This window comes from Ruegeria sp. BJ6, assembly GCF_056537885.1.
Genome location: NZ_JBQFSG010000006.1, coordinates 1 through 54025, shown reverse-complemented (window position 1 = coordinate 54025; position 54025 = coordinate 1). Strand labels below are relative to the sequence as shown.

Annotated in this window: 66 protein-coding genes (1 of these 66 cut by a window edge); 44 read left to right on the top strand and 22 right to left on the bottom strand. The window is 58.4% G+C overall.

All coding sequences use genetic code 11. The features are described from left to right. A protein-coding gene (locus ACR0D6_RS13720; protein ID WP_480729923.1) for a LysR family transcriptional regulator crosses the window boundary here: on the top strand, positions 1-101 show its final stretch. Its footprint begins 778 nt before the window's first position; only the last 101 of its 879 coding nucleotides appear in the window; its start codon lies beyond the left edge, outside the window; it ends in the stop codon at positions 99-101. Further along, entirely contained in the window at positions 98-1000 is a 903-nt protein-coding gene (locus tag ACR0D6_RS13715) for a DMT family transporter (RefSeq protein ID WP_170654078.1), read from the top strand. The genes ACR0D6_RS13720 and ACR0D6_RS13715 overlap by 4 nt, the downstream gene beginning before the upstream one ends. A 3-nt stretch (positions 1001-1003) precedes the next feature. Here ACR0D6_RS13715 and ACR0D6_RS13710 read toward each other — a convergent pair whose 3' ends face one another. Next, entirely contained in the window at positions 1004-1351 is a 348-nt protein-coding gene (locus tag ACR0D6_RS13710) for an ArsR/SmtB family transcription factor (protein WP_480765882.1), read from the bottom strand. Between the two features lie 10 nt (positions 1352-1361). Next, positions 1362-1775: an NUDIX hydrolase gene (locus ACR0D6_RS13705; protein ID WP_480765881.1), complete on the bottom strand. Its 414-nt coding sequence runs from the start codon at positions 1773-1775 to the stop codon at positions 1362-1364. Between the two features lie 275 nt (positions 1776-2050). Here ACR0D6_RS13705 and ACR0D6_RS13700 point away from each other — a divergent pair, with 275 nt between their 5' ends. From ACR0D6_RS13700 to ACR0D6_RS13675, 6 genes are all read left to right on the top strand, one after another. Beyond that, entirely contained in the window at positions 2051-2383 is a 333-nt protein-coding gene (locus tag ACR0D6_RS13700; protein ID WP_170654072.1) for an AtpZ/AtpI family protein, read from the top strand. Between the two features lie 2 nt (positions 2384-2385). Beyond that, a complete protein-coding gene (locus tag ACR0D6_RS13695; protein WP_170654070.1) occupies positions 2386-3141 on the top strand; it encodes a F0F1 ATP synthase subunit A in 756 nt (251 codons plus the stop codon). A gap of 48 nt (positions 3142-3189) precedes the next feature. After that, positions 3190-3414, top strand: a complete 225-nt coding sequence (locus ACR0D6_RS13690) for a F0F1 ATP synthase subunit C (protein WP_005981269.1) — start codon at positions 3190-3192, stop codon at positions 3412-3414. Between the two features lie 86 nt (positions 3415-3500). Further along, positions 3501-4052, top strand: a complete 552-nt coding sequence (locus ACR0D6_RS13685; protein WP_170654068.1) for a F0F1 ATP synthase subunit B' — start codon at positions 3501-3503, stop codon at positions 4050-4052. A 5-nt stretch (positions 4053-4057) separates the two neighbouring features. Further along, positions 4058-4618 (top strand): F0F1 ATP synthase subunit B, encoded by a 561-nt coding sequence (locus ACR0D6_RS13680; protein ID WP_170654066.1) that lies wholly within the window; start codon positions 4058-4060, stop codon positions 4616-4618. Positions 4619-4801: 183 nt separating this feature from the next. Beyond that, positions 4802-5662, top strand: coding sequence for a glycosyltransferase family 2 protein (locus ACR0D6_RS13675; RefSeq protein ID WP_480765880.1), 861 nt, complete (start codon positions 4802-4804; stop codon positions 5660-5662). A gap of 9 nt (positions 5663-5671) precedes the next feature. On the opposite strand, the gene ACR0D6_RS13670 is transcribed toward ACR0D6_RS13675, so the two are convergent. Beyond that, complete coding sequence (locus ACR0D6_RS13670) at positions 5672-6442, bottom strand: FadR/GntR family transcriptional regulator (RefSeq protein WP_480765879.1); 771 nt, start codon at positions 6440-6442, stop codon at positions 5672-5674. A gap of 158 nt (positions 6443-6600) precedes the next feature. Here ACR0D6_RS13670 and ACR0D6_RS13665 point away from each other — a divergent pair, with 158 nt between their 5' ends. The 4 genes from ACR0D6_RS13665 (at position 6601) to ACR0D6_RS13650 (ending at position 12273) form a co-directional block, all read left to right on the top strand. Next, positions 6601-7827 (top strand): aminotransferase-like domain-containing protein, encoded by a 1227-nt coding sequence (locus tag ACR0D6_RS13665; RefSeq protein WP_480765878.1) that lies wholly within the window; start codon positions 6601-6603, stop codon positions 7825-7827. Positions 7828-7850: 23 nt separating this feature from the next. Next, positions 7851-8258 (top strand): hypothetical protein, encoded by a 408-nt coding sequence (locus tag ACR0D6_RS13660; protein WP_480765877.1) that lies wholly within the window; start codon positions 7851-7853, stop codon positions 8256-8258. A 140-nt stretch (positions 8259-8398) separates the two neighbouring features. Then, positions 8399-11854, top strand: coding sequence for a chromosome segregation SMC family protein (locus ACR0D6_RS13655; RefSeq protein WP_480766014.1), 3456 nt, complete (start codon positions 8399-8401; stop codon positions 11852-11854). Positions 11855-11907: 53 nt separating this feature from the next. After that, positions 11908-12273, top strand: coding sequence for a hypothetical protein (locus ACR0D6_RS13650; RefSeq protein ID WP_480765876.1), 366 nt, complete (start codon positions 11908-11910; stop codon positions 12271-12273). Positions 12274-12277: 4 nt separating this feature from the next. On the opposite strand, the gene ACR0D6_RS13645 is transcribed toward ACR0D6_RS13650, so the two are convergent. Genes ACR0D6_RS13645 through cobD form a run of 3 tightly spaced genes read right to left on the bottom strand, consistent with a single transcriptional unit; the run spans position 12278 to position 15345 of the window. After that, positions 12278-13444 carry a lytic murein transglycosylase gene (locus ACR0D6_RS13645; protein ID WP_480765875.1) on the bottom strand — a complete coding sequence of 389 codons (1167 nt, stop codon included), beginning with the start codon at positions 13442-13444 and terminating at the stop codon, positions 12278-12280. Positions 13445-13468: 24 nt separating this feature from the next. Then, positions 13469-14389 (bottom strand): adenosylcobinamide-phosphate synthase CbiB, encoded by a 921-nt coding sequence (gene cbiB, locus ACR0D6_RS13640; protein WP_480765874.1) that lies wholly within the window; start codon positions 14387-14389, stop codon positions 13469-13471. Continuing rightward, on the bottom strand, positions 14386-15345 hold the full coding sequence (gene cobD, locus ACR0D6_RS13635) for a threonine-phosphate decarboxylase CobD (RefSeq protein WP_480765873.1): 960 nt from the start codon (positions 15343-15345) through the stop codon (positions 14386-14388). Before cobD ends, cbiB begins: the two co-directional genes overlap by 4 nt. A 182-nt stretch (positions 15346-15527) precedes the next feature. Here cobD and ACR0D6_RS13630 point away from each other — a divergent pair, with 182 nt between their 5' ends. Then, the gene (locus ACR0D6_RS13630) at positions 15528-15890 is read left to right on the top strand and encodes a response regulator (RefSeq protein ID WP_170654047.1); all 363 of its coding nucleotides are present in this window, start codon (positions 15528-15530) and stop codon (positions 15888-15890) included. Here ACR0D6_RS13630 and ACR0D6_RS13625 read toward each other — a convergent pair. Beyond that, positions 15872-16861 carry a glutathione S-transferase family protein gene (locus ACR0D6_RS13625; RefSeq protein WP_480765872.1) on the bottom strand — a complete coding sequence of 330 codons (990 nt, stop codon included), beginning with the start codon at positions 16859-16861 and terminating at the stop codon, positions 15872-15874. The two genes, ACR0D6_RS13630 and ACR0D6_RS13625, sit on opposite strands and share 19 nt — an antisense overlap. Before the next feature lie 212 nt (positions 16862-17073). On the opposite strand from ACR0D6_RS13625, the gene ACR0D6_RS13620 reads away from it, so the two are divergent. Next, positions 17074-17427, top strand: a complete 354-nt coding sequence (locus ACR0D6_RS13620) for a hypothetical protein (protein WP_170654043.1) — start codon at positions 17074-17076, stop codon at positions 17425-17427. A 4-nt stretch (positions 17428-17431) separates the two neighbouring features. Here ACR0D6_RS13620 and ACR0D6_RS13615 read toward each other — a convergent pair whose 3' ends face one another. Both ACR0D6_RS13615 and ACR0D6_RS13610 read right to left on the bottom strand, forming a co-directional pair. Next, a complete protein-coding gene (locus ACR0D6_RS13615) occupies positions 17432-17959 on the bottom strand; it encodes a L,D-transpeptidase family protein (RefSeq protein ID WP_480765871.1) in 528 nt (175 codons plus the stop codon). A 5-nt stretch (positions 17960-17964) separates the two neighbouring features. Next, the gene (locus ACR0D6_RS13610) at positions 17965-19137 is read right to left on the bottom strand and encodes a MalY/PatB family protein (RefSeq protein WP_480765870.1); all 1173 of its coding nucleotides are present in this window, start codon (positions 19135-19137) and stop codon (positions 17965-17967) included. A gap of 94 nt (positions 19138-19231) precedes the next feature. Between ACR0D6_RS13610 and def (ACR0D6_RS13605) the strand changes: the two genes are divergently transcribed. The 7 genes from def (ACR0D6_RS13605) to speB all read left to right on the top strand — a co-directional run bounded on the left by def (ACR0D6_RS13605) (position 19232) and on the right by speB (position 23038). Continuing rightward, positions 19232-19750: a peptide deformylase gene (gene def / locus ACR0D6_RS13605; RefSeq protein ID WP_480765869.1), complete on the top strand. Its 519-nt coding sequence runs from the start codon at positions 19232-19234 to the stop codon at positions 19748-19750. After that, positions 19747-20244 (top strand): peptide deformylase, encoded by a 498-nt coding sequence (gene def, locus ACR0D6_RS13600; RefSeq protein ID WP_480765868.1) that lies wholly within the window; start codon positions 19747-19749, stop codon positions 20242-20244. Before def (ACR0D6_RS13605) ends, def (ACR0D6_RS13600) begins: the two co-directional genes overlap by 4 nt. Then, the gene (gene def / locus ACR0D6_RS13595; protein ID WP_170654033.1) at positions 20241-20735 is read left to right on the top strand and encodes a peptide deformylase; all 495 of its coding nucleotides are present in this window, start codon (positions 20241-20243) and stop codon (positions 20733-20735) included. The genes def (ACR0D6_RS13600) and def (ACR0D6_RS13595) overlap by 4 nt, the downstream gene beginning before the upstream one ends. 22 nt (positions 20736-20757) lie before the next feature. Further along, positions 20758-21663: a methionyl-tRNA formyltransferase gene (gene fmt, locus ACR0D6_RS13590; RefSeq protein WP_480765867.1), complete on the top strand. Its 906-nt coding sequence runs from the start codon at positions 20758-20760 to the stop codon at positions 21661-21663. A gap of 15 nt (positions 21664-21678) precedes the next feature. After that, positions 21679-21915: a hypothetical protein gene (locus ACR0D6_RS13585; protein ID WP_170654029.1), complete on the top strand. Its 237-nt coding sequence runs from the start codon at positions 21679-21681 to the stop codon at positions 21913-21915. Position 21916: 1 nt separating this feature from the next. Continuing rightward, complete coding sequence (locus ACR0D6_RS13580; RefSeq protein WP_480729969.1) at positions 21917-22153, top strand: GlsB/YeaQ/YmgE family stress response membrane protein; 237 nt, start codon at positions 21917-21919, stop codon at positions 22151-22153. Between the two features lie 63 nt (positions 22154-22216). After that, positions 22217-23038, top strand: a complete 822-nt coding sequence (speB, locus tag ACR0D6_RS13575; protein WP_480765866.1) for an agmatinase — start codon at positions 22217-22219, stop codon at positions 23036-23038. 23 nt (positions 23039-23061) lie between these two features. Here speB and rnhA read toward each other — a convergent pair whose 3' ends face one another. From rnhA to ACR0D6_RS13555, 4 genes are all read right to left on the bottom strand, one after another. Further along, positions 23062-23529 carry a ribonuclease HI gene (gene rnhA / locus ACR0D6_RS13570; RefSeq protein WP_170654023.1) on the bottom strand — a complete coding sequence of 156 codons (468 nt, stop codon included), beginning with the start codon at positions 23527-23529 and terminating at the stop codon, positions 23062-23064. Next, positions 23522-24109 (bottom strand): class I SAM-dependent methyltransferase, encoded by a 588-nt coding sequence (locus ACR0D6_RS13565; protein WP_480765865.1) that lies wholly within the window; start codon positions 24107-24109, stop codon positions 23522-23524. The genes rnhA and ACR0D6_RS13565 overlap by 8 nt, the downstream gene beginning before the upstream one ends. Next, a complete protein-coding gene (gene ispH / locus ACR0D6_RS13560) occupies positions 24109-25059 on the bottom strand; it encodes a 4-hydroxy-3-methylbut-2-enyl diphosphate reductase (RefSeq protein WP_480765864.1) in 951 nt (316 codons plus the stop codon). The genes ACR0D6_RS13565 and ispH overlap by 1 nt, the downstream gene beginning before the upstream one ends. Positions 25060-25266: 207 nt before the next feature. Then, the gene (locus ACR0D6_RS13555) at positions 25267-25860 is read right to left on the bottom strand and encodes a LabA-like NYN domain-containing protein (protein WP_170654018.1); all 594 of its coding nucleotides are present in this window, start codon (positions 25858-25860) and stop codon (positions 25267-25269) included. 139 nt (positions 25861-25999) lie between these two features. Here ACR0D6_RS13555 and folK point away from each other — a divergent pair, with 139 nt between their 5' ends. From folK to rnc, 10 genes are all read left to right on the top strand, one after another. Continuing rightward, positions 26000-26569, top strand: coding sequence for a 2-amino-4-hydroxy-6-hydroxymethyldihydropteridine diphosphokinase (gene folK / locus ACR0D6_RS13550; protein WP_480765863.1), 570 nt, complete (start codon positions 26000-26002; stop codon positions 26567-26569). A 93-nt stretch (positions 26570-26662) separates the two neighbouring features. After that, positions 26663-27016: a DNA-directed RNA polymerase subunit omega gene (gene rpoZ, locus ACR0D6_RS13545; RefSeq protein ID WP_170654014.1), complete on the top strand. Its 354-nt coding sequence runs from the start codon at positions 26663-26665 to the stop codon at positions 27014-27016. Between the two features lie 26 nt (positions 27017-27042). Further along, positions 27043-29175: a RelA/SpoT family protein gene (locus tag ACR0D6_RS13540; protein ID WP_480451963.1), complete on the top strand. Its 2133-nt coding sequence runs from the start codon at positions 27043-27045 to the stop codon at positions 29173-29175. Positions 29176-29191: 16 nt separating this feature from the next. After that, complete coding sequence (locus ACR0D6_RS13535) at positions 29192-29890, top strand: DUF2062 domain-containing protein (protein WP_480451964.1); 699 nt, start codon at positions 29192-29194, stop codon at positions 29888-29890. Beyond that, a complete protein-coding gene (locus ACR0D6_RS13530; RefSeq protein WP_170654008.1) occupies positions 29883-30629 on the top strand; it encodes a pyridoxine 5'-phosphate synthase in 747 nt (248 codons plus the stop codon). The genes ACR0D6_RS13535 and ACR0D6_RS13530 overlap by 8 nt, the downstream gene beginning before the upstream one ends. Further along, a complete protein-coding gene (locus tag ACR0D6_RS13525) occupies positions 30626-31249 on the top strand; it encodes a LysE family translocator (protein WP_480765862.1) in 624 nt (207 codons plus the stop codon). Before ACR0D6_RS13530 ends, ACR0D6_RS13525 begins: the two co-directional genes overlap by 4 nt. Beyond that, the gene (locus tag ACR0D6_RS13520; protein WP_480765861.1) at positions 31246-31866 is read left to right on the top strand and encodes a LysE family translocator; all 621 of its coding nucleotides are present in this window, start codon (positions 31246-31248) and stop codon (positions 31864-31866) included. The genes ACR0D6_RS13525 and ACR0D6_RS13520 overlap by 4 nt, the downstream gene beginning before the upstream one ends. Continuing rightward, on the top strand, positions 31863-32282 hold the full coding sequence (gene acpS / locus ACR0D6_RS13515) for a holo-ACP synthase (RefSeq protein ID WP_170654003.1): 420 nt from the start codon (positions 31863-31865) through the stop codon (positions 32280-32282). Before ACR0D6_RS13520 ends, acpS begins: the two co-directional genes overlap by 4 nt. Positions 32283-32339: 57 nt before the next feature. Beyond that, positions 32340-33176, top strand: a complete 837-nt coding sequence (gene lepB / locus ACR0D6_RS13510; protein WP_480729994.1) for a signal peptidase I — start codon at positions 32340-32342, stop codon at positions 33174-33176. Beyond that, the gene (gene rnc, locus ACR0D6_RS13505) at positions 33173-33850 is read left to right on the top strand and encodes a ribonuclease III (RefSeq protein ID WP_480765860.1); all 678 of its coding nucleotides are present in this window, start codon (positions 33173-33175) and stop codon (positions 33848-33850) included. The genes lepB and rnc overlap by 4 nt, the downstream gene beginning before the upstream one ends. Positions 33851-33861: 11 nt before the next feature. Here rnc and ACR0D6_RS13500 read toward each other — a convergent pair whose 3' ends face one another. Both ACR0D6_RS13500 and ACR0D6_RS13495 read right to left on the bottom strand, forming a co-directional pair. Then, a complete protein-coding gene (locus ACR0D6_RS13500) occupies positions 33862-34626 on the bottom strand; it encodes a hypothetical protein (protein ID WP_480765859.1) in 765 nt (254 codons plus the stop codon). Continuing rightward, positions 34623-35387, bottom strand: coding sequence for a hypothetical protein (locus ACR0D6_RS13495; protein WP_480765858.1), 765 nt, complete (start codon positions 35385-35387; stop codon positions 34623-34625). The genes ACR0D6_RS13500 and ACR0D6_RS13495 overlap by 4 nt, the downstream gene beginning before the upstream one ends. Positions 35388-35642: 255 nt before the next feature. Between ACR0D6_RS13495 and era the strand changes: the two genes are divergently transcribed. The 3 genes from era (at position 35643) to ACR0D6_RS13480 (ending at position 38635) form a co-directional block, all read left to right on the top strand. Further along, positions 35643-36551, top strand: a complete 909-nt coding sequence (gene era, locus ACR0D6_RS13490) for a GTPase Era (protein ID WP_170653993.1) — start codon at positions 35643-35645, stop codon at positions 36549-36551. Further along, positions 36548-36877: a DUF1491 family protein gene (locus ACR0D6_RS13485; RefSeq protein ID WP_480765857.1), complete on the top strand. Its 330-nt coding sequence runs from the start codon at positions 36548-36550 to the stop codon at positions 36875-36877. The genes era and ACR0D6_RS13485 overlap by 4 nt, the downstream gene beginning before the upstream one ends. Before the next feature lie 114 nt (positions 36878-36991). Further along, on the top strand, positions 36992-38635 hold the full coding sequence (locus tag ACR0D6_RS13480; protein WP_480765856.1) for an amidohydrolase: 1644 nt from the start codon (positions 36992-36994) through the stop codon (positions 38633-38635). Between the two features lie 127 nt (positions 38636-38762). On the opposite strand, the gene ACR0D6_RS13475 is transcribed toward ACR0D6_RS13480, so the two are convergent. Further along, positions 38763-39068, bottom strand: a complete 306-nt coding sequence (locus ACR0D6_RS13475) for a hypothetical protein (RefSeq protein WP_170653988.1) — start codon at positions 39066-39068, stop codon at positions 38763-38765. A gap of 137 nt (positions 39069-39205) precedes the next feature. On the opposite strand from ACR0D6_RS13475, the gene recO reads away from it, so the two are divergent. Beyond that, positions 39206-39931 carry a DNA repair protein RecO gene (gene recO / locus ACR0D6_RS13470; protein WP_170654424.1) on the top strand — a complete coding sequence of 242 codons (726 nt, stop codon included), beginning with the start codon at positions 39206-39208 and terminating at the stop codon, positions 39929-39931. On the opposite strand, the gene ACR0D6_RS13465 is transcribed toward recO, so the two are convergent. Together ACR0D6_RS13465 and ACR0D6_RS13460 are read right to left on the bottom strand one after the other, a co-directional pair. Beyond that, positions 39915-40307: an META domain-containing protein gene (locus ACR0D6_RS13465; RefSeq protein WP_170653986.1), complete on the bottom strand. Its 393-nt coding sequence runs from the start codon at positions 40305-40307 to the stop codon at positions 39915-39917. The two genes, recO and ACR0D6_RS13465, sit on opposite strands and share 17 nt — an antisense overlap. Positions 40308-40780: 473 nt before the next feature. Then, the gene (locus ACR0D6_RS13460; protein ID WP_480765855.1) at positions 40781-42472 is read right to left on the bottom strand and encodes an acyl-CoA dehydrogenase family protein; all 1692 of its coding nucleotides are present in this window, start codon (positions 42470-42472) and stop codon (positions 40781-40783) included. A gap of 144 nt (positions 42473-42616) precedes the next feature. Here ACR0D6_RS13460 and ACR0D6_RS13455 point away from each other — a divergent pair, with 144 nt between their 5' ends. Further along, on the top strand, positions 42617-43381 hold the full coding sequence (locus ACR0D6_RS13455) for a sulfite exporter TauE/SafE family protein (RefSeq protein WP_480765854.1): 765 nt from the start codon (positions 42617-42619) through the stop codon (positions 43379-43381). Between the two features lie 4 nt (positions 43382-43385). Here ACR0D6_RS13455 and ACR0D6_RS13450 read toward each other — a convergent pair whose 3' ends face one another. The 3 genes from ACR0D6_RS13450 to ACR0D6_RS13440 form a co-directional block, all read right to left on the bottom strand. Beyond that, positions 43386-43928 carry a hypothetical protein gene (locus ACR0D6_RS13450; protein ID WP_480765853.1) on the bottom strand — a complete coding sequence of 181 codons (543 nt, stop codon included), beginning with the start codon at positions 43926-43928 and terminating at the stop codon, positions 43386-43388. 33 nt (positions 43929-43961) lie between these two features. Then, a complete protein-coding gene (locus ACR0D6_RS13445) occupies positions 43962-44252 on the bottom strand; it encodes a hypothetical protein (protein ID WP_170653980.1) in 291 nt (96 codons plus the stop codon). 363 nt (positions 44253-44615) lie between these two features. Then, positions 44616-46214, bottom strand: a complete 1599-nt coding sequence (locus ACR0D6_RS13440) for a phosphoenolpyruvate carboxykinase (protein WP_480730019.1) — start codon at positions 46212-46214, stop codon at positions 44616-44618. A 342-nt stretch (positions 46215-46556) separates the two neighbouring features. On the opposite strand from ACR0D6_RS13440, the gene ACR0D6_RS13435 reads away from it, so the two are divergent. Genes ACR0D6_RS13435 through ACR0D6_RS13405 form a run of 7 tightly spaced genes read left to right on the top strand, consistent with a single transcriptional unit; the run spans position 46557 to position 51972 of the window. Continuing rightward, positions 46557-47261, top strand: coding sequence for a response regulator transcription factor (locus tag ACR0D6_RS13435; protein WP_170653976.1), 705 nt, complete (start codon positions 46557-46559; stop codon positions 47259-47261). A gap of 33 nt (positions 47262-47294) precedes the next feature. After that, positions 47295-49016, top strand: a complete 1722-nt coding sequence (locus ACR0D6_RS13430; protein WP_480765852.1) for an ATP-binding protein — start codon at positions 47295-47297, stop codon at positions 49014-49016. Between the two features lie 27 nt (positions 49017-49043). Then, positions 49044-49490: an HPr kinase/phosphorylase gene (locus ACR0D6_RS13425; RefSeq protein WP_480765851.1), complete on the top strand. Its 447-nt coding sequence runs from the start codon at positions 49044-49046 to the stop codon at positions 49488-49490. After that, entirely contained in the window at positions 49475-50368 is an 894-nt protein-coding gene (gene rapZ / locus ACR0D6_RS13420; protein WP_480765850.1) for an RNase adapter RapZ, read from the top strand. Before ACR0D6_RS13425 ends, rapZ begins: the two co-directional genes overlap by 16 nt. Further along, the gene (locus ACR0D6_RS13415) at positions 50365-50757 is read left to right on the top strand and encodes a PTS sugar transporter subunit IIA domain-containing protein (RefSeq protein WP_170653968.1); all 393 of its coding nucleotides are present in this window, start codon (positions 50365-50367) and stop codon (positions 50755-50757) included. Before rapZ ends, ACR0D6_RS13415 begins: the two co-directional genes overlap by 4 nt. 16 nt (positions 50758-50773) lie before the next feature. Next, positions 50774-51043, top strand: a complete 270-nt coding sequence (locus ACR0D6_RS13410; RefSeq protein WP_170653966.1) for an HPr family phosphocarrier protein — start codon at positions 50774-50776, stop codon at positions 51041-51043. A 41-nt stretch (positions 51044-51084) separates the two neighbouring features. Then, the gene (locus ACR0D6_RS13405) at positions 51085-51972 is read left to right on the top strand and encodes a lysophospholipid acyltransferase family protein (protein ID WP_170653964.1); all 888 of its coding nucleotides are present in this window, start codon (positions 51085-51087) and stop codon (positions 51970-51972) included. Positions 51973-52049: 77 nt separating this feature from the next. On the opposite strand, the gene ACR0D6_RS13400 is transcribed toward ACR0D6_RS13405, so the two are convergent. Further along, entirely contained in the window at positions 52050-52925 is an 876-nt protein-coding gene (locus tag ACR0D6_RS13400) for a 3-hydroxybutyryl-CoA dehydrogenase (protein ID WP_170653962.1), read from the bottom strand. A gap of 165 nt (positions 52926-53090) precedes the next feature. Between ACR0D6_RS13400 and ACR0D6_RS13395 the strand changes: the two genes are divergently transcribed. Further along, entirely contained in the window at positions 53091-53918 is an 828-nt protein-coding gene (locus tag ACR0D6_RS13395; RefSeq protein ID WP_480765849.1) for a DUF6473 family protein, read from the top strand. Positions 53919-54025 lie beyond the last annotated feature (107 nt).

Genomic DNA, 54025 nt, shown 5'->3' with positions numbered 1-54025 from the left:
GCAAGTTGTGGCTGGTCACACATGTTGATTTGCATCGAACCACCAAAGTTCAGGCCTTTCTCAAATACCTCAAGGAACAATCGCGGGATTGGCTGCCGTGAGCCCGCAGGCCCGCGGTCATCTGGCCATGCTTACATTTTCGGCGTTGGTGGCGGGCAGCTTTTCGCTTGGCTCCATGATCGCAAATGAAATTGCGCCCGCTGCATTGAACGCGGCAAGATTTGCCCTTGCCGCGGTTGTGATCGGCGTGGCGGCGCTGGCCACGACCGGATTGCCTAAAAGTGCCGCGCAGGCACCGTGGCGGTATTTTGTGCTGGGGGGGCTGTTTGCCACCTATTTTGTGCTGATGTTCGAGGGGCTCAAGACCGCGCCGCCGGTCAGCGCGGCGGCCGTTTTCACCCTTACACCCGTCATGTCGGCCGTTGCGGGGTGGGTGCTGCTTAGACAGATCACCACCTGGCACATGGCGACTGCGCTGACGATCGGTGCGATCGGCGCGTTATGGGTGATTTTTCGGGCGGACTGGCAGGCTTTCCACGCATTCGAGATTGGCGTGGGTGAGATCATCTATTTCTGGGGCTGTGCCGCGCATGCAATCTATACGCCGATGGTGCGCAAGCTGAACCGGGGTGAACCCGCAGTCGTTTTCACCTTTGGGACGTTGCTGGCGGGGTGTCTGGTCCTGACTGTGTTCGGCTGGTCCGATATTCTGGACACCGATTGGGCGAACCTGCCGATGATCGTCTGGATCGGGCTGATCTATGTGGCGGTTTTCGCAAGCGCCGCAACCTTCGTGCTGCTGCAATATGCAACTCTTTGCCTGCCGTCCGCCAAGGTCATGGCCTATACTTATCTGACGCCCAGTTGGGTCATTCTGTGGGAGATTGCGCTTGGCAACGGTGCGCCGACAGGGTTCGTACTGATCGGAATTGCCCTGACAATCGTTGCGCTGCTTATGCTTCTAAAGCCCGAGGAAACGCAGCGCGCCAACGCGCACTGACGTTCAGTTGGATGCTTCAGCCTCGTCGCCGTTTGGCAGTTCCACCGCCAGAAATCGCTCGAACGCGTCCAGATTGACGGGTTCGAACTGGCCAAAACCCTGCATCCAGATGGACGCTGCGCGCATCGCGTCAGGCTCCAACTTGCACCATTTCACCCGCCCGCGCTTTTCCTGAGAAATCAGCCCCGCCTTGGTCAGAATGACCAGATGTTTCGAGATGGCGGCCAGCGACATATCGAAAGGCTCGGCCACATCTGTTACGGCCATGTCATCCTCCAGCAGCATCGCCAGAATGGCGCGTCTGGTTGGATCGGCAAGGGCGGCAAAGACGGTATCGAGATCATTGGACATCAACAGCACATTAATCGCCGGCACACTCGTTGGAAAGGCGAGAGAACAGCGCCGGGTATTCCTTCAGGGCAAGATCCGGCAGCGCGGACGCCTGTGAAAATGGAAACCATCCTAATTCGGTATGCTCGTGGTTACATATTGATGGAGTGCCAACCCAGTCGTCGACAATGTAATAGTGGTAGTTGGGCGGGAACGCGGGGTTGACCGCCTGATCATTCAACGTCGTGAAATAGCGTTCCCGTTGCGGATTAATACCGATTTCTTCACCAAGTTCGCGCGTCAGGGTTTCTTCAAATGTTTCCCCGTCTTCGACCTTTCCACCGATCACATCCCATTTGTTGGGATAGGTCTTCCGATATGGCGCGCGACGGCCCAACAGCACGCATCCATCCTTGATTATCAAAGCGCAGGCATAGTCAGCCATGTCAGTTCTCCGGCCCGGAAAGGTCTTTGCCGAGGAAACCTCAAACTGTGGCCGCCGCAAGTGGAAACTTGAAAATCAACCATTTGGTTGAATATGCGGAATCCACGCATTTGGTCGTGCTGGTCGAAAGACTTGGAATTTTGCGCGCAGAGCTTCTGGGGTAAAACGACTTAAAAACAACGCTTTAACCTGCGTCAATTCGATTGCGTAACGGCGTTGACTCTGCGCCCCATGCCCCTTAGCACCCTACCCAAGACTGTACGAGGGAAATGCCCGTGACCGATGATGACCAAAAGCAGCGTATGGCGCAGCTGGAGGCCAAGATCGACGCGGCGAAAAAGGCCAAAGCGCCCAAGCCCCGTGCGGATGCTGACGTGTCCGGAGGCGAGCTCGCCTGGAGGATGGTCATCGAAATGGTATCCGGTCTGGGGATCGGATTTGGCATCGGATACGGGCTGGACAGCCTGTTCGGGACGATCCCGATCTTTCTGGTGCTGTTCACATTGCTGGGCCTTGTCGCGGGCGTGAAGGTTATGCTCCGCAGCGCGAAAGAGGTTCAAGAGAAACAAACGGCGGCTCAGGCCACCGATAAGGACGAGAGGGACTGAACGTGGCGACTGAGACCACCGCAGCAGAAGGCAGCAGCCTGGTTTTCCACCCGATGGATCAGTTTATCGTCAAGCCGCTGTTCGGCGGTGAGATGGCTTGGTACACGCCGACCAACGTGACCCTGTGGCTGTTCCTGGCGATTGCCGCGATCTTTGGCCTGCTGGTGCTCAGCACCTCAAAGCGCGCCATCGTGCCGACCCGCATGCAGTCGATTGCCGAACTGGCTTATGGCTTCATCTACAAGATGCTCGAAGACATCTGCGGCAAAGAGGGCGTCAAGTTCTTTCCGTATGTCATGACCCTGTTCATGTTCATCGTGACGGCGAACTTCCTGGGTCTGATCCCGACCTCGTTCACCACAACCTCGCACTTTGCGGTCACCATTCCGCTGGCGCTGGCCGTGTTCCTGACCGTGACCGTTCTGGGTTTCGTCAAGAACGGCGCCGGGTTCCTGGGCCTGTTCTGGGTCTCCAGCGCGCCGCTGGCGCTGCGCCCGATCCTGGCGATCATCGAACTGATCTCGTACTTCGTGCGTCCGGTCAGCCACTCCATTCGTCTTGCCGGTAACGTCATGGCAGGCCACGCAGTTATCAAGGTTTTCGCAGGCTTTGCCGCGATCTCGGTGATCTCGCCCGTGTCCGTTCTGGCGATCACCGCTATGTACGGTCTTGAGGTCCTGGTGGCCTTCATTCAGGCCTACGTATTCACCATTCTGACCTGTGTTTATCTGAAAGATGCGCTGCATCCTTCGCACTAAGGTCCGATACCCCAACATCGAAACTTCCAATTCGTAAGGAGATACATCATGGAAGGCGATCTCGCACACATCGGCGCAGGCCTGGCAGCAATCGGTTCCGGCGCAGCCGCAATCGGGGTGGGCAACGTTGCAGGCAACTTCCTGGCCGGCGCCCTGCGCAACCCTTCGGCGGCTGCTTCGCAGACCGCAACCCTGTTCATCGGTATCGCATTCGCAGAAGCCCTGGGGATCTTCGCATTCCTGGTCTCGCTGCTGCTGATGTTCGCCGTCTAATCTGCGGAACCTGATCCTTACGCGCAGGTGGGCCCAAGCCATAGCGGCCCACCTGTTGTAAAGACAACGTTCCGACGGAGGACATCATGGCGACTGAACCCATTTCAGAAGAAGTAGTTGGCTCGTGCGTCGACTCGCATGGCTCTGCCATCGGGATGCCGCAGCTCTGCTTCGATTGGTTCCCCAACCAGATTTTCTGGCTGGTCATTACGCTGGTCGTCATCTTTCTGGTCCTGTCCCGCGTGGCTCTGCCCCGCATCGCGGCAATCCTGGCTGAACGTCAGGGGACCATTACAAATGACCTGGCTGCGGCCGAAGATCTGAAGGCCAAAGCGGTCGAGGCCGAAGAGGCCTATAACAAGGCGCTGGCCGATGCCCGTTCTGAGGCACAGCGTATCGCTGCCGAAGCACGCGCCGAAATCCAGTCTGGACTGGATGATGCGATTGCCAAGGCGGATGCGGAAATCGCTGCAAAAGCGGCTGAATCGGAAAAGGCAATTGCCGAAATCCGTGCCGGTGCGCTGGAAAGCATTCAAGTAGTTGCCAAGGATACGGCGGCTGAACTGGTCACCGCACTGGGCGGCGAGGCGGATGCCGACGCTATCTCCGGTGCCGTCGAAGCGCAGATGAAAGGATAAGTGATATGCGGAACACTCTTGCCCTTATCCTGACTGTTGGCGCGGCCAGCCCGGCACTTGCCGCAAGCGGTCCGTTCTTTTCGCTTGGCAACACAGATTTTGTGGTCCTGTTGGGCTTTATCGTGTTCATCGCTGTTCTGTTCTATTTCAAGGTTCCGGGCATGATCGGCGGTGCTTTGGACAACCGTGCCGAAGGCATCAAGGCCGAGCTGGACGAAGCACGCGCCCTGCACGAAGAAGCCCGTGGCCTGCTAGCCTCGTATGAGCGCAAGCAGCGCGAAGTTCAGGATCAGGCTCAGGCCATCGTGGCAGCTGCCAAGGATGACGCAGTTCTTGCTGCTGAACAGGCGAAGGCCGATCTGGAACGGTCGATTGCCCGTCGTCTGGCCGCTGCCGAAGATCAGATTGCCTCGGCTGAGGCGTCTGCTGTGAAGGAAGTTCGCGATCAGGCTGCCAATGTGGCCGTTTCCGCAGCCAACGCTGTTCTCAAGAAACAGATGACCGCTGCACAGGCCAACAAGCTGATCGATGCGGCTATTGCTGATGTTGGTGCCAAACTGCACTAACCGAGAATAATGTTTCAACCCGGCAGAAATTGCCGGGTTGAAGCATCTGTTTGATCACCTCTGATCTTCGAGTGTGATCCGCAAGAAAAGCACGTTTGTGCTGTTTTGCTTTCAACCGATTAATTTTCGGCACATGCTTTACCCGGTGACGCCGGTGACTGACGGATTTGTTGAGAACGTTAAATGAAAAACCTACCAGTCATCAGTCTAGTGATCCCGAACCTGAACTGCGCGGAGTTTCTGGAACGTACAATCATGTCCGTACTGGCGCAGAATTATCCCCGACTTGAACTGATCATGTCCGACGGTGGCAGCAGGGATGGTTCCATGGAAATCGTCAGGCGCTATCGGGATGCCTTTGCACATGTAATATCTGCTCCGGATACTGGTCAGGCCAACGCGGTCAACAAGGGCTTTGCAGTGGCAACCGGTGATGTCATGGGGTGGATCAATTCGGACGACATCCTCATGCCGGGTGGGCTTGATCTTGTCGGCTCTTTGTTTGCCGCCAATGACGGTATGGAATGGTTGTCGGGCAGGGTCACCTGCATCGACGAGGAAGATCAGCAACTCAGCAATCACAGACCAAGAGCGGTTTCACACCTTCGGTTTCTGGCCGGCGATTATCAATGGATTCAGCAGGAATCCACTTTTTGGCGAAAGGGCCTGTGGCAGCGCGCGGGTGGTGGCCTTGATGAATCCCTGAAGCTGGCGGTGGACGGAGAGCTCTGGCTTCGGTTTTCCCGACATGCCGATATGATTCCTGTCCATGCCCAGATCGGGGCGTTTCGATACCGCAAGGGGCAACGCTCCGAAGCTCAGGACGCCTATCACTCCGAGCTTTTGCACATGATCGAGCTGGAGCGGCAGAAAACCGAAGTCACAGATGAATTGACCAGGAAAATTCTGAGTACTCCTTTGAAACTCAGATCACGGAAAGAGACCAATAGCACTTTTCCCGAATTACTGAAGTCTGATCCCAAGCCGCTTAAACGATTGCAGCTTTGGAAACACAAACTGTTGCATGGTACGCGGAAAACCTGACCCGCTTCCCTAGTTCTGGCGGGTTTCATGCTCCAGCCGTTGCTGCGCAATAGCCTCGTTCTTGATTGCCTTCAGATGGTCGGCCATGCAGCGTTCAACAAAATTCAGATGTTCTTCGACCGCAGTTCTTGCTCCAACCGCATCGCGCGACTGCAGGGCGGTGTTGATCGCCTGATGCTGTAGAAGGATCGCGTTTCGTGTCGTGCGCTGGTGAAACATGATCTGCCTGTTGTAGAACACTCCCTGTCGCAACAGATCGAACATCGACCGCATCATGTGCAGCATCACGACGTTATGGCTGGCTTCGATGATCGCCATATGAAACTGGGCGTCCAGATGTGCCTCTTCATCGGTTGCCTGCCGGGAATGGGCATTTTCCATTTTGTTGAAAATGGTCTGGATCACCTGCAGATCACTGTCCGATCCCAACCGCGCCGCGCGTTCCGCTGCCAACCCCTCCATATCGCGGCGAAACGAGAGATAGTCGAACATGGCCTGGTCATGACTGCTGAACAACCGGATCAACGCCGGAGAAAACGCAGACCCCAGAACTTCGGCCACGTAAATGCCCGAACCGGCCCTGGCGGCCAGCAGCCCCTGTTCTTGCAGCTCGGAAATTGCTTCACGCAGGGATGGTCGTGAAACACCCAGCCGCTCCGCCAATTCGCGCTCGGATGGCAGCCGCTCACCCGGCCGCAAAATACCGCGCAATATCAATAGTTCGATCTGGCGGATCACTGCGGTGGACAATTTTTCGGGTTGGACTTTCTGGAAAGGCATTTGTGCATTCATTCAGATTGGTCAAATCATATGACCACGTATCTGGAATGGCTGCAAGATGGCCGGGTTGCGCAGAAAGGCTGAAACAAAAGGTCAGCATTATTGACATTAATGCACTTCTGCCTAGGCTGCTTCGTCAGACAGCCAGAGGAGTAGCCATGTCGTTGGATCAGCTATTTGCGACGCGCGCATCGCGTATGAAGGCATCTGAAATCCGGGAGCTGCTCAAGCTGTTGGATCAGCCGGGGATTATTTCATTCGCAGGTGGAATCCCCGATCCCAAGCTGTTTCCGGCCGAAGAATTCAGCCAAGCATTCACGCATGTTTTGGATCCGGCGCACCAATCCCAAGCCTTGCAATATTCGGTAAGCGAAGGATACCACCCGCTGCGGCGCTGGATCGTTTCCGAAATGAAAAAGATCGGGGTGCCATGTGATGTCGACAATGTCCTGATAACGTCCGGGTCCCAGCAGGCGCTGGACTATCTGGGCAAGTTGTTCCTGACCGTTGGGGATACCGCGCTGGTGGGCTGGCCGACCTATCTGGGCGCATTATCCGCATTTAACGCATATGAGCCCCGATTTGACCAACTGAGCGTGAACGGCAACCGGGATGCCGCCGAATATCAGGCTGCAGCAAAAGCGGAAGGAAGCAGGGTCAAATTCGCCTATCTCTCGGTCGATTTTGCCAACCCGACGGGGGAGACAGTAGATCGCCGCGGGCGTGAATACCTTTTGGATCTGGTGGATGAACTGGACTGTGCCTTGATTGAGGATGCCGCCTATCAGGCCCTGCGGTTCGATGGTGAAGATGTGCCACCCATTCTGGCACTTGAGATCGAACGCAAAGGGTCGATTGAACACTGCCGCACAATCTATTGCGGCAGCTTCTCTAAAACGTTGTCACCGGGGCTGCGGGTCGGATGGGTTGTTGCCGCAAAACCGGTTATCGCGCAGATGGTGTTGTTGAAGCAGGCCGCCGATCTGCATTCATCAACAGTCAACCAGATGGCCATTTTTGAAGTTGCCGACCGTTGTTTTCAAGACCACGTTCCAAAACTGCGCGCGGCCTATCGGCAGCGCAGGGACGCGATGTTGTCCGCCCTGTCCGAACACATGCCCGATGGTGTGCAATGGACCAGGCCCGAGGGTGGCATGTTCATCTGGCTGACACTTCCTGCGGGATGCGACGGGGCGGCACTTTTGGCCCGTGCGCTTGAGTCAGTGGGGGTCGCGTTTGTACCCGGTCAGGCGTTCTTTGCCGATGGGTCCGGTGCCAACACGGTTCGCCTGAGCTTTTCGTGCTCAGATGTGCCGACCATTCACGAGGGTATAAGGAGGCTGGGCGAAGTGCTTGGACGCGAACAGGATGAAAGGACCTGTTAACCAATCCCTGCCAAAGCTTGCGCATGGTGCGCGTTCTGCTTTTTCTTTTTCTGACGGCCTGTTCTGCTGCAACGCCCGAGTTCAGGGGGGTACCTGCAACCCGGGTTGCGGTGAATGGCAGTGTGTTTGATGTGCGCGTGCGTGGGCATCTGGCTGAGGCCGTGCGCGTCAACACGCAATATGCGCCCCGACTGGGGCCAATCCGGGACAGGGCGGCGCTTGCCATGGCGCAGGTGTCCGGGTGTCCGGTGCTGGATGTATTGGGGGATGCGGCGGTAACGACCGGAGTGTTGGGATGTGATCGCGCCGCCGGGGAAAGGCTGTTGCTGACCGCGATATCCGTACCGAATTACGAGTGCATCGATTACGGCATTTTTGAAAACGGGGATCGCGATACCGGTTATCAGGTATTCGAGTGCTCGCCTTACTGAAAAGGGCGGGTTTGACGCCTCATGTGGCAAGATATTGTGGATAACTCGCCTTGTTGGGCCATATCCTGCGCATCCACGTTGACTCGACCCCCATCCATTGCGCAGACTTCAAGGCCATAGGAATCACGGATGGCAGCCTTTTGCGGTTTTCCAAACTCAGACTGACCGGCTTCAAAAGCTTTGTTGACCCGACCGACCTGATTATTGCGGACGGGCTGACCGGAGTCGTCGGTCCAAATGGCTGCGGCAAGTCCAACCTTCTTGAGGCTCTGCGCTGGGTTATGGGCGAAAACCGCCCCAAGGCGATGCGTGGCGGTGGCATGGAAGACGTGATTTTCGCCGGTGCCGCCAGCCGACCGGCCCGCAACTTTGCCGAAGTGATGCTGACACTGGACAATTCCGAGAGGCTGGCACCTTCGGGGTTCAATGAAAGCGACCAGCTTGAGATCGTGCGCCGGATCACACGCGACGTAGGGAGTGCCTATAAAACGAACGGCAAGGACGTTCGGGCGCGCGACGTTCAGATGCTGTTTGCAGACGCATCGACGGGCGCGCATTCGCCGGCTCTGGTCCGGCAGGGGCAGATCGCCGAACTGATCAACGCCAAGCCCAAGGCGCGCAGGCGCATTCTGGAAGAGGCGGCGGGTATCTCGGGCCTGTATCAGCGGCGGCACGAGGCCGAGCTGAAACTGAAGGGCACCGAAACGAACCTGACCCGCGTGGATGATGTGTTGGAGCAATTGGGTGCTCAACTGGCGCAACTGGCGCGTCAGGCGCGGCAGGCGGCCCGTTATCGCGAGATTGGTGAGCAACTGCGCAATGCCGAGGGCATGTTGCTTTATCGCCGCTGGAAAGAGGCGGACATCGCCCGCCTGCAGGCCGAGGACAAGCTGCGCGAGCGGACAACCGAAGCATCACGGGCCGAGGTTGAGGCCAGACAGGCTTCGACACAAAGAACGAAACTGGAAGAGGACCTGCCGCCTCTGCGCGAGGAAGAGGCGATTGCGGCAGCAGTCCTTCAGCGCTTGCAGGTTCAGCGGGACGCGATGAACGATCAGGAAAGTCGTGCCCGCCAGACCATCGAAACCCTGACGGCACGAATTCAGCAGCTTGGTCGCGATATTGATCGTGAAACCGGCCTGAATCGCGACGCAGACGAGATGATCGAGCGGTTGGAATGGGAAGCGCGCGAACTGGCCAAGGCTGCAGAAGGCCACGGGGACAAACTGTCCGAAGCTGCCGAAGTTGCGCACGAAGCCGCTGCTGTCCTGCAGGAACGCGAACAGCACCTGTCGCAAGAGACCGAGGATATGGCGCGGCTGGTTGCCCGTCACCAATCCGCCCAGCGTCTGGTCGAAGACAGCCGCAAGACACTGGCCCGTTCTGAAGGTGAAGAGGAAAAAGCCCGTGCGGCTGTGAACGAGGCCCGTGCCGCGGTGACCCGCGCAAGCGAGGGTTTTGAGACAGCGCAGGAGGCCGAAGAAGAAGCCCGTGAAGCGGCTGAAGCCGCCGAAGAAGCTCTGGCTGCTGCCGACGAGTTGCGCAACGATACCCAGGCGCGCGAAGCCGAAGCCCGTGCCAAGCGGTCCGAGGCCGAAGGTGAGCTGGGGGCGATCCGGGCCGAGACCACTGCACTGTCCAAGCTGGTCGAGCGTGACACGGCCGAGGGCGGGCAGGTTCTTGATCTGCTGCGGGTCGAGCCGGGGTATGAAAAGGCGCTTGGCGCTGCTTTAGCCGATGATCTGCGGGCACCTCTGGTCGAAGGCGACGGCCCGTCGGGATGGACGCAGGTTCCGGCCTATGACGCCGATCAGCCCCTGCCGGACGATGTACAGCCACTTGCGTTGCATGTTTCGGGTCCTGACCGGCTGAGCCGCAGGATTGCCCAGATTGGGCTTGTCGATGCCGATCTGGGTGCCCGTCTGCAGCAGCAGTTGAAACCCGGCCAGCGCCTTGTTTCCCGTTCGGGCGATTTGTGGCGGTGGGATGGTTTCAGGGCCTGGGCCGAGGATGCGCCCAGTGCTGCCGCATTGCGGTTGGAACAGTTGAACAAGCTGGAAGCGCTGAAACAGGAATTGACGCGGATCGAGGCACAGGCCGAAGGCGCGCGCGCCGCGCACGAGGCCCTGTCGCAGCAATTGGCGGATGTGACCGAAGCGGACCGCCGGGCGCGCGAGGCGCGTCGGACGGCCGATCAGCGCATGGCCGAGACGGCACGTGCGCTCAGCCGGGCCGAGGCGGACAGAAACCTTGCGCAGGGCAAGCTGGAAACGCTGACATTGGCAGTCGACCGTCACAAGGATGATGCGATGTCGGCGCGCATTCAGGTGCGCGAAGCCGAAGGTGCGCTTGCAGGGCTGGGTGACCTCGACAGTGCACGCGCGCATGTCGAGGACATCAAGCATACCGTCGAGGCCGCGCGGATCACCATGCTGACCCACAGGTCGAGCCATGACGAGTTGCGGCGCGAAGGTGAGGCGCGGACACGGCGCGCGCAGGAGGTGACTAAGGACCTCAGTGGCTGGCGTCACCGTCTGGAAACAGCGGGCAAACGGATCGCGGAACTGTCAGAACGCAAGACCGGCTCCGAAGAGGAACTGACCGAGGCCATGGCGGCACCTGCCGAGATTGCCGAAGCGCGTGAGGAACTGAGCGAGCAGATCGAAGCCGCCGAAGCCCGCCGTTCCGAAGCGGCGGACCGGCTGGCCGAAGCCGAAACGCATCACCGAGAAGCAGTTGTGGCGGAACGCGATGCAGAGCGTTTGGCCTCGGAAATGCGCGAGGCGCGGGCTGCTGCCGAAGCCCGGTGCGAAGCCGCGCGGGAAAGTGTCGTCGCCGCCGCAGAGCGGATTGCCGAGGATCAGCAACTGACGCCCAATCAGCTGCTGAACCAACTTGATGTCGATCCTGACCGGATGCCTGCGGCCGATGCCCTTGAGGCCGAGGTCAACCGCCACAAGCGTCAGCGTGATGCGATGGGCGCGGTGAACCTGCGGGCCGAAGAAGACGCCAAGGAGGTTCAGGAGGAATTCGACGCGCTGAATTCCGAAAAAGCGGATCTTGAAGAAGCGGTCAAAGCCCTGCGCAGCGGTATCGCCAGCCTCAACCGCGAAGGGCGCGAGCGTTTGTTGACCGCATTTGAGCAGGTGAATTCCAACTTCGCCATGCTGTTCAAGCACCTCTTTGGCGGTGGCGAGGCCAATCTGGTCATGGTCGAAAGCGACGATCCGCTGGATGCTGGGCTGGAAATCATGTGTCAGCCGCCGGGCAAGAAACTGTCGACACTCAGCCTGTTGTCGGGTGGTGAGCAGACTCTGACCGCCATGGCGCTGATCTTTGCCGTATTCCTTGCAAACCCCGCGCCGATCTGTGTGCTGGACGAGGTTGATGCGCCTCTGGATGATGCAAACGTGACTCGGTTCTGCGATCTTTTGGACGAGATGTGCCGTCAGACCGACACGCGCTTCCTGATCATTACTCACCATGCGGTAACCATGGCTCGGATGGATCGTCTTTTTGGCGTGACGATGCAGGAACAGGGCGTCAGTCAGCTTGTTTCGGTTGATCTGAAAAAGGCCGAGGCCATGGTCGCCTGACCCCTCACTGCAAAGTGACACCTGTCGCGCGGCGGTCCGGGCTAGGGTGAGGCATGAACCGAATTCTGCTGATATTCACGACTGTCATGTGGGCAGCACCTTTGGGCGCCGGGGAATGGTCCCTACGGCAAGGCGACGTTCCGTTGAGTGCAGATGAACTGGATGCTCTGGCTGGGCAAACCCTGACCTTTTATGACGACGGACAGTCGCGATATTCGGCGGGTGGGGCATATTCCTATACCTATTCCGCCGCAAATGGTGGCGGAACCGCCTTTGGTACGTATCACGTCGCGAGTGACGGTAGTGTGTGTACGGATTTTCACAATGGATTCAGCCGATGCGACCTGTATGTGCGCAGTGGTGGTCGCCTGATCCTCATTAATGAAAAAGGCGAACGCTATCCCGTTCGCCCCAACTGACTGATCAGAGACGGTTCAACAGATCTGGCGTGGGCCATGCATCGGCCGGGAGTCCAAGCCGTGCCTGCTCGGTCTGAACGGCAGCGCGGGTTCCGGCCCCGAGGATACCGTCAATCTTGCCGACATCGTAGCCCCGAGACTGCAGTTTCGACTGCAGCTGTTTCATTTGCGAGCCGGACAGGCCCGGCTCGGCTGCCCCCGCATCATAGATTGGCGCACCCTCCAGCCGGGTTGCGAAATAGGCGGCCGTCAGCACATAGACAAAGCTCTGGTTCCATTCGAAATAGACGTCGAAATTTGGATAGGCGAGGAAAGCGGGGCCTTTGTGCCCCTGCGGTATAATCAGTGACGCCTGCATATTGGCGGGCAGCGAACTGTTCCGCGTCGCAACGCCCATGGCCTGCCATTCGGACACAGGGCGCGGCTTCCCGGGACCGGAGATTGACCAGTCCATCTGCGCAGGCACAGACACTTCCTGCAGCCACGGCTGACCGGGTTGCCAGCCCAGATGCGACAGCATTTTTGCCCCTGACAGCAACGCGTCGGGTGCCGAGGTTTTCAGTGAAACGGTCCCGTCACCATCACCATCCACGCCATTTTCCAGTATGTCGCGGGGCAGCATCTGAACCATGCCGATTTCCCCTGCCCAGGCACCTGTTGTGCGGGCGGGGTCAAAGTTGCCCTTCTCGTACAGTTCGATTGCAGCAAAGATCTGTGGCCGAAACAGTTCAGGTCGGCGGCAGTCATGTGCCAGCGTCACCAAAGCGTTCCGCGTGTTGAAATCACCCTGAAACGCGCCATAGTCCGTCTCAAATGCCCAGAAAGCCAGCAAAACGCCGCGCGACACGCCGTATTCGGCCTCGATCCTGTCAAAGACAGCGTCATATTTCCGGGCCATCGCCTGCCCGCGATCAATGCGGTTCTTTGAGATCAGGTGGCGCGAAAAATCGATGAACGGTTTCTGAAAAACCCCCTGCGCCCGATCGGCTTTCAGAACCTTCGCATCCTGCTGTGTGCCCTTGAAGAACGCATTGACCGTTGCCTTGTCAAAACCTTGACCGACAGCTTCGGATTTCAGTCCTTTGACAAACTGATTAAATCCACCGCCGCATTGCGCAAAGGCAGGTGAGGACAGTAGGGCAAGGGCAAAAATGCCGGAAAGAAAACGCATGGTCTGGGTGATCCGTGTTGAACGTCAAAAGACAAGGCTTATGACAAACCACACTGACACGACGCCAAGCGCAAGCCCCCAAACCTTCCATAGCATGCCGGATGCGCGGAAAACCTCGTATGCGCCAATCTCTTTGCGCGCGTTTCCGTTCACCCAGGCCAGATCCCGCACCTGACCGTGATAGCTGCGCGGCCCGGCAAGTGCGACGTTCAGGGCGCGCGCCATCGCGGCTTCGGGCCAACCGGCATTGGGTGAGATATGGCGGCGCGCATCGGCGACGATGTTAGGCCAGTTGTTCCATTGGCCGGACAGGGTAACGATCATCAGACAGGTCAACCGGGCTGGGACAAGGTTCAGCAGGTCGTCCAGTCTGGCCGAGGCCCAGCCGAATTCCAGGTATTTCTCATTGCGGTAGCCGATCATGCTGTCAGCGGTATTGATGGCCTTGTAAATCAGCAACCCGGGCAACCCGGCGGTCAGGAACCAGAACGCTGGTGCGATCACCCCGTCGCTGAGGTTTTCAGCGGCGCTTTCGATGGCCGATCGGGCAACCTGTGCCTGCGTCATGCCCGACGTATCGCGCGAGACGATCCGTGCAACCATGTCGCGGCCTTCGGGCAGCGACCTGCGCAGCGCATCGCCTACGTCGCGCACATGCGTCACCAGTGATTTCTGGGCAAGCAGAATGGCACAGATGATGATTTCGGCCACAGGTCCAAGCCGCGCAAGTAACGAGCCCAGGATGAGCCCGCCGGCTACCAGCAGGATCACCACTGCAACCCCTCTGAGGCGCCTGTTCGACCCGTGGTTCAGCTGTTTGTCCAGCCATCCGATTACGGCACCGATCAGCACTGCGGGATGTCTGAGGCGCGACCACAACCAATCCGGTTCGCCCAGGGCTGCGTCCAGGCACATGGCTATGGCCAGCAAGAGGGCCGTGCTCACAGTGCTTTCTCCAGTCGCGCCCATCCGTGGGTCGGCGGCAGGCCAAGGCGCAGGAAAGTTTGCGAATAGGGAAAGATACGGCTCCAGATGTGCGCTTCGGCCAGCCGCGTTTGCCACTCGATTGCTGACTCAACTTCGTACAACCGGAACAAGGTCGTTCCACCCACCGGCTTTGCCCCTTTGTCGATCATCAGGGTATCCAGCCGCGCTGCATCCCGTGCCAACCGCGCCCGGGTGGCGTCGGCCCAACCAGTGTCTGATAACGCGCGGGCGCCAACACGCAATGCCGGTCCCGATACTGCCCACGGTCCGGTCAGATCGTTCAACCGGGCAATCATGTCAGGACGGGCAATTGCAAATCCCAGCCGAAGCCCGGCCAGCCCCCAGAACTTGCCAAAGCTTTTCAGAACAACCGTTCCGGGGCGTTCTGCCAGATGGATCAGTGAAGCATCAGGGGTGACGTCGCAAAAGCTTTCGTCGATTACCGTCAGGGGGGCCGTGGCATCAGCCTCGGTCCAGATGCGCCCGTCGGGGTTGTTGGGGTGAACTAGAACGCGTGCCTCGGCGGGGCCGGTATCCTGAACCTGCCAGCCCTGTGCGGTGAATGCGGCGGCATGTTCATTGTATGTCGGCGGGGTTATTTCGACGCTGCCGGGTGCCGCCAACGCCGGAATACGCGCGATAACGGCCGATGCGCCGGGGGCCGGCAGAATCGCGGCGCCATCGGGTACGCGCCAGAACTGGCGTGCAGCCTCTGCAAGTGTTTCGAATGCACCGTGATCGGGCAATTCCGCCCAGTCGGAATGTGTAAGGTCCGCGACATCATAGGGATGCGGATTGATACCCGTGGACAGGTCGATCCAATCGGACCGGACACCGCCGAACGCCTTCATCGCCCTGTCCAGGCCACCACCATGGTCGCGTCGGGCACGGGGGTCTGTATCTTGATTGCTCATTCGGATTCTCAGTCAACGGCACCGGTGTTTCGCCTGCTTCAAGCGGATTTTCGCCGTCCGCACAAGCAAATCCGCGTGAGCAGGGCCACCAGAGAGCGACATTAACACTTTGTTAAGGAATTGGCGGGATGACCGATCATGGGGACGGTACCACTCATGCACGAGTACCGAGGTTGTTGCAAATGAAAGTTATGATTGTTGAGAGTAACCCCGAACTTGGTCGGGTCTGGCAAAGGCACCTTGAAAGGCAGGGCGCCGAGGTGACACTTGTCGAGACGCAGGAGGCGGCCATTCTGGCCTTATACGGAACCGCCTTTGACATCATTGTTCTGGATCTGGTTCTGGAGGCTGGCAGCGCGCTGGCCGTTGCGGATTTCGCCAGTTACCGCCGACCAGAGGCGCGGGTGATTTTCGTCACCAACACGACCTTTTTCTCGGACGGATCCATCTTTGCCCACAGTCCAAATGCCTGCGCCTATGTGCAGAGCGGTACGCCGCCAGAGGATCTGGCGGCGATGGTCGAACACTATGCGGCAGGTCGCTGATCGCGCCTGTGCGGTGCGTGATAGTCGATCTCTGGGTTTATCGGAATGATGCGGTGCGGATTGATGCTGTCGTGGCTGTAGTGATAGTGCCTGACGATGTGGTTCATGTTCACTGTCGATGCCACACTCGGCCACTGATACAGCTCGCGGGTATAGGCCCAGAGGTTCGGATAGTCGATCAGCCGCTTTCTGTTGCATTTGAAATGCAGGTGATAGACCGGATCGAACCGGATCAGGGTTGTGAACAGACGCCAGTCTGCCTCGGTTAGTCGGTCCCCCATCAGATAGCGGTTTGACGACAGGCGATCCTCGAGCCAGTCCAGAGTGTCGAACAGCGGATGCACTGCCGCATCATAAGCTTCCTGCGTGGTCGCAAAGCCGCATTTGTAGACGCCGTTGTTCACGTTTGAATAGATGCGCGTATTGACGTCTTCGATCTCATCCCGGATTGACGCGGGCCAGAAGTCGTCCGAATTGCCCGTGATGCCATCAAAAGCCGAATTGAACATGCGGATGATTTCCGAACTTTCGTTGGAAACGATGGTCTCTTTCTTCTTGTCCCACAAAATCGGAACGGTCACGCGGCCCGAAAAAAGAGGGTCAGCCTTGGTATAGATCTGATGCGCCCGCTCAAAGCCATGCAGCGGATCGCCGGTGGCGCCATGATCATCGGTTTCAAACGACCAGCCATCGGACAGCATGTCGGGATGCACGACGGAAACGGTAACGTGATCTGAAAGCCCCTTGAGTTCGCGGAAAATCAACGTCCGATGGGCCCATGGGCAGGCATAGCTGACGTACAAATGGTACCGGCCCGACTCGGCCGTGAAACCACCGCTTCCGGACGGTCCTGGGGTGCCATCCGCCGTGATCCAGTTGCGAAACTGGGCCTCGGAGCGCTTGAAGGCGCCCCCGGTGGATTTCGTGTCGTACCACGTGTCGTGCCACTTTCCTTCGACAAGCAGGCCCATACCGTAATCTCCTTGTTTCGGTTCAGTACGAAGATAATGCGCCAGCGCACTGTGTCCTACATCGCCCGCCGCGCATGTGACCTGCAAAATCGCACAGCAATGCGGGAATTCCCCGTGGCTCAGATGTACAATGTTTCGAAAAGAGCTGCTGAGTTTATTTGTTTTTTACAATTTCTGGCGCACACTGATACTGAGCCGAGGGGAGTGTGTTGATGAGTACGTATGTTTCAAAGGAAATGCGCGACGAACTGGATGCCGCGCGAATCGCCACGCTGAAGAAATCCAGCCGCCTTCGGGTGGAATTGGGCGACAATCACTTCAAAATCCTGCGGTTGTGGAAAGACGGCTTCGCGGTCGAAGCGGCGTCGACACCGCGTTTACGGGGGCTGGTCGACATCTATGATGGCGCGAACCATCTGTATCAATGTCTGATCGTCGCGGATGAGGAAGAAGCGGGTGAGATGCGCTATGAATTCAAGCGCAGCACCGTGGCAGCGGACAAGGCTCCGCTGGATTTCTATCGCTCACCGGATGCACCCGTTGCACTGTTGGGTTCTGACGGCTGACGGATCAAGGGCGAATTTCGACAACTGTTCCGTTGGCGGCAAGGCTCCACAGTCGGGCCATTTCCGCATTTGAGATGGCAATGCAGCCAGCCGTCCAGTCGCCGGGAAGGGTAAAGCCGACAATGGCATTTGGCTGCCCGTGAATGAAGATGTCCCCACCGGGATCGATGCCCTGTTTTGCGGCGCGTTCAGTATCTTCAGGCTTTGGGTAATCGATACCTAGTGACAGGTGATAGGCGCTTTGTGGATTGCGCCGGTCGATGGTGAAGATGCCTTCGGGCGTTTTGCCATCGCCTTCCCGGGCCTTGTCACCTTCAGGAGAAAACCCAAGCGCGATGTCGGCCTGCATGACCACTGCGCCACCAAGCGTCGCTGTCAGCCGCCGGTCTGATTTTTCAATCAGTATGTGATCGACCCTTTGCGCTTCGGGTGCCAACGGCGGGGCTGGCGGTCCAGGCCGGTATTGATGCCAGCCGATCCAGGCGGCACCTACCGCCAGGACCAACAAGCAAAGAACTAGACCGCGCCGCATTGACGTTATTGCAGATCGGCGAATGCGGCACGCAGCCGGGCGCAGGCTTCGTCAACCCGCGCGCCCTGAGTTGCCAGATTGAACCGCTGGAAGGTTTCGCCGCCGGTTCCAAATCCGGGTCCGGGTGAGGTGGCGATCTTCGCGTCCTCGCGCAGCCGTCGGACGATTTCTTCCATTTCCATCCCGGTGCCCGAAAAGTCGACCCATGCCAGATAGGTCGATTGCAGGGGCATCGACCACAATCCGGGAATGGCCGCGATCGTATCGTCAAAGCGGCGCCGGTTCCCATCCAGATGCGCAACCTGCGTATCAACCCATTCAGCACCCTCGGGGCTGTAGGCCGCGGTAATCATCGAAACGCCCAGAGAGCTGGGTGAATAGTCCAGCGTATTCAGCCGGTGACGCATGGCCGCCCGCAGGGTCGGGTCGGGGATAATCATGTTGCCGGTGCGCTGCCCGGCGATATTGAACGTTTTTGACGCCGCCGTCAGCGTAACTGTCCACGGGCGCGCATCAGGCGCGGCAACATCCATCGGGACAAAGGTGTTCCCGGGATAGATCAGGTCATGGTGAATTTCGTCAGATACCAGTATCAGCCCGTTTCGCTCGGCAAATGCCGCGACCGCGCGCAACTCGTCCGGTGTCCAGATGCGGCCCGAAGGATTCTGAGGCGAACACCAAAGCAGCAGCTTTTCAGAGCCGTCCAGACGCGACTGGGCGTCGTCCAGATCCAGTGCATAGGTGTCGCCGTCCCGTACCAGCGGACACTCGACCACCTTTCGGCCGGACTTGTTCACCTTATGGGCAAACTCATGATAAACCGGCGAAAAGATCACCACGCCATCGCCCGGCTCACTCCAGACGTCCAACGCCAGTGCAATGGCATTGCCCAATCCCTGCGTTGTCAGCACCCAATCTGTGTCGATCGACCAGCCATGGCGGTTCTTCATCCACCACTGTACGGCCTGCAGATATTGGGGGTGTTCCCACGAGTATCCAAATACACCGTGCTCGGCGGCCTTGCGGACAGTTTCGATCACGCAAGGCGCGGTGGCATAATCCGAATCCGCTGTCCACATGGCCAGCCCGTCTTCGGGCGATACGCCGAACAGCTGCTCCATCTTGTCCCATTTGGAACTCTGGGTTCCCCGGCGGTCGATCAGGTCGTTGAAAGTCATGTGTACTCCGTTCTTCGGGCTGAAAGCTAAACGCAAATTGCGCAGGTGCAAGGGGGGCGTTGCGGCTGGGCGCGTGATGACCTAAATCAGCCTCATGAAACGCAATATCCTGATCCATCCTGATCCCCGTCTGAAAAAGGTCTGTGCGCCGGTGGGCGACCTTACCGACGAACTGCGCAAACTGGCCGATGACATGCTGGAAACGATGTATGACGCGCCCGGCATCGGCCTTGCTGCGCCGCAGATCGGTGTACTGGACCGGCTGATCGTTCTGGATTGCGTCAAGGAAGAGGGCGAAGCGCCGCGCCCGTTGGTGATGTTCAACCCCGAGGTCATATCGTCGTCGGATGAAACCGGCGTCTACGAAGAGGGATGCCTGTCAATCCCGGATCAGTACGCGGAAGTGACCCGTCCCAAGGTGGTCGAGGTCGCGTGGATGGACCAGAACGGCAAAGCACAGCAAGAGGTGTTCGACGGCCTTTGGGCAACCTGCGTTCAGCACGAAATCGACCATCTGAACGGAAAGCTGTTCATCGACTATCTCAAGCCTCTCAAACGTCAGATGATCACCCGCAAGATGCAGAAACTGAAACGCGAGCAGGCACGGGCGTGAGCGTTCTGGAGGTTCTCAAGTGGCCCGATCCCCGGCTGTCGCAAAAATGCGAACCCGTTGTGGGTGAAGTGCCCGAGGGTCTGATCCGCGACATGTTCGATACGATGTATGCCGCACCGGGCAGGGGGCTTGCCGCACCGCAGGTCGGTGTGATGCAACGGTTCTTTGTGATGGATTGCGGTTGGAAAGAGGGCACTCCCAGCCCGATGGTCATGATCAACCCGACCATCATGGCAGCGGAACGCGTGCCCGCCGTGATGGAAGAGGGCTGCCTGTCGATCCCCGGCATCCTGATCCCGGTCGAACGACCCAAGGCCATCACCGTGCAATGGACGGCCGCCGAAGGTGACATTCACATGGCTGATTTCGACGGGTTCGAGGCGCGTTGCATTCAGCATGAATTCGATCACCTGAACGGGGTCGTGACTTTCGATCGTCTGGACCCCGACGCCCGTGCAGCAGCCGAGGCTGATTATCTGGAGAACAGACCATGACTGTACGCACCTGTCTTCCCTGGCCTGACAAGCGGTTGCGAACCCAAGCTGATGACGTTGATGAGATCACCGATGACATCCGGGCGATCTGGGACGACATGATCGACACGATGGAGGCGATGCCCGGTGTCGGATTGGCGGCTCCGCAGATCGGTGTGATGCTGCGTCTGGCGGTTGTGGACGGTTCGACCGAACGGGGCAGGGCCGTACGTCTGGCAAATCCGGAAATCCTGCACAGTTCCATCGAGCTGCGCGAGCATGATGAGGCCAGCCCGAACCTGCCCGGTGTTTCAGCCAAAGTAAAAAGACCTCGGGCTGTCACCGTGCGTTACCTGAACGAACAAGGGATGATGGATCGGCGCGATTTTGTGGGCATCGAAGCCACCAGCGTTCAGCATCAGATCGATCACTTGAACGGCAAGATGTACTTTGATCGCCTCAGCAAGGTGAAACGGGATATGCTGCTGCGCAAGGCGCGCAAACAGGGATAACCCGCCATATAGGAGTACATTCATGCGCGTCGTTTTCATGGGAACGCCCGAGTTTTCGGTTCCGGTACTGGATGCGCTGGTCGATGCCGGGCACGAGATTGCGGCCGTGTACTGTCAGCCGCCCCGCCCAGCCGGGCGCGGAAAAAAGGATCGCCCGACCCCGGTTCACGCAAGGGCTGCAGCCTTGGGTCTGGAGGTGCGGCATCCGGTGTCGCTGAAATCCCAGCAGGAACAGCAGGAATTTTCCGCGCTGCAGGCTGATGTCGCCGTTGTGGTGGCCTATGGCCTGATCCTGCCGCAGTCGATTCTGGATGCGCCTGTGCATGGATGTCTGAATATCCACGCCAGTCTGTTGCCCCGTTGGCGGGGGGCGGCGCCAATCCATCGGGCGATCATGGCAGGCGATGTTGAAACCGGTATCTGCATCATGCAGATGGAGGCCGGGCTGGACACCGGCCCCGTCCTGCTGCGGGCTGTCACGCCAATAGGTGCAGAAGAAACCACCGATCAGTTACATGACCGGCTGTCAGTCATGGGCGCGGAGCAAATCATCGAAGCGCTGGGCCGCCTGCACGAACTCAACCCCGAACCGCAAGCGCAGGATGGCGTGACCTATGCCGCCAAGATCGACAAGGCAGAGGCGCGAGTGGACTGGTCGCGGTCCGCTGCCGAGGTTGATCGTCAGATCAGGGGGCTTTCGCCGTTTCCCGGTGCCTGGACCGAAATCGAGGGCGAACGCGTCAAACTGCTGGCCTCCCGCCTGTCGGACGGACAGGGGGCAGCGGGCGAGGTTCTGGACGACGTGCTGCGCGTGGCCTGTGGGGATGGGGCTGTCGAGCTGCTGCGCTTGCAAAGGGCAGGCAAAGGCGCGCAGGATAAACAAAGCTTTTTGCGGGGCTGGCCTGTGGCTGCCGGAACCCGCCTCTAGTCGGAGGGCCGCCGGATGTTCATGATCCTCATGGGCACAGTCGTTATTGCCGGGATCGTCGGATATCTGTCCGAGATCACAGGCTTTACCAAGAACGGCTATCTGCAATCCATCATCATCTGCGTTGGTGGCGCGTTCCTGTTCTATTTCATCCGCATCATGTTCGGAATCGGATTTGGCTCGCCTGGATTGGATGCAGTGCTTTCATCCATCGGTGCACTGATCATCGTGCCGACGCATTGGAGGAAATGAGATGCCCATCGTTGCCCTGATTATCATTGGCGCCGCTGCCGGGTTCCTCGCAACCCGCCTGATGCGGATCGAGGCGGACATTCCGACGACGATGCTGGTCGGGATCGTTGGCGCGCTGGTTGGCGGGCTGATCCTGCGCGCGTTGCTGACCGTTATGGGCTGGCTCTCGGGCTTTGTCGGCGCCGTTCTTGGCGCGCTCCTCGTTCTCTGGCTGTGGCAGAGGTATTTTCGTCGCTGAGGTCTTGACCCCCTTCATGATTGAGGGCCAGATCGCCCGAAACCAAATTCAGGGGCAACTCATATGCATCATGATCTGAAACCGGGCGACGTCGCCCTGATGGGGGTTCCGCTGGACCTGCATTCGTCGTTTCTGCAGGGCCCGGCCTTTGCCCCGGGTCGCATCCGCGAGGCGCTGCATTCGGGTGCCGCGAACCTGACCGCCGAAGATGGCACCGATCTGGGTGCAACCGACCGGTTCCGGGATACCGGCGACCTTGATGTATTCGAAATGCGCGGTCAGGAACCGATAGACCGGATCGAGGCCGGTGCGGCGGAACGTCTGTCCAGCGGGGCGCGGCTGTTGTCGCTGGGTGGCGATCATTCGGTTGCCTATCCGCTGATCAAGGCCCATGCCGAACGGTATGAGGGGCTGAACATCCTGCACATCGATTCCCATCCCGATCTCTACGACACGCAGGAAATCGGCCCGCTGGGACATGGTTGCCCTTTTGCACGGGTGATGGAGAACTGCCCGATCAAGCGGCTGGTGCAGGTGGGCATCCGCACCATGAACACGCATCAGCGCGAACAGGCAGACAAATTCGGGGTCGAGGTGATCGACATGCGCAACTGGCGCCCGGACCTGCAGATTTCCTTTGATGGCCCGGTCTACCTTTCGCTGGATCTGGATGCGCTTGATCCGGCGTTTGCCCCCGGTGTTTCACATCACGAACCCGGCGGTCTGACGACGCGCGAGGTGATCGACCTGATCCATCGGTTCGAGGGGCAGTTGGTCGGGGCTGATATTGTCGAGCTGAACCCGCATCGCGACCCCCATGGCATGACTGCGATGGTGGCGGCGAAATTCGTCAAGGAAATCGGCGCGCGCCTGCTTTCCCAATAATGCCAGCAACCAAAATGGGCGGGTCAGACTTTGGCCTTGCCCGGCTTGAACGGGGCCATTCCCGCGCGGGCCAGTTCATCGGCCCGCTCGTTTTCAGGATGCCCCGCATGGCCCTTGACCCACTCCCAGGTCACGTCATGACGGCTTTGCGCCTCGTCCAGTCGCTGCCAGAGTTCCACGTTCTTGACCGGCTTTTTGTTCGAGGTCTTCCAGCCGTTTCTCTTCCACCCAAAAATCCAGCCGGTAACGCCGTTCTTTACATAGGCGCTGTCTGTCACAACGGTGATCGTTGACGGTCGTTCCAGTGTCTCCAGTGCGTTGATCGCCGCCAGCAATTCCATGCGGTTGTTGGTTGTCTCGGCTTCGCCGCCGCTCAATTCACGCTCTTTCAGCACAGCGCCCTTGTCCATGGCGCGCAGCAAGACACCCCAGCCCCCCGGGCCGGGATTGCCGGAACAGGCCCCATCGGTATAGGCGAATAGTTCAGGCATGGGCGAAAACCAGAATGAACCCGTCATACGATCCGGCCAGCCCCTTGCCCATTCCCGTCACGAAACGATCGAGCGTGAAACCCGCCGCGGTCAGAGCCGTCTCAATCTCGGTCTGGGAATAATAGGTATAGTATCGGTCCAGATGATCACGGTGTTCTCCGGTGCCCAGTTTCATGCCCAGAAAGAGGATACCACCGGGTTTCAGGGCCTTGTGGATCGCGCCCAGATAACGCGGAAAATCCGCACGCGGGGCGTGCAGCAGGGAAAAGCTGGCATAGACGCCATCATATTCCGCCGTTTCAGTGACATCATCGAATGTGCCCAGATGCGCATCTACGCCGTTTTCGCGGGCGTATTCGACAAAAGCGGGTGTGGCGTCCAGTGCCCGAACCTTCAGGCCCTGCCGCATCAGAAACGTGCTGTCCGAACCGGGCCCCGAGCCTAGATCCAGCACATATCCCGCCGCGCCAATCGCATCCGCAAAGGCCTGCCGCGCCTCAAGCTGTTCGGCGGGCAGGGGCACCTTCAGATAATCCGCAATATGCGAGGTATAGGCGTCGATCGTTTTCCGGTCTGTCATCACGCAGATTGCCGCAGCACGCGCGGCACCTTGAATTCAACATTCTCGATCGCCGTTTCAACCATTTCGACAGTGACGTCAAAACGGGACTGAAACGCCTCGATGACCTCATTCACCAGCACTTCGGGTGCGGATGCCCCGGCGGTGACTGCGATGCTGGAAATACCTGTCAGCGCGCGCCAGTCGATATCCGTGGCGCGCTGGACCAGTTGGGCATAGTTGCAGCCCGCCTTGGAGGCGACCTCGACCAGACGGCGGGAATTCGAAGAATTTGGTGCGCCCACAACCAGCAGCGCATCGGATTTGGGTGCCACGATCTTGACCGCTGCTTGCCGGTTTGTAGTGGCATAACAGATGTCTTCCTTGTGTGGTCCGACAATCGCAGGAAAGCGCGCGTGCAATGCCGCAACGATGTCCCTGGTGTCATCGACCGACAGCGTTGTCTGCGTTACAAAAGCCAGCCGTTCGGGATCGCGGACCCGGACATTGGCAACGTCTTCCACGGTTTCCACCAACAGAACTTCGCCATCGGGTAACTGGCCCATAGTGCCAACCGTCTCGGGGTGGCCCTTGTGGCCGATCATGATCATCTGCAACCCGGCATCCGCATGCCTCTGGGCCTCGATATGCACCTTGGACACAAGCGGGCATGTTGCATCCACATAGATCATTTCGCGCCGCGCTGCCTCGGCCGGAATGGCCTTGGGAACGCCGTGGGCCGAAAAGATGACAGGGCGGTCATCGGGGCATTCGTCCAGTTCCTCGACAAACACCGCGCCCTTTGCCCGCAGCCCGTCCACCACGAATTTGTTGTGCACGATTTCGTGTCGCACATAGACCGGCGCCCCCCACTTGGCCAACGCCATCTCGACGATCTTGATGGCACGGTCCACGCCTGCGCAAAAACCCCTTGGGGCGGCGAGGTAGAGTGTGAGTGGCGGCTTGGTCATGTGGACATCTCCCTGACCCGGACAGGTAAGGTTTTTCGCAGCATTGGTCCAGATGTCATGATGGTGTCATGATCCTGACATCGTCGGGCATTAACGTGGTTGGTGTTTAAGCACCGAATGCTAGTTAAAGAAGCGCGGTCAGAATCATGACGATCCTGACCGCGCAATTTCCCATCACTGCGGTTCAAGCCAGATATTCCTCTGGCCTTAGCTACCGCCCGCTACCGCGACGCTGCGGGGCTCCCGAGGTTCCCGGGGCTCCATCGGCATTTCACGCGGCGGACGTCCGATGACGTCACGCAGATCTTCCAGCTCGATGAAGTTGTCGGCCTGACGGCGCAACTCGTCCGAGATCATGGGCGGCTGGCTGCGGATGGTCGAAACCACCGAGACACGAACGCCCTGACGCTGAAGGCTGGCAATCAGCGGGCGGAAATCCCCATCGCCCGAAAACAGCACGATATGATCGACGCGCGGCGCCAGTTCCATGGCATCGACGGTCAGTTCGATATCCATGTTGCCTTTGACCTTACGGCGGCCCATGGAATCGGTATATTCCTTGGCCGGTTTCGTCACCATGGTGAACCCGTTGTAATGCAGCCAATCAACCAATGGGCGGATGGGCGAATACTCATCGTTTTCCAGCAGCGCTGTGTAATAGAACGCCCGAAGCAGTTTTCCCCTGCGCATGAATTCCTGACGCAGCAACTTGTAGTCGATGTCAAAGCCCAGAGCTTTGGCGGCCGCGTAAAGATTCGAGCCATCGATGAACAGCGCTAGCCGTTCGTCCTTATAAAACATAAATAGTCCCTTCCGGTATAACCCATTGCGCCGTGAGGTTCCGTGAGTGAGTGCGTAATAAATCAGCGCAATGGTGCACCTAATGTAAGAATTTTGACATGTATCGCAAGTATTGTCTGTGCGGAATGAGAGGTGAAATATGGCCGAAACCCGGTCAAAAGCAGTGTTGGCGCTGGGTGCAAATCTCAGCCTGAGAGATAACGGGCCCGAAGCGACCCTGCGAAACGCTCTGGAGGCTCTGAAGGCGGAAAGCGTGGTGATTCGCTCTGTAAGCCGCTTTTTTGCCACTCCGTGCTTCCCGGCGGGGGCCGGGCCGGACTATGTGAATGCTGCTGCGCTGATTGAAACCGATGGTACGCCCGAAGCATTGCTTGATCTGTTGCACCGGGTTGAGCATGAGTTCGGGCGCGCCCGCGTTCAGCGCTGGGGCATGCGAACGCTCGATATCGATCTTGTGTGCTGGGACGACCGGGTTTTGCCTGATCAGGCTGAATACGAAAGATGGCTGAAATTACCTGCAGAAGATCAGGTAAAGCTGGCCCCTGACAAATTGATCCTGCCACATCCCCGTTTGCAGGACCGCGCATTCGTACTGGTGCCGATGGCCGATGTCGCGCCGGATTGGCGCCACCCGGCTCTTGATCTGACGGTAACCGAGATGCTCGCGAAGCTGCCCGAGGCCGATGTGGCCGCGGTTGTCCCGCTTTGATGCGGGCAGAACGGCATTTCCCGCTTGTCAAGGCGTAGAATCGCGCTTAGATAAACCCCTTCCTGACACGGATTCATTTACGGAGAGCGCCCCATGGCCCGCGTGACGGTCGAAGACTGTGTAGACAAGGTTCCGAACCGGTTCGAACTGGTGATGCTTGCCGCCCATCGCGCGCGCGAGGTTTCTGCTGGTGCGGCGATTACCGTGGACCGCGACAATGACAAAAACCCGGTTGTTTCGCTGCGCGAAATCGCTGAGGAAACCCAGAGCGCCGACGAACTGCGCGAGCGTCTGATCGAGGCCAACCAGACCCAGATCGAGGTTGATGAGCCGGAAGAAGATCAGATGGCCCTGCTGATGGGGGCAGAGTCGGACAAGCCTGCTGATGACGACATGTCCGAAGAAAAGCTCCTGCGCGCTCTGATGGAGGCACAGGGCCAGGGGTAATTCCCAAAGACGAAGGTGCGGACCGGATGATTTCTGCTGACGACCTGATTGCGCTGGTCCGCAACTACAACCCAAAAACCAATGCCGACCGCATCGCCCGGGCCTATGAGTTCGGAATGCAGATGCACGAGGGGCAGTTCCGCCACTCAGGCGAACCTTATTTCACGCATCCTGTCGCTGTCGCCGCCATCCTGACCGAGCAACGGCTGGATGACGCCACCATCATCACCGCATTGCTTCACGATACGATTGAGGACACCAAAGCCAACTACGGCAAAGTGTCCGATCTGTTCGGGGACGAGGTGGCCAAGCTGGTTGATGGCGTAACCAAGCTGACAAACCTGCAGCTCTCTAGCCGTGAGACCAAGCAGGCCGAGAATTTCCGCAAGCTGTTCATGGCCATGTCCAAGGACCTGCGGGTCATTCTGGTGAAGCTCGCCGACCGTCTGCACAACATGCGCACGATCAAGGCGATGCGCCCGGAAAAGCAGGTGATCAAGGCGCGCGAGACGATGGATATCTACGCGCCGCTTGCGGGTCGCATGGGTATGCAGTGGATGCGTGAGGAACTGGAAGACCTCGCGTTCCGCGTCCTCAACCCCGAGGGCCGTCAGTCGATTATCCGTCGCTTTATCACCCTGCAGCGGGAAACCGGCGATGTGATACATCGCATCACCGGGGATATGCGCCACGAGCTGGACAAGGCCGGGATCGAGGCCGAGGTCTTTGGCCGCGCCAAGAAACCTTATTCGATCTGGCGCAAGATGCAGGAAAAGGATCAGGGCTTTTCGCGTCTGTCCGATATCTACGGCTTTCGCATCATCACTCGGTCCGAGGAAGATTGCTATCGTACCCTCGGTGCCATCCATCAACGCTGGCGCGCAGTTCCGGGGCGGTTCAAGGATTATATCAGTCAACCGAAATCGAACGGCTATCGCTCGATCCACACCACTGTGTCGGGACGCGATGGTAAGCGTGTCGAAGTGCAGATCCGCACACGGCAGATGCACGATGTTGCCGAAACCGGTGTGGCCGCGCACTGGTCGTATCGCGATGGTGTGAGGTCTGAAAACCCGTTTGCCGTGGATCCGGCCAAATGGATTTCCAGCCTGACCGAGCAATTCGACAACGAAGAAGATCATGACGAGTTTCTCGAAGCTGTGAAGCTAGAGATGTATTCGGATCAGGTCTTTTGTTTCACGCCAAAGGGCGACGTGGTCAAACTGCCGCGCGGGGCGACGCCGATCGACTTTGCCTATGCCATTCACACCCGCATCGGGCATGCTTGTGTTGGCGCCAAGGTGGACGGCATCCGGGTGCCGCTTTGGACACGCCTAAAGAATGGTCAATCGGTTGATATCATTACCGCCGACGGCCAGACGCCTCAGGTGACGTGGCTTGAGATTGCGGTAACCGGCAAGGCCAGAACGGCCATCCGCCGGGCCTTGCGCGAGGTGGATCGTGAGCGGTTCATCAAGTTGGGCAAGGAACTGGCCCGTGCAGGGTTTGAACATGTGGGACGCAAGGCGACAGACAAGGCGCTGGACGCTGCGGCCAAACATCTGCGCCTCAAGGATCGTCACGAATTGCTGGCGCGTTTGGGCAGCGCTGAACTGACCGCGCATGAAGTGGTCGAGGCGGTCTATCCCGAACTGACCAAGGATGAGGGCGACGCCATCCCGCTGCGCCGTGCGGTGATCGGTCTGGAACCCGGTCAGAAGTTCGACCGCGCACCCTGTTGTCAGCCTCTGCCCGGTGAGCGCATCGTCGGAATAACCTATCGTGGCAAGGGCGTGGTCGTTCACGCGATTGATTGCGACCGTCTCAGCGAATTTGAGGATGAGCCCGAACGCTGGGTCGATCTACACTGGCATTCGGGTACGCACCCGGCGGTCTATGCGGCAACGCTTGATCTGACCATCGGCAACGACGCGGGCGTGCTGGGGCGTATTTGCACATTGATCGGCGAGAAAAAGGCCAATATCTCCAATCTGGAATTCGTTGATCGCAAACCAGATTTTTACCGCCTGCTGATCAATGTCGAACTGCGCGATGTGGAACAGCTGCATTCGCTGATGTTGATGCTTGAGGCGGAAAGCGACGTGGCCGCGGTCGAACGGTATCGGGATACGGTGCAGGCGTCGGTAGCGGCGGGTTGAGAAAGGACGATCAGGAGTGGTTTTCAAGCGCCGAGATCGACGCTCACCTGTCCAGATCGCTTCGGAATTCGTTTATCCGCGCGGCGGCTGGACGCGTGCGTTTCACTACGTCAAACACCGGGTGCGTCGGTTACCTGACTCACCCGAACGGATCGCGCGCGGGATAGGTGCCGGCGTTTTCGCTTCGTTTACACCGTTTTACGGGTTTCACTTTGTTGTGGCCGTGGTGCTGGGTCGCCTGATTAACGGCAACATTCTGGCCGCACTCAGCGGAACGTTCTTCGGCAACCCGCTGACCTATGTGCCGATTGGCGTTGTGTGCCTGCAAACCGGGCATTTCCTTTTGGGCACCGAATTCGAAAAAGGTGAGACCAAGGGGCTCATGGGCAAATTCGCCAGTGCGCTGGGCGATCTCAAGAACAACTTTTTTGCGATGTTTACCGACCGGGTCGCCGACTGGCACGGGCTGAGCATCTTTTATCACGAGGTGTTCTTTCCCTACATGATCGGCGGCATCATCCCCGGGATCGTGGCCGGAACGATCTGTTATTTCCTTAGCCTGCCGGTGACGCGCACCTATCAACAGCGGCGGCGTGCGAAGATCAAAGCGAAATTCGAAGAAATCAAACGACTAGCTGAAGCAAAGGCTGACGTTCCCCAAGCAAACCCATTAGGCTCATCCCAAGGGCCGAAAAAGGATTCGAGCGATGTCTGATAACCATCTGCGTCTGGGTGTGAATATTGACCATGTGGCGACCGTGCGAAATGCACGAGGCGGGGCCTATCCGGACCCGCTACGCGCCGCCAAGATCGCCGAAGAGGCGGGCGCGGATGGTATCACCGCGCATCTGCGCGAAGATCGCCGCCATATCTCTGACGCCGATATCGACCGCCTGATGGAAGTGCTGTCGGTGCCGCTGAACTTTGAAATGGCTGCGACCGAAGAAATGCAGCGGATCGCCCTGCGCCACAAACCCCACGCGGTGTGCATTGTGCCGGAAAAGCGCGAGGAGCGTACGACCGAGGGCGGATTGGAAGTGGCGCGCGAGGAAAACAAGCTGGCCCATTTCATCGCCCCGTTGCGTGATGCGGGCTGTCGGGTCTCGATCTTCATTGCCGCGGACAAGAAACAGATCGAAGCGGCCCATCGCATTGGCGCAGAGGTGATCGAGCTTCACACAGGCGCCTACTGCGACGCCCACGCCGAAGGGAACAATGACGATCGCGACCGCGAGTTGGAAGCGCTGCGGGAAATGTCGGCCTTTGCGCACTCGCTGGGGCTCGAGGTTCATGCGGGCCACGGTCTGACCTATGACACGGTCCAGCCCGTCGCCGCCTTCCCCGAGGTGAAAGAGTTGAATATCGGCCATTTCCTGATCGGCGAGTCGATCTTTCGCGGCCTTACTCCGGCCATTGCCGAGATGCGCCGCCTGATGGACGAGGCGCGGGCATGATCACACCCGCCTTCGTTGCCATCTGGTTTGCGTGGTTGATGGCCGGGGGGTCGCCGGGGCCAGCAACGATGGGTATCGCGGGCACCGCCATGAACGAAGGCCGCCGAGCCGGTTTGGTCTTTGCCCTGGGCATCTGCGCCGGATCCGCCGCCTGGGGCATCGCTGCCGCTTTGGGACTGTCGGCGATCATGCTGGCCAATGTCTGGGTGTTCGAGGTGATCCGCTATGTTGGGGTGGCCTATCTGGGCTGGTTGGCGCTCAAGGCGCTGCGCCGCGCCCTGACGTCGGACGAGGTGGCGCTGGGCAAACCTGTCAGCGGTTCGCCGAGAGCCATTTTCGCCAAAGGCGCGGCCATTCACTTGACCAACCCCAAGGCGATCCTGAGCTGGGGCTCGATCTATGCCATCGTGGCCCCAAACGACGCCAGCCTGTCGATGCTGCTGGGCTATTTCGCGATGCTTTATGTGGGCTCGCTGCTCATCTTCATCGGCTACGCGTTCCTGTTTTCATCAGAACGCATGGTCCGCGCCTATCGCCGTGCGCGCAGGTGGTTTGACCTGGCTTTTGCCGGGTTCTTTGGGGTGGCGAGCTACAAGATACTGACGGTGCGATTGTCATGATGGATTACGCAGCACTGATCTCAACTGCAGTGGCGTTCTTTGTAGTGGCCGTTTCACCCGGCCCTGCAAATATTTCTAATGCCGCAGTAGCTATGAAATATGGGCGTAAAACCAGCTTGGTCTACGGCGCTGGCTTATCCTGTGGTCTGGTTTTTTGGGGTCTGGTCGCCGCCAGTGGCATGGGTGCAGTTCTGCAATCTTCCTTCTATTTGTTGATGCTGCTCAAAGTTTTGGGCGGGACTTATCTGTTGTGGCTTGCGTGGCAATCTTTCAACTCAGCCAGACGGCCAAATGGGGAGGCCCCAGGCCCAACCGCTGGCGGGCGCTGGTTTCTGCGCGGGCTGATACTCAACATGTCAAACCCAAAATCCGTGGTCGCATGGATGGCGGCTTTGTCGATTGGGATTGGCCCCAATGACAGCTTGCTGAACGTGGCTGTTGCGACTCTGGCCTGTGTCATGGTTGGATTTTTGAACAACGCGCTGTATTCGTTGCTGTTCTCAGTTGATGGTATGATGCAGGCTTATCGCCGATGCCGTCGTTGGATAGATGGCGTCGCGGCCGGGTTGTTTGCATTAGGCGGTGTCGGACTGATCAGGTCGGCGTTCTCAAGATGATCCTCGGCATCGGCACAGACCTCGCAAATATCGACCGTATCCAAGGTACGCTTGACCGGTTCGGCGATCGGTTCCGCAATCGTGTCTTTACTGATATCGAACAGCGCAAGGCTGAACGTCGTCACGATACTGCTGGCACATATGCCAAACGTTGGGCCGCGAAAGAGGCGTGTTCCAAGGCGCTGGGTACCGGTCTGCGCATGGGCATCGCGTGGAAGGACATGGCCGTCACAAACCTGCGCACCGGTCAGCCGGTGATGCACGTGACCGGTTGGGCAGCGGAACGGCTGAAAGAGATGACGCCCGACGGGCATGAGGCGATCATCCACGTCACCCTGACCGACGATCATCCCTGGGCGCAGGCATTTGTGGTGATCGAGGCGCGGCCCATTCACGAAGCGCCGTCCCGGCCTTGACTTGCCCCCATCAGCCCCGCATGTAGCACCGCAACGACGCAAGGACCGGAGAGCAGCATGGCCGAGGAAGCCAAAACAGGAAACGCCTTTTGGGAGACGATCAAAACCGTCGTCTATGCCCTTCTGATTGCGGGCGTTTTCCGCACGCTGTTCTTTCAGCCATTCTGGATTCCCTCAGGCTCGATGAAGCCTACCCTGTTGATCGGTGACTTTCTGTTCGTCAACAAGATGGCCTATGGCTATTCCTACGCCTCCTGTCCCAGCCTGATCGTCCCCAGCCTTGGGCTGAATATTGATGCCGAGGATATCTGCGGCTGGATGAAAGGCGACAATACCCGCATCATGGGTGGTGAACCCGAGCGCGGCGATGTCATCGTGTTCCGCCATCCCGTGACCGGGCGTGACTATATCAAGCGTGTCATCGGGTTGCCGGGGGACAAGGTGCAGGTTCGCGACGGCGTGATCATTCTGAACGGCACACCTGTCAAACAGGTTCCGGATGGCCTCTTTACCGAGATCGCCGAACCTCAGGGGCCGCAACGCCTGCGTCCGCGCTGCGAAAACGGCCCGGTCGGGATCGGGGGTATCTGTGAGAAATCGCGCCTGATCGAAACGCTGCCCAGCGGCCTGTCCTATGATATCCTGAACATCGGAAATCAGGCTGCGGACAATACCGGCATCTATGTCGTTCCCGAAGGCCACTATTTCTTTATGGGCGACAACCGGGACAACTCCAGCGACAGCCGCGTACCGCAATCGGTCGGCGGAGTAGGGTTCGTTCCGTATGAGGATCTGCTGGGTCGTGCGGATCGCATCATGTTCTCGTCCGCAGGTCGGTCGATGTTCTTCTTCTGGACATGGCGCGGCGATCGCTTTTTCAAGGCGATCAATTGAAGATCTCGGCCGAGATAAAAGCCTTTCAGCAGCGGCTCGGGTATGAGTTTTCCGACCCTGCGCTGCTGCTGCGGGCGTTGACCCATGGATCGGTATCGTCCTCTACCAGGCCCGACAATCAGCGACTGGAGTTTCTGGGCGATCGGGTTCTGGGGCTGGTGATGGCGACGGCACTGCTGGAAGCCGACCAAAAGGCCACCGAAGGGCAGCTGGCACCACGCTTCAATGCATTGGTGCGCAAGGAAGCCTGCGCTGACGTGGCGCGGCAGATCGATCTGGGTGCCGTGCTGAAACTGGGCCGGTCCGAGATGCTGTCCGGCGGGCGGCGCAAGCTGGCGCTTTTGGGGGACGCGATGGAGGCGGTTATCGCCGCCATCTACCGCGATGCAGGCTTCGAGGCCGCAAGAGAGGTGATCCTGCGTCTGTGGGGCGATCGGATCTACAATGTCGAGGCCGACGCGCGGGATGCCAAGACCGCATTGCAGGAATGGGCTCAGGCGCGCCGACAGAACCCACCGTCATATGTCGAGGTTTCCCGCAGCGGTCCCGATCATGCGCCGATCTTTACCATCGCGGCCAGATTGCAGGACGGAACCGAGGCACAGGCAACCGCAGGTTCGAAACGTCAGGCCGAACAGGCAGCCGCAAAGGCCCTTCTGGACCGGTTGGGCTGATCCGGATCAGGTCAGGGTTTCGGGGGAAGAACCCCCTTGGCCTGAAGCACGGCAAGTACATCCAGTATCGTGGCTGTACTGACATCGAATGACCCATTAAGGCGGACACCCGCACCGCCATCGCCAATCTCATACGTCCCGCCAGAGCTGTAATCCGGATCAAGTGAAGCCAGATCGGCCGGAAGTTCAGGGCAAATCGGAAACCTGTCGGAGACCGCTGCCCCGGCCCGCAGAAAAACCGAGCGGGCGGTCTGCAGGAACTCTTCCTGATCCTCCGAAAGGGAAGGCGGGTTGTTCAGGGTCATACTCACATCCGCCAATTCGAAATAGATACACTGATCGCGCAGCACGACTGAGGCTGAGGTCGTGAACTCAATGCCTCCTGTGGCCAACAGTGCTTCGCGCTCCGGAGGCTGTCCGATGCTTCTGCGGCACTTGTAGGTGTTCAGTTCAAACCGGCCCGTCACGGTAAGGACTTTGCCATCCGCCCGGGCACTCAGCGCATCCAGCGATATCTCTGCGTTGCAGGCATCGGTAAAGGTTGCGCCTGTCAGAAGAACGGGAAGTTGCCTTTGAATATCCCGAAGATCGACCTTGGCATCGACGCCAATACGCGTGGTCGCGACTTCTGCCAGTTCAAGTTTCACATGATACGGCATATCCGAGTTGCCAATCGCTACATCACGCGAAAAATGAAAGAAAACCGGCTCTGCACTAGCGTGTGAACACAGCAAGGTCAGGGTCGCAGCGGCAGTTCGCAGAAACATGGTTTTCATTCTCCGCCCTCCGCGTCGCCTTTTTCCTGCAGCAACCGCAACAGATCCAACAGCGTTGCCGCGCTGGTATCGACTGATCCCGTCAAACTCGCACCGACCCCGCCGTCGCCAATCTCGCGTGTGCCTCCGGACGTGAACCGGGGATCAAGGCTTGCCAACTCTTCAGGCAAGGTTGGGCAAACCGGATTGTCCGCCAGAACCTCTGCGCTTTTCTCGACAATCAGTGTCTCGGCTTTTTCCGTCAATCCGATCCAGTCAGACACGCTGCCGACAAATCCCTGCGGGTCCAGGTCCAGATCGACAAGGCGAATCCGAACGCAGTTCCGGCTGACATCAGCGGTGGCCCTGGCCTGAACATCGACGTTTTGCCCGAACAGCAACACGCCCCGGTAATGCACCTTGGGGTCCTTGGTGTTGCAGGCATAGAATTTGGCCTGAAACTGCCCGCGCAGGATGACAGCGTTCTGTTCGGCCTGAACGTCCGAGACGGCCAGCGCGAATTTCTGTTTGCAGGTCTCCTCCAGCACGTTCGACAGCAGCGCAGGCGCAAGTTTCTGAACCGTGCGCAGGTCCAGAAACGTGTCGACCCCAAGACGTGTTTCCGAGATTTCGCTGAGCGAGACATACAGTGAATAGGGAAGCTGCGTTTCTTTGACGGGCAGAGAATCCTGAATTTTGAACTCAACGCTTTCAGCGGCCAGACTGCTGGCCGCCGTGGCCAACCCAAGGCCAAGCGGCACAAGGCGGAATAGTCGCGCCAAACCGAAATTTGTCCTTCTGCCCGAAAACCCGGTCACTTTCACCCCCGCCTCGCGTTCGTGGGATCAGTGTAACAGCATTTGGTTCTTTGGTTTCAACAATTTACACGGGCCTCAATTCTGGCGGGCCGCCCGGATTCCTCGATGCCCCGGTAGTTTGGTGCAGAAATGCCCAGCCGCCTGTTGCAGGGCAAATCCCTCTGGCCCGGGACGCCATTCTGCTATAGGGATGCTGGCCTGCAAACAGGATCGCAAAACATGACCACAAGCGCCGGATTCATCGCCCTGATCGGAGAGCCCAATGCGGGCAAATCAACGCTGCTGAACCGCATGGTCGGGGCCAAGGTCTCGATCGTGACGCATAAGGTGCAAACCACGCGCGCGCGCATCCGTGGCGTGGCGATCGAAGGGGACGCGCAGCTGGTGTTTGTCGATACGCCCGGTCTGTTCAAACCCCGCCGTCGCCTGGATCGCGCCATGGTGGCAGCAGCATGGGGCGGGGCGGCCGACGCTGATGTCGTCGTTCTGATGGTCGAGGCGCATCGCGGTGTGACCGAAGGTGTCGAACGCATTCTTGAGGGGCTGAACGAGATCGGGCAGGGCCGCAAGGTGGCGTTGGCGATCAACAAGATCGACAAGGTTCCGTCCGAGAAGCTGCTGGCGCTTACCAGCGACCTCAATGCGCGCTACCCGTTTGCCGAAACCTTCATGATCTCGGCCGAACGTGGCTATGGCGTCGATGACCTGCGCAAGTGGCTGGCCGCAGAATTGCCCGAGGGCCCGTGGCTGTATCCCGAGGATCAGATAGCCGATCTGCCGATGCGCATGATCGCGGCTGAGATGACGCGCGAGAAACTGACCCTGCGCCTGCATCAGGAACTGCCCTATCAGTTGACTGTCGAAACCGAAAACTGGGAAGAGCGCAAAGACGGCTCGGCCAAAATCGATCAGGTGATCTACGTCATGCGCGACGGCCACAAGGGCATCGTGCTGGGCAAACGCGGCGAGACCATCAAGGCCGTCAGTCAGGCCGCCCGCGCCGAACTGGAAGAGTTCCTTGATCGCAAGATCCACCTGTTCCTGCAGGTGAAAGTACGGCCCAACTGGCTGGAGGAATCCGAGCGGTATTCGGAAATGGGTCTGGATTTCAAAGACGGCAACGCATGACCCGTCTGACAGCTGAATTCTGGGTCCATGCCTATCTGGCGCGGCTTCGGTTTCAGGAGATTCCTGCCTTTGTGGTCGCTCATGGTGACGACACGGCGGGGGCGGTTCTGGTCAAGCTCAACACTCTCGATGGTCAGGCCGTTGCGTTCCAGCGCAGTTTCGACCTGATGAGTGGTGAGCGGAAATGGGTGGAACTGTCCAGCGGTGCAGAGTCCGACGTGGACGAAGCCGTCCACCGTCAACGCGGATTCGATCCCGATTTGTGGGTGATCGAGGTCGAGGATCGGCAAGGACGCCATTTGCTGGGTGACGAAGGGCTGGAGTAAGCTCCGCATTGCATCCCATTGAGGTTGAACCGGGCTGGCGCAGAGTCAGAAATCTCTTGGTGAATTGATGCATTCAGATATCATGTTTAGAGTTGTATTCTTGGGGAGGAGAATATGCTCAAACCGTTTGTTTCTGCGTCCGCCTTGTTTTTGCTGGTTTCTTCTGCGGCAATGGCACAGTCGAACCGCCTTAATCCGACCGCCGATTACGCCCTGATCAATGGCAACATCCATACCATGGACGCTGATGGCAACACGGCCGAAGCTATCGGGATCGAAGGTGACGAGATTGTCTATGTCGGCAGTGCTGAAGGTCTGAAAGATGTCATCGGCCTTGGCACAGAGGTCATAGATTTAAACGGCAGGATGGTTCTGCCGGGTTTTGTCGATGGCCACATTCATGCGGCTGCAGGTGGCTTGATCGTGCTTGGTGTCAACCTGCAGACAGATGACAAGGACGAGCTGTTTGCACGGATACGGAATGAGGTCGAAACCAACGACGACGACATCATCCTTGGTAACGGTGTTCGCTTTAACCCATGGCAGGACGGCAATCCGACAGCCGCGATGCTGGACGAAATCGAATCCGAACGTCCGGTATACCTGTGGGCCATCGATGGTCACGCGGCTTGGGTGAATTCCAAAGCTTTGGAACTGGCGGGAATTGATAAGGATACTCCGGATACCGTGCCGGGCTTCTCGTTTTTTGAACGTGATGACGACGGGAATCCAACGGGGTGGGTCGTCGAAATTCCTGCGCAGATGCAGGTTCTGACCTCGCTGATCGACATAACGCCCGAGTTCATGGCCGAAGGTGTTGCGACCTGGCTGCAGCGTTTTGCGGCCGCCGGCATTACTTCGGTCCATGATCATGGGATTCAGGGGATGAGTCAGGAGGAAGGCTTTCAAATGATGGCCGACTTTGAAAAGGACGGGGCTATGCCGATCCGGTTTGTCGGGTCGTATTACTGGAACGATGGCAGTGTTGACCCCCTTCCCGGTACAATTGAACTTGGCGAAAGGTTCAACTCCGAGCTTGTCAAAGCGCGGTATCTGAAAATCAACATGGACGGCGGCGACGACAAATGGAATGCACTCTACGTAGACCCATACACCGATAAACCCGATCTGGTGCCTGACCCCATTATCCCGGTTGAAACCGTCAGGGACGCAGTGATCCGTGCGGACGCCGTGGGGATAGACGTGACATGCCATTGCTTTGGCGATTTGGCAGTCCGGACGCTGCTTGATGCGGTTGAGGCGGCAATCGCCGCTAACCCACCGCGTGAGCGTGCCCACAAGATCACGCATGGCACCCTGATCCATCCCGATGATTATGCCCGGTTCGGTGAGCTTGGTGTGATTTACGACAGCACCGGAGCATGGATGACGTTCGACCCGCTGATGCAATCCATAGCAACGGACAGATTGGGTGCCGACCGGGTAAAAGCAATGTTCCCGGTCAACAGGGTGGTCGCCGAAGGCGGGGTTTTCTCGTTTGGCTCTGACTGGCCCGTGTCGGGCTATGTGTCCGAATACCGCCCACTCGCTGCCATTGAGGCCGGCGTTACCCGCCAGTTACGAGGGCGTGAGGACGTCGAGCCGCTTGGCGGTGACGAGGCAAAGCTGCCGCTGGAGCTTGCGTTGGAGGCGCACACGATAAACGCCGCCCGCGGGATGGGTATGGACAGCGAAATCGGCAGTCTGGAAGTCGGTAAAAAGGCAGACCTCGTGGTTCTGGGCGAAGACCTTTTCTAGATCGACCCGGCCACAATTTCGGATGTCGAGGTGCTTTACACGATCATGGGCGGCAAGCTGACCTACGAAAAACCCGACTAGGCCAGGCGACGGCCCTGCCTTTGCCTCGGTTCACGGGTCGCAAGGCTCACCAGCCGCTGGTTTTAGCGGAAATATCGTGGCCTGTGGCGCTTGGCGCGCCCCCGGCAAAATCACGCACCTTGCCCGCAAACTCCTTGAAATAGGGCTGGGCTTGTACATGGGCCAGCGTCTCGGCGCTGTCCCATCGGCCCCAGTGAAACCGGGTCTTGCCATCGTCCGCGACAGCGACCTGATAAGTGAATTTACCGGATGCGTCCGGATCTGCGTTGATCGCAGCAATGAACGCGCCGGTTGCGGCGGTCCAATCATCTTCGTTGCCGCTGTATTCGTAGGTGATCGTGATCCCGCGCATAACGAATTCCTCTTTTTAACATGATTGTTAAATAACTTTCAGAACACAGGGCAGGTTGTCAAGGGCGATGACCCTTGCAGGAGGCCACTGGTTGCGGTCTTTTAGCCGTGCCGGAACATTGGGGTGGGGTACGAGATTTGGATTGGCGAGATCACGGCATACTGCTGACCACCCGCCGCCATGGTGAAACCGCAGCCATTATCGAGGTCTTTACCGAATCCCACGGTCGCCACGCAGGCGTCGTGCGGGGCGGGACAAGCCGCAAGGTCGCGCCGATCCTGCAACCTGGCGCGCAGCTTGACGTCATCTGGCGTGCGCGACTTGAAGAGCATCTGGGCGCTTTCCAGGTCGAACCGCTGCGGTCGCGCGCGGCGGCAGCGTTTTCCGGGCGTCTGGCCCTGGCCGGTTTGAATGCGGTGGTTTCGCTGCTGTCTTTCTGTTTGCCTGAACGCGAACCGCATCCGCACATCTACACCCCGACCGAGCGGTTGATGGACCTGCTCGGTCAGGACGACATCTGGCCACTTGCCTATCTGCGCTGGGAACTGGCATTGCTCGAAGAGTTGGGTTTTGGCCTTGACCTGACCAGCTGTGCGGTGACCGGCGCGCGCGAAGGGCTGATCTATGTCTCGCCCAAATCCGGGCGTGCGGTCAGTGCGGACGGGGCAGGGGAATGGGCGGACAGGCTGTTGCCGTTGCCACCTTGCCTGCGCGGCGAAGGAACCGCCCCCGATGATGAAATCGCGACGGGTCTGAATACAACCGGTTACTTTCTTGAACACCGGGTCGCCCCTGCGCTGGGTCACACCCCCTTGCCAGAGGCGCGTGCCAGATTTGTCGAGCGGTTTACTCGGCGGCTTTGAACAGCATCTCGTGCCCGTCTTCGTTCCGCAGGATCAAAACATCGCCCGACACTTCGGATTGTGTCATGGCCATGAGCGCCGCGAAATATGCCCCTTCGGCTTCCAGATCAGGGCAGGCGGCGCGGGTAGCAGCCAGATCAGTGATTTCGAACCACGGATAGGGCGCGTCGAGGGTGCCACTAAAGCTGTTACAGGGCGCCCGCCCAGCGATCTGACCCGCCTCGGGAAAGCTGATCGTGGCTGATGCGACAAAGGGCTGCCCATCTATTTCCTGCAATGTCCATGTGCGATCTGCGGCGCCATAGGCGGCGACGGATTCATCCCTGTCGCACTGGAACAGGGCAATAAATGGCAGCAAAACAACGGATCGCAACATCGAGGTATCCAGAAGGTTGTGGTTTCAGGAAAAAGGAGTGGAATTCAGATCAGAGTGCTCAGGTTAGCGGCCAGGATCAAGGTGCCAAAAAGCAAGGCCATGCAACCAACAACCCTAAGAATCCATCGATTAATGAGGTTGTTCATTCTAACAAATTTGGGAAAACGGGCCTTTAACCTGCGGTAACGCGGTCTGAGCCGCGCTGCCCTTTCATCGAATCTTTTATAAACAGCTTCCCGAGACACGATCAAGAAGACGATCCCTAGGGTACAAGTGACCAGTCCAAGTGCCAAGCGGAAATACAGATCAAACAAGTTTTCTTCCTTCACGCTTGGGACCGTTAAACTGAGCAAGCTGTTAGGCTTTGGGTGAAAGTCTGCTTTGCTCCGATTTCACAAAAAGGCCAAGCGCAAAAAAGAAAAGGCCCGGTTTTGACACCGAGCCCAGTTGGGGAAATATGACAGGTCGGCGGCCTAGCTCAGCAGCCGACGCGCGATCACTTGCGCCTGAATTTCAGCGGCGCCTTCAAAGATGTTCAGGATGCGGGCGTCGCAAAGAACGCGGGAGATCTTGTATTCCAGCGCAAAGCCGTTGCCGCCGTGAATCTGCAATCCGTTATCCGCCGCAGCCCAGGCCACACGCGCGCCCAGCAGTTTGGCCATTCCGGCCTCAAGGTCGCAGCGCTGGCCGTGATCCTTTTCCCAGGCCGAGAAATAGGTCAGCTGGCGCGCGATCATGATCTCGACCGCCATCATCGCCAGTTTGCCCGAGACGCGAGGGAAGTTGATCAGGGATTTACCGAACTGTTTGCGATCCTGTGCGTATTGCATGGCGATATCCAGCGCACATTGCGCAACGCCTATGGCGCGGGCCGCAGTTTGGATCCGAGCGGATTCGAAGGTTTCCATGAGCTGTTTGAAGCCCTTGCCCTCTTCTCCGCCCAGCAGGTTCTCACCTTTGACATGGAAGCCGTCAAAGCCCAGCTCGTATTCCTTCATGCCGCGATAGCCCAGCACTTCGATCTCGCCGCCGGTCATGCCGGGAGTGGGAAAGGGGTTCTCGTCCGTGCCGGGTGTCTTTTCCGCCAGGAACATCGACAGGCCACGGTGATCCGTCGTGTCCGGGTTGGTGCGCGCCAGCAGGGTCATTACATGGGTCCGTGCGGCGTGGGTGATCCAGGTTTTGTTGCCGGTGATCTTGTAGTCGCCGTTTTCATCCTTCACCGCGCGGGTGCGCAGTGAGCCCAGATCAGACCCGGTATTCGGTTCGGTGAATACGGCCGTCGGCAGGATTTCAGCGCTGGCAATGCGGGGCAGCCAGCTTGCCTTCTGCTCGTCCGTTCCTCCCGCGATGATCAGTTCGGCGGCAATTTCCGAGCGGGTGCCAAGTGAACCGACACCGATATAACCGCGTGACAGTTCCTCGGACACGACGCACATCGATGCCTTGGACAGGCCGAACCCGCCGAATTCCTCGGGGATGGTCAGGCCAAAGACGCCCATTTCTGCCAGTTCCTCGATGATTTCCATCGGGATCAGTTCATCGTTCAGATGCCAGTCATGTGCGTTCGGTTCGACCTTTTCCTGTGCATAGCGGCGGAACTGGTCGCGGATCATTTCCAGTTCTTCGTCCAGACCGGATGCGCCGAACATGGTGGCTCCGGACTGGGCCTCCATAAGCTCGACCAGACGGGTGCGCGCGGCCTGAGTGTTGGCCTGACCCATCAAAGTCTGCACTTCGGCGCATTGAAAGCCAGACAGCGCGTCCCAGCCCAGCCCCAGATCCTGCAGGCGCACGACCTCGGTCTGGTTCATCGGGATACCGCCCGCGACCTGATGCAGGTACTCTCCAAACGCGATCTGGTGCAGCAACTGCTCCATCTCGCCAAACTTGCCCTGCGTCTCCAATGCCTCGGCCCAGCGCTGCATCTGTTGCAGAGACTGGTTGTAGGTCGCCAGCCAGGACAGGCCATGCGCAGCCGTCTGGTTCGCCTCGATCAGTGCGCCAGACACCTTGCCATCGCTGCTCACCATGGCCCGGACAGAATCGCGGGCGCGTTCAAAAACGGTTTCGACTGCGGGCAGGGCCGCACGGGTCAAAGCCAGAAGATCGGGCAAAATTGCAGGTGTTGTCATATCGGTCACATCCTGTCCGTCATGGGCCATGAATCACGTCCTTCTTTCGGGTTGTCTGGTCATATCATGCTGCACGTGCAGCGCAACAAAAATACGCAATGCCATTAGAAAACGTTCGAAAATTACCCAGTAATTTTTGCAGTGCAGAGAAGTTTCCGAATGATATGAAGGGGCATGTCTCTGTTTTCGCTGTTTACGCCCCAAGATCTGGCCATCGCATGTGCCGTTGCGGTTCTGGCCGGGATGATCAAGGGAATGGTGGGATTCGCTATGCCCATGATTATGGTTTCAGGTCTGAGCATGATGCTCCCGCCCGATGTCGCGTTGGCGGGATTGATCCTGCCGACGCTGGCGACCAATGGCGTGCAGGCCCTGCGCGAGGGGGCGGAGGCCGCGATCCGCTCGATCCGCGCATTTCGGGTGTTTCTGAGTGTCGGGCTGATCTTTCTTTTGATCAGCGCGCAATTGGTTAGCCTCGTTCCTGCCTCGACCTTCCTGATGATGATCGGTGCCCCGGTTGTGTTCTTTGCCCTGCTTCAGTTACTGGGTTTCAGACTGACCTTGCAGCAAAGATCGCCCCGGATCGAAGCGGTGGCAGGGTCCATCGCGGGCTTTATCGGAGGCATGTCCGGGGTGTGGGGGCCGCCCACGGTTGCTTATCTGACCGCGCTGAATACACCAAAAAACGATCAGGTTCGCATTCAGGGTGTGATCTATGGTCTGGGTGCCGCCGCACTGACTGTCGCCCATATGGGATCGGGGATTCTCAGGGCCGAAACGGTCCCGTTTTCCCTGCTGCTGATCACACCCGCGCTGGCTGGTCTATGGCTGGGGATGCAATTGCAGGACAGGATCGATCAAGCCACGTTTCGTAAGGCGACCCTGTTCGTTCTGCTGCTTGCGGGGCTGAACCTTGTCCGGCGTGCGTTGACAGGGTGAAAATTCATCCACGCGTTTCAAAATAGCGAAAGGCAAAAAGCAAACCCAGCATCAGGAAAAACAGGCCGGAAATGTCGCCGATCAGGAAGGCGATATATTCAACCGTGGCGCTGCCGAAGGCCATGTTTGTCAGGCTGGACATCAGAAACGAAGTGACGACCCCAACGCCCATGATGCACGCCCAACATGGTTTGCGGTCAGGTTTGGGAAACAAGTCCCATCCGATCCATTTCAGTGCGTAGAATACCGCAGGAGCAGTCGTGACGGCGATCAGGATCGCCATAATGCGGCTTGGCAAGAAAACATCCGTTCCGCCGATATATGCAAATACCAGAATCACCCCGGGTAGCAGGGCAAAAATGGCACGCCATCCCAGCAACCAGGCTGCCAATATCCGAACACCATGCGGCAGAAACAGCAGGCTCGCGCGGCTGGGATATTCGGGAAAGAACATGTTCTGAAGTGGCGACAAAACCTCGAAGGTCAGTATCGACGCCACGACATAGGCCAGCGAGGCAAAGAATGTTTCGGAAACCCAAGCGCGCACGTGATTCAGCCGCTGCCGCTTGGGGTGCGACCGCTATTTGGGGGCATGAACGACGTAACGTCCCCTGTTTGCAGTCCCGCTTTGCGAAAGGTAACCCTTTTGAACCAAGGATTTCAGCGCGCGAAAGAAGGTCGGGCGCGAAACGCTCTGCAGCAGAGTGTGTTCGATCAGACCAAAGGTGCGGACCTCTTGTTCGGATTTGGACAATTCACCTGCGGCATAATAGATGTCGCGTTCAACCGGCGACAACTCCTCCAACCCCAGCGTGCGTTCCATGCTTTGCATCAGTTTGCGCAATTCGGCGAGTTTCGAAATTTCTGTCATAGCTTTACCACTTTGCCGTCATGTCAATACAGGCACGGATAACTTGTCCGGGCCGTCCTGAACCGGGGCATTGCCCTCAGGTCTCGTATTGACACTCATCCCCTTTATAATACTGTAGCTTTCGTATTAGGCAGCTTTGATCGCGAATGTGAGTGAGTGCGCATAAGTTGCCCAAAGTTTCTTTCAATTCACGCCCGGCGCCAACGCGTCGGGCGATTTTGGTAGTAGTTAGTCGAAATACCGCATGATTTGTGGCCGGGCAACGGATTTGTATATTCGTTCACCCAAATACAACCATATATAGATTGATCTTGTCGCTGTGCGACAGACGGTTGTGAAAGAGGCGCGAGCGCCTCTTTCCCGTTAACCGATGGCGACGGCTTTTACGTCTTCGTCGATGAAGGGCAGATATTGTTCGAAGTTCTCGGCAAACATCTGCACCAGTTTTTCCGCCTGCTTGTCGAACGCGGCCTGATCATCCCAGGTCCGGCGCGGGTCCAGTAGAACCTCGGCCACGCCCGGGGCCGAGACCGGAACGTCAAACCCGAAATTGGAGTCCTTGCGATACTCTGCCTCGGTCAGCGATCCGTCCAGAGCGGCCGTCAGCAGCGCCCGGGTTGCCTTGATCGGCATCCGGCTGCCAACACCATAGGCGCCGCCGGTCCAGCCTGTGTTGACCAGCCAGCAGGTCGCGCCGTGCTGGGCGATCTTTTCGCGCAGCAGGTTGCCGTAAACTTCGGGGCGGCGCGGCATGAACGGTGCGCCGAAACAGGTCGAGAATGTCGGCTGCGGCTCGGTAACGCCACGCTCGGTTCCGGCGACCTTGGAGGTAAAGCCCGACAGGAAGTGATACATGGCCTGCGCCGGTGTGAGCCGTGCGATCGGAGGCAAAACACCGAAGGCGTCGCAGGTCAGCATGATGATGTTCTTCGGATGTCCACCCAAAGCGCTGCCGGACGCGTTCGAGATATACTCCAGCGGATAGGCACAGCGCATGTTGGCTGTCAGCGAATCGTCGTTGAAATCCAGCTCTTTGGTTTCCGGGTCGAACACCATGTTCTCGATCACCGTGCCGAACTTGGAAGTCGTGGCATAGATTTCGGGCTCGGCTTCGGCGTTCAGGTTGATCGTCTTGGCATAGCAGCCGCCTTCAAAGTTGAAGGTGCCGCGATCCGACCAGCCATGTTCGTCATCACCGATCAACACCCGCGCCGGGTCAGCCGACAGGGTGGTCTTGCCGGTTCCGGAAAGGCCAAAGAACACCGCCGTGTCGACCGGGTTGCCGACCGCGTGGTTGGCCGAGCAGTGCATCGGCATCACGCCTTTTTCGGGCAGCATATAGTTGAGCAGAGTGAAAACGGATTTCTTGTTCTCGCCCGCATATTCGGTGCCACCGATCAGGATCAGCTTGCGGTCAAAGTTCAGCGCAATCACTGTCTCGCTCTGGCAGCCGTGCTTTTCAGGATTTGCCTGAAAGCTGGGGCAGTTGATGACCGTGAAGTCGGCGGTGAACTCGTCCAGATCTTCGCGATCCGGGCGACGCAGCAGGTGACGGATGAACAGGTTGTGCCAAGCCAGTTCGGTTACCATGCGAACGTTTATCGAGTAGGAGGGGTCGGCGCCACCGACGAGATCCTGCACGAAATAGTCGCGGCCCTTCATATGCTCCAGCATATCGGCATAAAGCGCGTCGAAACCTTCCGGGCTCATCGCGGCGTTGTTTTCCCACCAGATGGTGTCTGACACGCTGTCGGTTTTTACAACGTGTTTGTCCTTGGGCGAGCGGCCAGTGAATTTGCCGGTGGTGACCAGAAAGGCCCCGCCATTTCCAAGCGTGCCTTCGTTCCGCTTGAGTGCCTCTTCGATCAGCGCCGGTTCCATGAAGTTGTAATAGACATTGCCCAGACCCTCGATGCCCTGATCTTCGAGGCGGAATTGCGGGTTAACCCGTCCAGATGTCATGCGTATTCTCTCCTATGGCGGCGCTGCGGCGATTGGGGCCATCTGCGCTCATTGGGCAAATTACCGGATCGTTCCGGCGGATGCGCGCGTCTTATCATGGTCGTTCGGGGCATGAACAGGACGGTTTGGCGCAGTTAGCGCAACCAAGCTAAGGTTTAGCGCCATCATGAAAATTCTGTAGCAGTCCGGGCGGTGAAAGGCGGTCAACTAAGGTATTTTTGCCGCAACACTGTGGCGATAAGTGCACAATTTGCGAATTCGCATTGATTCGCCGCCTCAAAAACGCCATGAATGCGGTGCAAATAGGCGAAATATCGCGTATAGAGAGCAGGGGCATTTCCCATGTCTAAGATTGCACTGGTGGATGACGACAGAAACATCCTGACGTCCGTATCCATGACGCTCGAGGCCGAAGGGTTCGAGGTCGAAACCTATAATGACGGTCAGGCGGCGCTGGATGCGTTCAACAAAAAGCTGCCGGACATGGCCGTTCTGGATATCAAGATGCCAAGGATGGATGGCATGGATCTGCTGCAGCGTTTGCGGCAGAAAACCCAGATGCCGGTTATCTTTCTGACTTCCAAAGATGATGAGATCGACGAAGTTCTGGGCTTGCGGATGGGGGCAGACGACTATGTCAAAAAGCCGTTCTCCCAACGTCTGCTTGTTGAACGAATTCGCGCATTGCTGCGCCGTCAGGAAGTCACTTCCGGCGATGCTCCGGTCGCAAATACCGGTGATGCCAAGGTGATGGAGCGCGGACATCTGCGCATGGACCCTCTGCGGCACGCGGTCAGCTGGAAGGGCAACGATGTGTCCCTGACAGTCACCGAGTTCCTGCTGTTGCAGGCGCTGGCGCAGCGTCCGGGTTTTGTCAAAAGCCGTGATCAGCTGATGGACGTGGCCTATGATGATCAGGTCTATGTGGATGACCGTACCATCGACAGCCATATCAAGCGCCTGCGCAAAAAGATGCGTACGGCTGATGCCGAATTCTCGGCAATTGAGACCCTTTATGGGATCGGCTACAGGTACAACGAAGATTAAGCGCGGCAGCCGGAAATGAGTTAAGGGGTTTTCGTGCGGGATACCGGAGAAGTTAGCGGACCACGCGACGGGGACGTCGTTCTTGGGGATGACTGGGTCATCCCGCAAGACCCGGCATCATCCGAATTGCGCTCGAAGCGATCAGGGCGCAACCTGTTTGCGCTCAGGGGATCGCCGCTTGCGCGCAAGATCATCACGTTCAACCTTATCGCGCTCGTCATTCTTGTTGCCGGTCTGCTTTACCTGGATGATTCGCGGAAAGAACAGGTGCAGCAACGCGCGCGCAGCGTTGTCGGCGACGCGCAACTGGTCAGTAATGTATTCGAAACCCAGCTTCGCGACGGTCCAGCAGACAGCCTGACCAGCGGAAGCGGCATCGACGTCAAGGAAACACTGGCCGGCCTCAGCCTGCGGGACGGGGTCGAAGTGTTCGTTTACGACCAGGCCGGCACACTTGTCGGCTGGACGCGCGGGAAGGCTCCGGACTCAAATCTGCCGGCGCTCATGCGGACCGACAGCGCGACCGCTGCAGGTAACACGCTGATCAGCGATGCGCTCACCGCGGTGTGGAACGGCGTCTCATCGGTTTTCAGCGGTTCCGCGCACAGTGTTTCACCGCCTTTGGCGGACCGGATTCAGGCGCTGATCCCCGACGCGATCGCAGGGCATGTGCAGGTGAATGCAGTGTCCGATTCAGTTGGCGACACGGTTATCGTGTCAGCCACACCGATAATGCGTGACGGAATTGCCATCGGTGCAATTGCCATGTCCGGTCCTGCGGGCGAAATTGACGCGCTCAGCCGACAGGAACAGGAACGCGTTCTGCAGATGTTCGTGATCGCGCTTTTGGTTTCGGTGGGGCTGAGCCTTGTTCTGGCTTCAACAATCGCCAACCCGCTGGCGGATCTGGCCGCTGCTGCGGAAATGGGCAAGGATCGGGGGACACGGCAAGTCAATCCCGGGCGCATCCGCATTCCGGACCTCACGGCCCGCCCGGACGAGATCGGGCGCCTCAGCCGCGCGCTGCGGGGTATGGTCTCGGCGCTGTACAACCGTATCGAGGCCAATGAACAATTTGCGGCGGATGTGGCGCATGAGATCAAGAACCCTCTTGCCAGCCTGCAATCTGCGGTTGGCACTCTGCGGTTCATAAAACGAGAGGATCAGCGGGACAAATTGCTTGATGTCATCGAGCAGGACGTGCGCCGCCTGGACCGTCTGGTCAGCGATATCTCCAACGCCTCGCGTCTGGATGCCGAACTGGTGAAGGAAGATCAGCAACCTTTCGACCTGCTGAAGCTTTTGGAGAATCTTGGTCAATACCTTGGCGAAGACGCCAGATCCAAGGGAATCGACTATATTTCCGACCTGCCGTCTGATCCGATCGTGATCGAAGGGCTTGAGGCGCGGCTGGCGCAGGTATTTGTAAATCTGATCACCAATGCGATTTCGTTTTGTCAGGATGGCGACGCAATCCGCGTCTGGGCCCGGCGACGCGACAACCGGGTTCTGGTCGTTGTCGAAGACACCGGCCCGGGCATTCCGGACGAAGCTTTGGCCAAGGTGTTCAAGCGATTCTACTCGCAACGGCCAGTTGAACATTTCGGTAAGAATTCCGGTCTCGGCCTTGCGATATCCAAACAAATCGTGGAGGCGCATGGTGGCGTGATCTGGGCCGAAAACATCCGCCCGACCGAGGCCGATATCACATCCGAGCCTTTGGGCGCGCGATTCGTCGTGGGGCTTCCTGTCTGACCCATGAGTGTGCGGGTTCTGTCAGCCGTGACCAATCAGGACGCCGCGACAGTCCACGCAAGTTGCGTCACTCTTCATGATCGGGGATTGCTGATTACCGGAAGGTCGGGCTCGGGAAAATCCGCACTTGCGCTCCAGATGATGGGGATGGGCGCGGCCCTCGTATCGGACGACCGGGTCAATCTGTGGATGGAGGGCGAAACGGTTGCAGCTCAGGCGCCCGAACCGATACGCGGTCTGATCGAAGCCCGCGGTATCGGCCTGTTGCAGGCCGACCCGGTAGGGCCCGTCAGCCTTGCTTGGGTGCTTGATCTGGATACCGAGGAAACTGCCCGTTTGCCGGAACCGGAAAACGTGCAGGTTCTCAAACAGTCCCTTCCCTTGCTTCGCGCTGTAAAATCCCCACATTTTGCCGCATCTTTGGTTCAATTGATGAAAACGGGGCGTGTCGGACCGGAATGGCCCAGAACTTGAATTCACAAAGACGTATCGTGCTGGTGACAGGCCCGTCAGGGGCGGGTCGCTCGACGGCGATCCATGTGCTCGAAGACCTCGGGTTCGAAGCCATCGATAACCTGCCGATGGGATTGCTTGAGCGTCTTCTGGAAGGCCCGGAACCAATGCGCCCCATGGCGCTTGGCATAGATGCCCGGAACCGCGATTTTTCGACAATCGGGTTTCTCGAACTGGTATCGAAACTCGGCCGGATGGAGCAGTTAGACCTGACAACGCTCTATTTGGATTGCAGTGACGAAGTGCTGCTACGTCGGTTCTCCGAAACGCGCCGCCGTCACCCGATGGCCTCGGATGCCAGTCCTGAAACGGGGATTCAGCAGGAAAAGGAACTGCTGCAACCCATCCGGGAAATTGCTGACACGCTGATCGATTCCAGCACGCTGAACATCCATCAACTGCGCGAAGAGGTTGAGCATTGGTTTGCCCCGGAAGGGGGGCGCCATCTAGCGGTATCGATCGAGTCCTTTTCCTACAAACGTGGGCTGCCGCGCGGGCTGGACATGGTCTTTGACTGCCGGTTTCTGGCCAACCCCTACTGGAAACCCGAATTGCGCGCCGCTGACGGTCGAAATCCGGATGTGGCGAACTATGTAGGTGCAGATGCGAATTACGCGCCCTTCTTCGAACGGATCGTGGATCTGCTGCGCATTCTGTTGCCCGCCTATCGCGCCGAGGGCAAAGCGCACCTGTCAGTGGCCTTCGGATGCACCGGCGGACAACACAGGTCGGTGACCGTGGCCGAAGCGGTCGCAAAGGCACTTGCAGAGCAGGGGCAGCAGGTGGCAATTAGGCATCGCGAAATGGAACGTCGCTCTTTGAATGTGAGGCCGGATTGATCGGGATCGTAATCGTAGCGCATGGGGGTCTGGCTCAGGAATACCTGGCCGCCATGCAGCATGTCGTGGGGCAGCAGCCGGGGCTTGTCGCAGTTCCGATCGAAGCCGACCATGACCGCGAGGCCAAGCAGATTGAAATCTGTGCCGCTGCCGACGGGGTGGATACCGGGGATGGTGTTGTCGTGGTAACCGACCTGTTCGGCGGCAGCCCATCGAACCTCAGCCTGCGTGCCTGCGCGCCGCAGGATCGTCGCATTCTCTATGGGGCAAATCTTCCGATGCTGATCAAACTGGCCAAAAGCCGCCACCTGCCGGTTGCGGATGCCGTCCGCCACGCGATGGAGGCTGGACGGAAGTACATTAATACGCAAAATGTTACGTTAGATTGAACCGGAATTTTTGAATATGATCAATCGCAGTTTGAAAATCGTCAATGAAAAGGGCTTGCACGCCCGCGCGTCGGCCAAGCTGGTCGAAGTTGTGGAAGGTTTTGACGCTACGGCAGAGGTGTCCAAGGACGGACTTTATGCGTCTGGCGACAGCATTATGGGGCTTTTGATGTTGGCAGCGTCGCGCGGAACCACTATTGACGTCGAAACGTCCGGCCCGGATGCTGAGGCATTGGCGGACGCTCTTGAGACTCTTGTGAACGACAAGTTCGGCGAAGGGTTCTGATTTCGCAGCCGCTGCGATGGGAAGAACGGGAAGACCAGGAATTGGCGGAAACCGCTCACGATACCAAGACCGGACCGATGGCGGATGGGGCCAAAGATCAGGGCGAAATCTACGACCGTAGAACCCTGACTTATGCCAATTCGTTTGATGATGCCTGGACCTCGACCGCCATCCGGGCCATCGAATGGTGTACGGGAAAACTGACCATCCTGCGCATGGTCAACAAGTTCGAAAAGCAGAACGAGCTTTACCGCGGTCAGAAGTTCTGGGGCGGCGCGCTCAAGGTCATGGGCATAGACCTGACCACGCCTGAAGAACAGTTCGCCCGCATACCGAAAGAAGGGCCGGTGATCGTGGTCGCAAACCACCCGCACGGCATGGTTGACGGGATGATCTTTGCCGAACTCATTGGCCGCGTGCGCAGCGACTATCGAATTCTGACCCGTTCGGTCCTGACCGGCCTTGACGAGGCGGCGACTTCGTTCATGATCCCGGTGCCGTTTCCTCACGATCCCGAAGCGCAGTCCAAAATGCTCGAGATGCGCGGCAAGGCAATGAAACATCTGGCCGAAGGCGGGGTTGTCGCCTTGTTCCCGTCAGGTGTGGTTATGTCATCCGACAACTGGTTCGGCCCGGCGATCGAGCGGGAATGGAATGTCTTCACTGCCAAAATGATCCGTCGTTCAGGTGCGAAGGTTGTACCCATATTTTTCCCCGGCTCAAATTCGCGCTGGTATCAGATCGCCAACCGGATTTCCCCGATCCTGCGTCAGGGTCTGCTGCTGCACGAAATCGTCCGATCCTGCAACAAACCGCAATCGCCGGTGATCGGAGAACCTGTATCCGACGAAGACATGAAGCTGCTGGAACGCGATCCGCGCGGCTTCATGGCGTGGCTGCGCAAACATACCTTGTCGCTGCGCGACTGACCCGCCGCTTCCTTTTGCCGAAAATATCCCCGGGGTAAGCCCGAATTTCATCCGGGCGAGGGGTTGGCCCCCTCCTGTTACCGCGTCGGAACCGGAACGTCCCCACGGTAATCATAGAATCCCCGTTCGGTCTTGCGGCCAAGCCACCCGGCCTCGACATATTTCGTCAACAAGGGGCAGGGGCGATATTTGGTGTCGGCCAGCCCTTCATGCAGAACGTTCATGATGGCAAGACAGGTATCCAGCCCGATGAAATCGGCCAGCTCCAGCGGGCCCATCGGATGATTGGCACCCAATTTCATTGACTGGTCGATGGACTGCACGTTCCCGACCCCCTCATAGAGGGTATAGACCGCCTCGTTGATCATCGGCATCAGGATGCGATTCACGATAAAGGCCGGAAAATCTTCGGCGCTTGCCGCGGTTTTGCCCAAACGGTCGACGACGGCCTTACAGGCCTTGAACGTCGCCTCATCGGTGGCAATCCCGCGAATCAGCTCAACCAGCTGCATCACCGGCACCGGGTTCATGAAATGAAACCCCATGAACCGCTCGGGTCGGTCCGTGCGGCTGGCCAACCGCGTTATCGAAATCGAGGACGTGTTGGATGTCAGAATTGTATGGGGTTGCAGATGCGGCTGCAGGTCCTCGAAAATCGCCTGCTTGATCGCTTCGCGCTCTGTTGCCGCTTCGATGACCAGATCGGTCTGCCCCAGCTCGGGCAAGGCAAGCGTGGTTGAAATCCGCTTCAGCGCCGCATGCAGCTGATCGTCCGAGATTTTCCCCCGACCGGCCTGACGCGCCAGATTGGCCTCGATCGTCACCATCGCGCTGTCCAGCGCGTCCTGGCTTACGTCGGTCAGCATTACGTCATATTCCGCCAATGCCAGAACATGAGCGATCCCATTGCCCATCTGACCCGCGCCAATCACTCCGACCGATTTTATGTCCATTCCGAAGATGCCTTTTTCCACAGGGTGCCGCGACCTTACCGGCAGTGCGGGGCAGGCGGCAAGAGGCAGAGGAGCAGACGATTTGCTTCAAATGCGCACATTAGCGGAATCGCAATACTTGCGGCTTCAAGGTGGCAACCGGGTGAACAAAATTGGGTGAGTGAGATGAGCTATCTTAATCCGGGCCTTCCTGCGGCCACTGAAACCAGTTGTATGTATGGGGGCTCAAAACTTCAGTTTCGCGGTCCTCAACGGGCGCTTGAGGGATCATATATCGCCTGTTTCGGCGGGGTCGAAACCTTTGGCCGGTTTGTCGACCGGCCATATTCGTCCCTGCTGGAACAACGGCTGGATCGAAAGTGCATTAATTTCGGGAGCCTCTCTTGCGGGCTTGAGGCGCTGTCACAAGACCGGAACGTGCCAGACCTCATGAATGGATCAAATATCTGCGTGCTGCAGGTCCCCGGCGCGACAGGCGTCTCGAACCGGTTCTACCGCGTTCATCCGCGCCGCAACGACCGCTTTCTGCAACCCACAAAGGATCTGATTGCACTCTACCCCGAGGTGGACTTCACCGATTTCCACTTCGTGCGCCACCTGCTGAGTCACCTGCTGCAATACGCGGATGCACGATTCGAGGTCATTGCGCAGGAGTTGCGGCAGATATGGATCACACGCATGCGCAGTCTTTTGGAACGGATCAATCGTCCGGTCATCCTGCTCTGGCTCCGCTACGAGGGAGAGCTGGCCATTGCGCAGGGCGGCCTACTTGGCTGCGAGCCGGCGCTGGTGGGCGCCGATATGATCGCCAAGGTGCAGGATCGTTGCGCCCGGGTTATCGAAACGCCAGTGCGGGTATCCGGTGAGTCCGAGGAATTGGAGGATATGTTGTTCGGAACGCTGCAACAGCCGCTTGCCGAACACATGCTGGGCCCCGCGATGCATCAGCGAATTGCCGAAGACCTCTATCGCGCCGTGCTGGAGGTCGAATAAAAAAAGGCCCGCCATTTGGCGGGCCTTGCAGGATTTTTCGTCGAAAAATCTCTGTTCCAACTCAACCGAGTTTTTCGGTGAGTTCCGGGACTGCAGCGAACAGGTCT

Bases quoted from the DNA above. Each gene is read 5' to 3' on its own strand.
- ACR0D6_RS13710 (WP_480765882.1), bottom strand. From the start codon at position 1,351: ATGTCCAATGATCTCGATACCGTCTTTGCCGCCCTTGCCGATCCAACC.
- ACR0D6_RS13705 (WP_480765881.1), bottom strand. From the start codon at position 1,775: ATGGCTGACTATGCCTGCGCTTTGATAATCAAGGATGGATGCGTGCTG.
- ACR0D6_RS13690 (WP_005981269.1), top strand. From the start codon at position 3,190: ATGGAAGGCGATCTCGCACACATCGGCGCAGGCCTGGCAGCAATCGGT.
- ACR0D6_RS13685 (WP_170654068.1), top strand. From the start codon at position 3,501: ATGGCGACTGAACCCATTTCAGAAGAAGTAGTTGGCTCGTGCGTCGAC.
- ACR0D6_RS13680 (WP_170654066.1), top strand. From the start codon at position 4,058: ATGCGGAACACTCTTGCCCTTATCCTGACTGTTGGCGCGGCCAGCCCG.
- ACR0D6_RS13675 (WP_480765880.1), top strand. From the start codon at position 4,802: ATGAAAAACCTACCAGTCATCAGTCTAGTGATCCCGAACCTGAACTGC.
- ACR0D6_RS13670 (WP_480765879.1), bottom strand. From the start codon at position 6,442: ATGCCTTTCCAGAAAGTCCAACCCGAAAAATTGTCCACCGCAGTGATC.
- ACR0D6_RS13665 (WP_480765878.1), top strand. From the start codon at position 6,601: ATGTCGTTGGATCAGCTATTTGCGACGCGCGCATCGCGTATGAAGGCA.
- ACR0D6_RS13660 (WP_480765877.1), top strand. From the start codon at position 7,851: ATGGTGCGCGTTCTGCTTTTTCTTTTTCTGACGGCCTGTTCTGCTGCA.
- ACR0D6_RS13650 (WP_480765876.1), top strand. From the start codon at position 11,908: ATGAACCGAATTCTGCTGATATTCACGACTGTCATGTGGGCAGCACCT.
- ACR0D6_RS13645 (WP_480765875.1), bottom strand. From the start codon at position 13,444: ATGCGTTTTCTTTCCGGCATTTTTGCCCTTGCCCTACTGTCCTCACCT.
- cobD (WP_480765873.1), bottom strand. From the start codon at position 15,345: ATGAGCAATCAAGATACAGACCCCCGTGCCCGACGCGACCATGGTGGT.
- ACR0D6_RS13630 (WP_170654047.1), top strand. From the start codon at position 15,528: ATGAAAGTTATGATTGTTGAGAGTAACCCCGAACTTGGTCGGGTCTGG.
- ACR0D6_RS13625 (WP_480765872.1), bottom strand. From the start codon at position 16,861: ATGGGCCTGCTTGTCGAAGGAAAGTGGCACGACACGTGGTACGACACG.
- ACR0D6_RS13620 (WP_170654043.1), top strand. From the start codon at position 17,074: ATGAGTACGTATGTTTCAAAGGAAATGCGCGACGAACTGGATGCCGCG.
- ACR0D6_RS13615 (WP_480765871.1), bottom strand. From the start codon at position 17,959: ATGCGGCGCGGTCTAGTTCTTTGCTTGTTGGTCCTGGCGGTAGGTGCC.
- ACR0D6_RS13610 (WP_480765870.1), bottom strand. From the start codon at position 19,137: ATGACTTTCAACGACCTGATCGACCGCCGGGGAACCCAGAGTTCCAAA.
- def (WP_480765869.1), top strand. From the start codon at position 19,232: ATGAAACGCAATATCCTGATCCATCCTGATCCCCGTCTGAAAAAGGTC.
- def (WP_170654033.1), top strand. From the start codon at position 20,241: ATGACTGTACGCACCTGTCTTCCCTGGCCTGACAAGCGGTTGCGAACC.
- fmt (WP_480765867.1), top strand. From the start codon at position 20,758: ATGCGCGTCGTTTTCATGGGAACGCCCGAGTTTTCGGTTCCGGTACTG.
- ACR0D6_RS13585 (WP_170654029.1), top strand. From the start codon at position 21,679: ATGTTCATGATCCTCATGGGCACAGTCGTTATTGCCGGGATCGTCGGA.
- ACR0D6_RS13580 (WP_480729969.1), top strand. From the start codon at position 21,917: ATGCCCATCGTTGCCCTGATTATCATTGGCGCCGCTGCCGGGTTCCTC.
- speB (WP_480765866.1), top strand. From the start codon at position 22,217: ATGCATCATGATCTGAAACCGGGCGACGTCGCCCTGATGGGGGTTCCG.
- rnhA (WP_170654023.1), bottom strand. From the start codon at position 23,529: ATGCCTGAACTATTCGCCTATACCGATGGGGCCTGTTCCGGCAATCCC.
- ACR0D6_RS13565 (WP_480765865.1), bottom strand. From the start codon at position 24,109: ATGACAGACCGGAAAACGATCGACGCCTATACCTCGCATATTGCGGAT.
- ispH (WP_480765864.1), bottom strand. From the start codon at position 25,059: ATGACCAAGCCGCCACTCACACTCTACCTCGCCGCCCCAAGGGGTTTT.
- ACR0D6_RS13555 (WP_170654018.1), bottom strand. From the start codon at position 25,860: ATGTTTTATAAGGACGAACGGCTAGCGCTGTTCATCGATGGCTCGAAT.
- folK (WP_480765863.1), top strand. From the start codon at position 26,000: ATGGCCGAAACCCGGTCAAAAGCAGTGTTGGCGCTGGGTGCAAATCTC.
- rpoZ (WP_170654014.1), top strand. From the start codon at position 26,663: ATGGCCCGCGTGACGGTCGAAGACTGTGTAGACAAGGTTCCGAACCGG.
- ACR0D6_RS13540 (WP_480451963.1), top strand. From the start codon at position 27,043: ATGATTTCTGCTGACGACCTGATTGCGCTGGTCCGCAACTACAACCCA.
- ACR0D6_RS13530 (WP_170654008.1), top strand. From the start codon at position 29,883: ATGTCTGATAACCATCTGCGTCTGGGTGTGAATATTGACCATGTGGCG.
- ACR0D6_RS13525 (WP_480765862.1), top strand. From the start codon at position 30,626: ATGATCACACCCGCCTTCGTTGCCATCTGGTTTGCGTGGTTGATGGCC.
- ACR0D6_RS13520 (WP_480765861.1), top strand. From the start codon at position 31,246: ATGATGGATTACGCAGCACTGATCTCAACTGCAGTGGCGTTCTTTGTA.
- acpS (WP_170654003.1), top strand. From the start codon at position 31,863: ATGATCCTCGGCATCGGCACAGACCTCGCAAATATCGACCGTATCCAA.
- lepB (WP_480729994.1), top strand. From the start codon at position 32,340: ATGGCCGAGGAAGCCAAAACAGGAAACGCCTTTTGGGAGACGATCAAA.
- ACR0D6_RS13500 (WP_480765859.1), bottom strand. From the start codon at position 34,626: ATGAAAACCATGTTTCTGCGAACTGCCGCTGCGACCCTGACCTTGCTG.
- era (WP_170653993.1), top strand. From the start codon at position 35,643: ATGACCACAAGCGCCGGATTCATCGCCCTGATCGGAGAGCCCAATGCG.
- ACR0D6_RS13485 (WP_480765857.1), top strand. From the start codon at position 36,548: ATGACCCGTCTGACAGCTGAATTCTGGGTCCATGCCTATCTGGCGCGG.
- ACR0D6_RS13480 (WP_480765856.1), top strand. From the start codon at position 36,992: ATGCTCAAACCGTTTGTTTCTGCGTCCGCCTTGTTTTTGCTGGTTTCT.
- ACR0D6_RS13475 (WP_170653988.1), bottom strand. From the start codon at position 39,068: ATGCGCGGGATCACGATCACCTACGAATACAGCGGCAACGAAGATGAT.
- ACR0D6_RS13465 (WP_170653986.1), bottom strand. From the start codon at position 40,307: ATGTTGCGATCCGTTGTTTTGCTGCCATTTATTGCCCTGTTCCAGTGC.
- ACR0D6_RS13460 (WP_480765855.1), bottom strand. From the start codon at position 42,472: ATGGCCCATGACGGACAGGATGTGACCGATATGACAACACCTGCAATT.
- ACR0D6_RS13455 (WP_480765854.1), top strand. From the start codon at position 42,617: ATGTCTCTGTTTTCGCTGTTTACGCCCCAAGATCTGGCCATCGCATGT.
- ACR0D6_RS13445 (WP_170653980.1), bottom strand. From the start codon at position 44,252: ATGACAGAAATTTCGAAACTCGCCGAATTGCGCAAACTGATGCAAAGC.
- ACR0D6_RS13440 (WP_480730019.1), bottom strand. From the start codon at position 46,214: ATGACATCTGGACGGGTTAACCCGCAATTCCGCCTCGAAGATCAGGGC.
- ACR0D6_RS13435 (WP_170653976.1), top strand. From the start codon at position 46,557: ATGTCTAAGATTGCACTGGTGGATGACGACAGAAACATCCTGACGTCC.
- rapZ (WP_480765850.1), top strand. From the start codon at position 49,475: ATGGCCCAGAACTTGAATTCACAAAGACGTATCGTGCTGGTGACAGGC.
- ACR0D6_RS13410 (WP_170653966.1), top strand. From the start codon at position 50,774: ATGATCAATCGCAGTTTGAAAATCGTCAATGAAAAGGGCTTGCACGCC.
- ACR0D6_RS13400 (WP_170653962.1), bottom strand. From the start codon at position 52,925: ATGGACATAAAATCGGTCGGAGTGATTGGCGCGGGTCAGATGGGCAAT.
- ACR0D6_RS13395 (WP_480765849.1), top strand. From the start codon at position 53,091: ATGAGCTATCTTAATCCGGGCCTTCCTGCGGCCACTGAAACCAGTTGT.